This window comes from Tsukamurella conjunctivitidis, from assembly GCF_007858475.1.
Lineage (GTDB): Bacteria > Actinomycetota > Actinomycetes > Mycobacteriales > Mycobacteriaceae > Tsukamurella > Tsukamurella conjunctivitidis.
This window is the reverse complement of the sequence record NZ_VIGX01000001.1, coordinates 57,672-112,403: the sequence shown is the minus strand read 5'-3', so window position 1 is coordinate 112,403 and position 54,732 is coordinate 57,672. Positions and strand designations below refer to the sequence as shown.

62 protein-coding genes and 1 tRNA gene (2 of these 63 running past the window's edge) are annotated in these 54,732 nt (G+C 70.9%); 28 read left to right on the top strand and 35 right to left on the bottom strand.

What is annotated here, in order from left to right; genetic code table 11:
* A protein-coding gene (locus FK530_RS00545; RefSeq protein WP_146485597.1) for a peptide ABC transporter substrate-binding protein crosses the window boundary here: on the bottom strand, positions 1-47 show its 5' end (the start). It extends 1,498 nt beyond the left edge of the window; 47 of the gene's 1,545 nt are visible here — the first part of the coding sequence; the start codon lies at positions 45-47; the stop codon falls past the left edge of the window.
* A gap of 311 nt (positions 48-358) precedes the next feature.
* Here FK530_RS00545 and acs point away from each other — a divergent pair, with 311 nt between their 5' ends.
* Genes acs through FK530_RS00525 form a run of 4 tightly spaced genes read left to right on the top strand, consistent with a single transcriptional unit; the run spans position 359 to position 4,992 of the window.
* Positions 359-2,305 (top strand): acetate--CoA ligase, encoded by a 1,947-nt coding sequence (acs, locus tag FK530_RS00540; protein ID WP_146485045.1) that lies wholly within the window; start codon positions 359-361, stop codon positions 2,303-2,305.
* A gap of 44 nt (positions 2,306-2,349) precedes the next feature.
* Positions 2,350-3,213, top strand: a complete 864-nt coding sequence (locus FK530_RS00535) for an ABC transporter permease (protein ID WP_146485044.1) — start codon at positions 2,350-2,352, stop codon at positions 3,211-3,213.
* Complete coding sequence (locus FK530_RS00530) at positions 3,206-4,033, top strand: ABC transporter permease (protein WP_231706441.1); 828 nt, start codon at positions 3,206-3,208, stop codon at positions 4,031-4,033. Before FK530_RS00535 ends, FK530_RS00530 begins: the two co-directional genes overlap by 8 nt.
* Positions 4,030-4,992, top strand: a complete 963-nt coding sequence (locus tag FK530_RS00525; RefSeq protein ID WP_146485043.1) for an ABC transporter ATP-binding protein — start codon at positions 4,030-4,032, stop codon at positions 4,990-4,992. The genes FK530_RS00530 and FK530_RS00525 overlap by 4 nt, the downstream gene beginning before the upstream one ends.
* On the opposite strand, the gene FK530_RS00520 is transcribed toward FK530_RS00525, so the two are convergent.
* A complete protein-coding gene (locus FK530_RS00520; protein WP_146485042.1) occupies positions 4,965-5,489 on the bottom strand; it encodes a nuclear transport factor 2 family protein in 525 nt (174 codons plus the stop codon). The two genes, FK530_RS00525 and FK530_RS00520, sit on opposite strands and share 28 nt — an antisense overlap.
* 44 nt (positions 5,490-5,533) lie before the next feature.
* Between FK530_RS00520 and mug the strand changes: the two genes are divergently transcribed.
* Positions 5,534-6,133 carry a G/U mismatch-specific DNA glycosylase gene (gene mug, locus FK530_RS00515; protein WP_146485041.1) on the top strand — a complete coding sequence of 200 codons (600 nt, stop codon included), beginning with the start codon at positions 5,534-5,536 and terminating at the stop codon, positions 6,131-6,133.
* On the opposite strand, the gene FK530_RS00510 is transcribed toward mug, so the two are convergent.
* Complete coding sequence (locus FK530_RS00510; RefSeq protein WP_146485040.1) at positions 6,090-6,986, bottom strand: 2-dehydropantoate 2-reductase; 897 nt, start codon at positions 6,984-6,986, stop codon at positions 6,090-6,092. The genes mug and FK530_RS00510 overlap by 44 nt on opposite strands.
* 2 nt (positions 6,987-6,988) lie before the next feature.
* Positions 6,989-8,308: an MFS transporter gene (locus FK530_RS00505; RefSeq protein WP_146485039.1), complete on the bottom strand. Its 1,320-nt coding sequence runs from the start codon at positions 8,306-8,308 to the stop codon at positions 6,989-6,991.
* 79 nt (positions 8,309-8,387) lie between these two features.
* Between FK530_RS00505 and nhaA the strand changes: the two genes are divergently transcribed.
* From nhaA to FK530_RS00490, 3 genes are all read left to right on the top strand, one after another.
* Complete coding sequence (nhaA, locus tag FK530_RS00500) at positions 8,388-9,602, top strand: Na+/H+ antiporter NhaA (RefSeq protein ID WP_146485038.1); 1,215 nt, start codon at positions 8,388-8,390, stop codon at positions 9,600-9,602.
* Positions 9,603-9,700: 98 nt separating this feature from the next.
* Positions 9,701-10,210: a phage holin family protein gene (locus tag FK530_RS00495; RefSeq protein ID WP_146485037.1), complete on the top strand. Its 510-nt coding sequence runs from the start codon at positions 9,701-9,703 to the stop codon at positions 10,208-10,210.
* Positions 10,211-10,234: 24 nt separating this feature from the next.
* On the top strand, positions 10,235-11,212 hold the full coding sequence (locus FK530_RS00490; RefSeq protein WP_146485036.1) for an alpha/beta fold hydrolase: 978 nt from the start codon (positions 10,235-10,237) through the stop codon (positions 11,210-11,212).
* A gap of 25 nt (positions 11,213-11,237) precedes the next feature.
* Here the strand turns inward: FK530_RS00490 and FK530_RS00485 are convergent, their stop codons facing one another.
* Genes FK530_RS00485 through nth form a run of 4 tightly spaced genes read right to left on the bottom strand, consistent with a single transcriptional unit; the run spans position 11,238 to position 14,633 of the window.
* Complete coding sequence (locus tag FK530_RS00485; RefSeq protein ID WP_146485035.1) at positions 11,238-12,437, bottom strand: MarP family serine protease; 1,200 nt, start codon at positions 12,435-12,437, stop codon at positions 11,238-11,240.
* On the bottom strand, positions 12,434-13,144 hold the full coding sequence (locus FK530_RS00480) for an NUDIX hydrolase (protein WP_146485034.1): 711 nt from the start codon (positions 13,142-13,144) through the stop codon (positions 12,434-12,436). Before FK530_RS00480 ends, FK530_RS00485 begins: the two co-directional genes overlap by 4 nt.
* Positions 13,141-13,866 carry a TlpA family protein disulfide reductase gene (locus tag FK530_RS00475; protein WP_231706440.1) on the bottom strand — a complete coding sequence of 242 codons (726 nt, stop codon included), beginning with the start codon at positions 13,864-13,866 and terminating at the stop codon, positions 13,141-13,143. Before FK530_RS00475 ends, FK530_RS00480 begins: the two co-directional genes overlap by 4 nt.
* Complete coding sequence (gene nth / locus FK530_RS00470) at positions 13,863-14,633, bottom strand: endonuclease III (RefSeq protein WP_146485033.1); 771 nt, start codon at positions 14,631-14,633, stop codon at positions 13,863-13,865. Before nth ends, FK530_RS00475 begins: the two co-directional genes overlap by 4 nt.
* 75 nt (positions 14,634-14,708) lie before the next feature.
* Here nth and FK530_RS00465 point away from each other — a divergent pair, with 75 nt between their 5' ends.
* On the top strand, positions 14,709-14,924 hold the full coding sequence (locus FK530_RS00465) for a hypothetical protein (protein WP_231706439.1): 216 nt from the start codon (positions 14,709-14,711) through the stop codon (positions 14,922-14,924).
* Between the two features lie 185 nt (positions 14,925-15,109).
* A complete protein-coding gene (locus FK530_RS00460; RefSeq protein WP_068523121.1) occupies positions 15,110-15,784 on the top strand; it encodes a Crp/Fnr family transcriptional regulator in 675 nt (224 codons plus the stop codon).
* Positions 15,785-15,906: 122 nt separating this feature from the next.
* Here the strand turns inward: FK530_RS00460 and FK530_RS00455 are convergent, their stop codons facing one another.
* From FK530_RS00455 to sp36, 3 genes are read right to left on the bottom strand one after another with little or no spacing between them, the layout of a single operon-like run.
* Entirely contained in the window at positions 15,907-16,725 is an 819-nt protein-coding gene (locus FK530_RS00455) for an MBL fold metallo-hydrolase (protein ID WP_146485031.1), read from the bottom strand.
* A complete protein-coding gene (locus tag FK530_RS00450) occupies positions 16,722-17,186 on the bottom strand; it encodes a RidA family protein (protein ID WP_146485030.1) in 465 nt (154 codons plus the stop codon). Before FK530_RS00450 ends, FK530_RS00455 begins: the two co-directional genes overlap by 4 nt.
* Positions 17,183-17,347 (bottom strand): Sp36 family protein, encoded by a 165-nt coding sequence (gene sp36, locus FK530_RS00445; protein WP_146485029.1) that lies wholly within the window; start codon positions 17,345-17,347, stop codon positions 17,183-17,185. Before sp36 ends, FK530_RS00450 begins: the two co-directional genes overlap by 4 nt.
* Before the next feature lie 139 nt (positions 17,348-17,486).
* Between sp36 and bagA the strand changes: the two genes are divergently transcribed.
* Together bagA and bagB are read left to right on the top strand one after the other, a co-directional pair.
* The gene (gene bagA / locus FK530_RS00440; protein WP_191834101.1) at positions 17,487-18,527 is read left to right on the top strand and encodes an ATPase BagA; all 1,041 of its coding nucleotides are present in this window, start codon (positions 17,487-17,489) and stop codon (positions 18,525-18,527) included.
* A complete protein-coding gene (bagB, locus tag FK530_RS00435; RefSeq protein WP_146485028.1) occupies positions 18,524-19,624 on the top strand; it encodes an ArsA family ATPase in 1,101 nt (366 codons plus the stop codon). The genes bagA and bagB overlap by 4 nt, the downstream gene beginning before the upstream one ends.
* Positions 19,625-19,723: 99 nt before the next feature.
* Here the strand turns inward: bagB and FK530_RS00430 are convergent, their stop codons facing one another.
* Entirely contained in the window at positions 19,724-20,035 is a 312-nt protein-coding gene (locus FK530_RS00430) for a WhiB family transcriptional regulator (protein WP_068531696.1), read from the bottom strand.
* A gap of 245 nt (positions 20,036-20,280) precedes the next feature.
* Between FK530_RS00430 and FK530_RS00425 the strand changes: the two genes are divergently transcribed.
* Positions 20,281-22,806 (top strand): transglycosylase domain-containing protein, encoded by a 2,526-nt coding sequence (locus FK530_RS00425; protein WP_146485027.1) that lies wholly within the window; start codon positions 20,281-20,283, stop codon positions 22,804-22,806.
* A 2-nt stretch (positions 22,807-22,808) separates the two neighbouring features.
* On the top strand, positions 22,809-23,615 hold the full coding sequence (locus tag FK530_RS00420) for a hypothetical protein (protein ID WP_146485026.1): 807 nt from the start codon (positions 22,809-22,811) through the stop codon (positions 23,613-23,615).
* Here FK530_RS00420 and FK530_RS00415 read toward each other — a convergent pair whose 3' ends face one another.
* Positions 23,616-25,265 (bottom strand): acyl-CoA dehydrogenase family protein, encoded by a 1,650-nt coding sequence (locus FK530_RS00415; RefSeq protein ID WP_158644994.1) that lies wholly within the window; start codon positions 25,263-25,265, stop codon positions 23,616-23,618.
* A 126-nt stretch (positions 25,266-25,391) separates the two neighbouring features.
* Between FK530_RS00415 and FK530_RS00410 the strand changes: the two genes are divergently transcribed.
* Together FK530_RS00410 and FK530_RS00405 are read left to right on the top strand one after the other, a co-directional pair.
* Positions 25,392-26,111, top strand: a complete 720-nt coding sequence (locus tag FK530_RS00410; RefSeq protein ID WP_146485025.1) for a PaaX family transcriptional regulator C-terminal domain-containing protein — start codon at positions 25,392-25,394, stop codon at positions 26,109-26,111.
* Between the two features lie 141 nt (positions 26,112-26,252).
* Positions 26,253-27,635, top strand: coding sequence for an aldehyde dehydrogenase family protein (locus FK530_RS00405; protein WP_146485024.1), 1,383 nt, complete (start codon positions 26,253-26,255; stop codon positions 27,633-27,635).
* 17 nt (positions 27,636-27,652) lie between these two features.
* On the opposite strand, the gene FK530_RS00400 is transcribed toward FK530_RS00405, so the two are convergent.
* The 4 genes from FK530_RS00400 to FK530_RS00385 all read right to left on the bottom strand — a co-directional run bounded on the left by FK530_RS00400 (position 27,653) and on the right by FK530_RS00385 (position 30,312).
* A complete protein-coding gene (locus FK530_RS00400; protein WP_146485023.1) occupies positions 27,653-27,883 on the bottom strand; it encodes a hypothetical protein in 231 nt (76 codons plus the stop codon).
* 132 nt (positions 27,884-28,015) lie between these two features.
* Complete coding sequence (locus FK530_RS00395) at positions 28,016-28,783, bottom strand: crotonase/enoyl-CoA hydratase family protein (protein ID WP_146485022.1); 768 nt, start codon at positions 28,781-28,783, stop codon at positions 28,016-28,018.
* Positions 28,780-29,574 carry an acyl-CoA thioesterase domain-containing protein gene (locus FK530_RS00390; protein ID WP_146485021.1) on the bottom strand — a complete coding sequence of 265 codons (795 nt, stop codon included), beginning with the start codon at positions 29,572-29,574 and terminating at the stop codon, positions 28,780-28,782. Before FK530_RS00390 ends, FK530_RS00395 begins: the two co-directional genes overlap by 4 nt.
* 45 nt (positions 29,575-29,619) lie before the next feature.
* Positions 29,620-30,312, bottom strand: coding sequence for a haloacid dehalogenase type II (locus tag FK530_RS00385; RefSeq protein ID WP_146485020.1), 693 nt, complete (start codon positions 30,310-30,312; stop codon positions 29,620-29,622).
* Positions 30,313-30,381: 69 nt separating this feature from the next.
* On the opposite strand from FK530_RS00385, the gene FK530_RS00380 reads away from it, so the two are divergent.
* Positions 30,382-30,990, top strand: coding sequence for a class I SAM-dependent methyltransferase (locus FK530_RS00380; protein WP_146485019.1), 609 nt, complete (start codon positions 30,382-30,384; stop codon positions 30,988-30,990).
* A gap of 37 nt (positions 30,991-31,027) precedes the next feature.
* On the opposite strand, the gene FK530_RS00375 is transcribed toward FK530_RS00380, so the two are convergent.
* Positions 31,028-31,906 carry a dihydrodipicolinate synthase family protein gene (locus FK530_RS00375; RefSeq protein ID WP_146485018.1) on the bottom strand — a complete coding sequence of 293 codons (879 nt, stop codon included), beginning with the start codon at positions 31,904-31,906 and terminating at the stop codon, positions 31,028-31,030.
* Positions 31,903-32,703, bottom strand: a complete 801-nt coding sequence (locus FK530_RS00370; RefSeq protein ID WP_146485017.1) for an aldolase — start codon at positions 32,701-32,703, stop codon at positions 31,903-31,905. Before FK530_RS00370 ends, FK530_RS00375 begins: the two co-directional genes overlap by 4 nt.
* Positions 32,704-32,847: 144 nt before the next feature.
* On the opposite strand from FK530_RS00370, the gene FK530_RS00365 reads away from it, so the two are divergent.
* The gene (locus tag FK530_RS00365) at positions 32,848-33,417 is read left to right on the top strand and encodes a helix-turn-helix domain-containing protein (protein ID WP_158644993.1); all 570 of its coding nucleotides are present in this window, start codon (positions 32,848-32,850) and stop codon (positions 33,415-33,417) included.
* On the top strand, positions 33,414-33,848 hold the full coding sequence (locus FK530_RS00360) for a hypothetical protein (RefSeq protein ID WP_146485015.1): 435 nt from the start codon (positions 33,414-33,416) through the stop codon (positions 33,846-33,848). The genes FK530_RS00365 and FK530_RS00360 overlap by 4 nt, the downstream gene beginning before the upstream one ends.
* 21 nt (positions 33,849-33,869) lie before the next feature.
* On the opposite strand, the gene FK530_RS00355 is transcribed toward FK530_RS00360, so the two are convergent.
* A complete protein-coding gene (locus FK530_RS00355; protein ID WP_146485014.1) occupies positions 33,870-35,252 on the bottom strand; it encodes an MFS transporter in 1,383 nt (460 codons plus the stop codon).
* Between the two features lie 42 nt (positions 35,253-35,294).
* Positions 35,295-36,095: a DUF8832 domain-containing protein gene (locus tag FK530_RS00350; protein WP_146485013.1), complete on the bottom strand. Its 801-nt coding sequence runs from the start codon at positions 36,093-36,095 to the stop codon at positions 35,295-35,297.
* Positions 36,096-36,292: 197 nt separating this feature from the next.
* On the opposite strand from FK530_RS00350, the gene FK530_RS00345 reads away from it, so the two are divergent.
* The gene (locus tag FK530_RS00345; RefSeq protein WP_146485012.1) at positions 36,293-36,589 is read left to right on the top strand and encodes a hypothetical protein; all 297 of its coding nucleotides are present in this window, start codon (positions 36,293-36,295) and stop codon (positions 36,587-36,589) included.
* The gene (locus tag FK530_RS00340) at positions 36,586-36,759 is read left to right on the top strand and encodes a DUF3349 domain-containing protein (RefSeq protein WP_146485011.1); all 174 of its coding nucleotides are present in this window, start codon (positions 36,586-36,588) and stop codon (positions 36,757-36,759) included. The genes FK530_RS00345 and FK530_RS00340 overlap by 4 nt, the downstream gene beginning before the upstream one ends.
* A 33-nt stretch (positions 36,760-36,792) precedes the next feature.
* On the opposite strand, the gene FK530_RS00335 is transcribed toward FK530_RS00340, so the two are convergent.
* Positions 36,793-37,464: a PAS and ANTAR domain-containing protein gene (locus FK530_RS00335; protein WP_146485010.1), complete on the bottom strand. Its 672-nt coding sequence runs from the start codon at positions 37,462-37,464 to the stop codon at positions 36,793-36,795.
* A 215-nt stretch (positions 37,465-37,679) separates the two neighbouring features.
* Here FK530_RS00335 and FK530_RS00330 point away from each other — a divergent pair, with 215 nt between their 5' ends.
* Positions 37,680-39,155, top strand: a complete 1,476-nt coding sequence (locus FK530_RS00330; protein WP_146485009.1) for an aminotransferase class I/II-fold pyridoxal phosphate-dependent enzyme — start codon at positions 37,680-37,682, stop codon at positions 39,153-39,155.
* 18 nt (positions 39,156-39,173) lie between these two features.
* On the opposite strand, the gene FK530_RS00325 is transcribed toward FK530_RS00330, so the two are convergent.
* The 4 genes from FK530_RS00325 to FK530_RS00310 form a co-directional block, all read right to left on the bottom strand.
* Positions 39,174-39,812 carry an HD domain-containing protein gene (locus tag FK530_RS00325; protein WP_146485008.1) on the bottom strand — a complete coding sequence of 213 codons (639 nt, stop codon included), beginning with the start codon at positions 39,810-39,812 and terminating at the stop codon, positions 39,174-39,176.
* A 97-nt stretch (positions 39,813-39,909) separates the two neighbouring features.
* A complete protein-coding gene (locus FK530_RS00320; RefSeq protein WP_231706438.1) occupies positions 39,910-40,872 on the bottom strand; it encodes a GlxA family transcriptional regulator in 963 nt (320 codons plus the stop codon).
* Positions 40,873-41,000: 128 nt separating this feature from the next.
* Positions 41,001-41,074: transfer RNA gene (locus FK530_RS00315), tRNA-Pro, on the bottom strand.
* 55 nt (positions 41,075-41,129) lie between these two features.
* Positions 41,130-42,080, bottom strand: a complete 951-nt coding sequence (locus FK530_RS00310) for a metallophosphoesterase (protein WP_146485006.1) — start codon at positions 42,078-42,080, stop codon at positions 41,130-41,132.
* A 53-nt stretch (positions 42,081-42,133) separates the two neighbouring features.
* Here FK530_RS00310 and FK530_RS00305 point away from each other — a divergent pair, with 53 nt between their 5' ends.
* Positions 42,134-42,598 (top strand): GatB/YqeY domain-containing protein, encoded by a 465-nt coding sequence (locus FK530_RS00305; protein ID WP_146485005.1) that lies wholly within the window; start codon positions 42,134-42,136, stop codon positions 42,596-42,598.
* The gene (locus tag FK530_RS00300) at positions 42,598-43,098 is read left to right on the top strand and encodes a hypothetical protein (RefSeq protein WP_146485004.1); all 501 of its coding nucleotides are present in this window, start codon (positions 42,598-42,600) and stop codon (positions 43,096-43,098) included. The genes FK530_RS00305 and FK530_RS00300 overlap by 1 nt, the downstream gene beginning before the upstream one ends.
* A 1-nt stretch (position 43,099) precedes the next feature.
* Here FK530_RS00300 and FK530_RS00295 read toward each other — a convergent pair whose 3' ends face one another.
* From FK530_RS00295 to FK530_RS00255, 9 genes are all read right to left on the bottom strand, one after another.
* Entirely contained in the window at positions 43,100-43,456 is a 357-nt protein-coding gene (locus tag FK530_RS00295; protein WP_146485003.1) for a fluoride efflux transporter FluC, read from the bottom strand.
* Positions 43,453-43,785 carry a fluoride efflux transporter FluC gene (locus FK530_RS00290; RefSeq protein WP_262406727.1) on the bottom strand — a complete coding sequence of 111 codons (333 nt, stop codon included), beginning with the start codon at positions 43,783-43,785 and terminating at the stop codon, positions 43,453-43,455. Before FK530_RS00290 ends, FK530_RS00295 begins: the two co-directional genes overlap by 4 nt.
* A gap of 49 nt (positions 43,786-43,834) precedes the next feature.
* Complete coding sequence (locus tag FK530_RS00285) at positions 43,835-44,260, bottom strand: organic hydroperoxide resistance protein (protein WP_068525953.1); 426 nt, start codon at positions 44,258-44,260, stop codon at positions 43,835-43,837.
* Between the two features lie 117 nt (positions 44,261-44,377).
* Positions 44,378-44,800 (bottom strand): Fur family transcriptional regulator, encoded by a 423-nt coding sequence (locus FK530_RS00280; protein ID WP_146485001.1) that lies wholly within the window; start codon positions 44,798-44,800, stop codon positions 44,378-44,380.
* A 39-nt stretch (positions 44,801-44,839) separates the two neighbouring features.
* Positions 44,840-45,721 carry a poly(3-hydroxyalkanoate) depolymerase gene (phaZ, locus tag FK530_RS00275; protein WP_146485000.1) on the bottom strand — a complete coding sequence of 294 codons (882 nt, stop codon included), beginning with the start codon at positions 45,719-45,721 and terminating at the stop codon, positions 44,840-44,842.
* Positions 45,718-46,170, bottom strand: coding sequence for a MaoC family dehydratase (locus FK530_RS00270; RefSeq protein ID WP_146484999.1), 453 nt, complete (start codon positions 46,168-46,170; stop codon positions 45,718-45,720). The genes phaZ and FK530_RS00270 overlap by 4 nt, the downstream gene beginning before the upstream one ends.
* Before the next feature lie 6 nt (positions 46,171-46,176).
* Positions 46,177-47,877, bottom strand: coding sequence for a PHA/PHB synthase family protein (locus FK530_RS00265; protein WP_146484998.1), 1,701 nt, complete (start codon positions 47,875-47,877; stop codon positions 46,177-46,179).
* Positions 47,878-47,910: 33 nt separating this feature from the next.
* A complete protein-coding gene (locus FK530_RS00260; protein ID WP_146484997.1) occupies positions 47,911-49,413 on the bottom strand; it encodes a long-chain-fatty-acid--CoA ligase in 1,503 nt (500 codons plus the stop codon).
* A gap of 185 nt (positions 49,414-49,598) precedes the next feature.
* The gene (locus FK530_RS00255; RefSeq protein ID WP_231706437.1) at positions 49,599-50,804 is read right to left on the bottom strand and encodes a PucR family transcriptional regulator; all 1,206 of its coding nucleotides are present in this window, start codon (positions 50,802-50,804) and stop codon (positions 49,599-49,601) included.
* A 64-nt stretch (positions 50,805-50,868) separates the two neighbouring features.
* Between FK530_RS00255 and FK530_RS00250 the strand changes: the two genes are divergently transcribed.
* The 4 genes from FK530_RS00250 to FK530_RS00235 form a co-directional block, all read left to right on the top strand.
* Positions 50,869-51,714: a LysR family transcriptional regulator gene (locus tag FK530_RS00250; RefSeq protein ID WP_146484995.1), complete on the top strand. Its 846-nt coding sequence runs from the start codon at positions 50,869-50,871 to the stop codon at positions 51,712-51,714.
* Positions 51,696-52,613, top strand: coding sequence for a serine hydrolase (locus tag FK530_RS00245; RefSeq protein WP_231706436.1), 918 nt, complete (start codon positions 51,696-51,698; stop codon positions 52,611-52,613). The genes FK530_RS00250 and FK530_RS00245 overlap by 19 nt, the downstream gene beginning before the upstream one ends.
* Before the next feature lie 71 nt (positions 52,614-52,684).
* Positions 52,685-54,487, top strand: a complete 1,803-nt coding sequence (locus tag FK530_RS00240) for a penicillin-binding transpeptidase domain-containing protein (RefSeq protein ID WP_146484994.1) — start codon at positions 52,685-52,687, stop codon at positions 54,485-54,487.
* A 66-nt stretch (positions 54,488-54,553) separates the two neighbouring features.
* On the top strand, positions 54,554-54,732 hold the 5' portion of the coding sequence (locus FK530_RS00235; RefSeq protein WP_146484993.1) for a hypothetical protein. It continues 115 nt past the right edge of the window; 179 of the gene's 294 nt are visible here — the first part of the coding sequence; it begins with the start codon at positions 54,554-54,556; its stop codon lies off the right edge, out of view.

Genomic DNA, 54,732 nt, shown 5'->3' with positions numbered 1-54,732 from the left:
ATGATCGCATCGGGTCCCACCGTGTTCTGGGACCGCGCGCCCTGCATGCTGCACCCGGACACCGCCAGGCTCGCGGCAACGGCGACAGCGAGGATCGCCCGCGTCGTCGACCATCGCTTACTTCGTATTCTCACAACTACCTCCGCCGGAGTTGGCCAGTTCAGTGCACAGCACTTTAAGCGCACCTCACTACTCTGTCCCGACAATGCGTCCCGTCGATCCCCGTCCCGGCGAGTCCGCACCCGGTGCTGCCGTCTCGGGGTATAAGAGGAGGGCAACCCCGTGCAACCCCGGCGTTCGGCGTCCCAGATTCGGGAAAGCCCTGCCCGGTCCTGCACGGGGTCCCTACGATTGACCCATGACTGATTCCGCGACAGCCGCTTACCCGCCCTCCGCTGAATTCGCAGCTCAGGCCAACACGCACGGTCGAGACCTGTACGACCGTGCCGATGCGGACCGTCTGGGCTTCTGGGCCGAGCAGGCGAACCGCCTGCACTGGGACACCCCGTTCGGCGAGGTCCTGGACTGGAGCGGCGCGCCGTTCGCCAAGTGGTTCGTCGGCGGCGAGCTCAACGTCGCGTACAACTGCGTCGACCGCCACGTGGAGGCGGGCAACGGCGATCGCGTCGCGATCCACTGGGTCGGCGAGCCCGGCGACAGCCGCGATCTCACCTACTCCGACCTCAAGGACGAGGTCAGCCGCGCCGCCAACTACCTCACCTCGCTCGGCCTCGAGCCCGGGGACCGCGTGGCCATCTACATGCCGATGGTCCCCGAGGCCATCGTCGCCATGCTCGCGTGCGCCCGGCTGGGACTGACCCACTCCGTGGTCTTCGGCGGCTTCTCCGCCGCGGCCCTGCGCTCGCGCGTCGACGACGCCGAGGCCAAGGTCGTCATCACCACCGACGGCCAGTTCCGCCGCGGCAAGCCCGCACCGCTCAAGGCCAACGTCGACGAGGCCCTGGACATGGAGATCGACGGCCGGAAGGCCCAGTCGGTCCAGAAGGTCATCGTCGTGCAGCGCTGCAAGAACGACATCGACTGGCACGACCGGGACGTCTGGTGGCACGAGTCGGTGGGTGCGGCATCGTCGGAGCACACCCCCCGGCCCTTCGACGCCGAGCACCCCCTGTTCCTGCTCTACACCTCCGGCACCACCGGCAAGCCGAAGGGCATCGTCCACAGCTCGGGCGGGTACCTGACGCAGGCCGCCTACACGCACCACTACCTCTTCGACCTCAAGCCGGAGAAGGACGTGTACTGGTGCACGGCCGACATCGGCTGGGTCACCGGCCACACGTACATCGTCTACGGGCCGCTCGCGAACGGCGCCACGCAGATCGTCTACGAGGGCACGCCGAACTCGCCGAACGAGCACCGCCACTTCGAGATCATCGAGAAGTACGGCGTCTCGATCTACTACATCGCGCCCACCCTGGTGCGCACGTTCATGAAGTGGGGCCGCGAGATCCCCGACGCGCACGACCTCAGCTCGATCCGCGTTCTCGGCTCCGTCGGCGAGCCGATCAACCCCGAGGCCTGGCGCTGGTACCGCGACGTCATCGGCGCCGGCTCGGCTCCGATCGTCGACACCTGGTGGCAGACGGAGACCGGCGCGGCCATGGTCGCGCCGCTCCCCGGCACCACCACGCTCAAGCCCGGTTCGGCCATGGAGCCCGTGCCCGGCATCAGCGCCAACATCGTCGACGACGACGGGAACAGCCTGCCCCGCGGCGAATCCGGCCTGCTCGTACTCGACAAGCCGTGGCCGGCGATGCTGCGCGGCATCTGGGGCGATCCGGAGCGCTTCGTGGACACCTACTGGTCGCGCTACGCCGACCAGGGCTGGTACTTCGCGGGCGACGGTGCGCGGTACGACGAGGACGGCGCCCTCTGGGTGCTGGGCCGCGTCGACGACGTCATGAACATCTCGGGCCACCGCATCTCGACCGCCGAGGTCGAGTCCGCACTCGTCGGGCATCCGGCCGTGGCCGAGGCGGCCGTCGTGGGCGCCTCGGACGCGACCACGGGCCAGGCCATCGCGGCCTTCGTCATCCTGCGCCAGGGCGTCGACGACTCCGACCCCGACAAGCTCGTCGCGGAGATGACCGCCCAGGTCAGCAAGGACATCTCGCCGATCGCCAAGCCGCGCGAGATCAACATCGTGCCCGAGCTGCCGAAGACCCGCTCCGGCAAGATCATGCGCCGCCTGCTCCGCGACGTGGCCGAGGGCCGCGAGCTGGGCGACACGTCGACGCTGGTCGATCCGACGGTCTTCGAGAACATCCGCAAGCAGCGGAGCTGAATCACCTCGCATCTCGCGAACGAGGGCGGTAACGTCCGGTAGCTGTGTCGTCGCAAACCGCGGCCGTGGTTCCCGGGCGTGCCGCCCTCCTCCGTGCTCTCCGCTCGGCCGTCCTGCCCTACGCGCGCCTGACGGTGGCCGGCTTCCGCCAGCAGTCCACCTATCTCGGCGCGGCGGCAGCGGGCGTGTTCACCAACGCCGTCTTCGGTTTCGTCAAAATGGCGATCCTGCTCGCGACCCTGCGGGGCGCGGGCGGTGTCGCGGGCGGCTACACGCCGCAGCTGATGATCAGCTACATCTTCCTGTCCCAGGGCATGCTGACGGCCATCGGTGCCTTCGGGGGCGACGGTGCCCTCGCCGAGCGGATCCGCACCGGCGACATCGCCGTCGACTTCCTGCGCCCGCTGAACGTCCAGTTCGCCACTCTCGCGACGGTGCTCGGCGGCGCGGTCTACTCGCTCATCCCGCGGGCGCTGCCGCTCGCCGCGATCGGCGCCGCGACCTCGATGATGGCATGGGCGGGCGAGCCGGCCGCCTACCCGCTGGCCGCGGTGAGCGTGCTGCTGTCGATCGTGCTGGCGCAGGCGCTGCTGTACTGCGTGCAGGTCCTCGGCTTCTGGGTCGTGGACACCCGCGGGATCCAGATGTTCTACGTGGTCGCCGGCACCTTCCTCATGGGCATGTTCGTGCCGGTCGGCCTGTTCCCCGACTGGCTGGCCCGGATCGCGGAGTTCACGCCGTTCGCGTGGATCCTCATGCCGCCGTGCGACATCCTCTCGGGCCGTATCGACGTCGCCGCGGGACTGGGTACGGTCGCGGTCCAGGCGGGGTGGACGGTGGCGGTGCTCGCCCTCGGTCAGCTGCTCACGGCGGCGGGCCGGCGACGCCTGGAGGTGCAGGGTGGCTGACACCGCCTCCGCCCCGCGGCCCGGGCCGCTCGCGCCGTACCGCGCGGTGCTGACCTCCCGAGTACAGGCGCAGGTGAGTTACCGGGCATCGCTGGGGATGGACCTGATCGCCGCGCTGCTGCTCGGCCTGGTGGAGCTGGCCGAGGTGTGGCTCCTGTTCCACAACGCGAAGATCATCGGCGGGCTGACCTTCTCCGCCGTGCTGCTCGTCTTCGCGCTGGCCGACCTCTCCTTCTGCGCCGCCGACATCCTGTTCGGGCATCTCGACAAGCTGCCGCGGTACGTCCGGGCCGGGACCATCGACGTCTTCTACCTGCGTCCGCAGCCGATCCTGTTGCAGCTCATGACCAGCGACATCCGCATCCACCGGCTCACCCGCCCCGCAGTGAGCCTCTTCGCGCTGGGCTACGCCCTCACGCACAACGCGATCGACTGGGGGCCGGGCGCCGTCGGCATGCTCGTCCTCGCGCTCGTCTGCGGGCCGATCATCTACTCGGCGGTCTTCGTGATCGCCGCCGGATTGCAGTTCGTCCTCGTCAACGGCGCGGAATTCACCAGCTCCTTCGTCTACGGCGGCCGCTACGCCGCCTCGCAGCCGGCCTCGGTGTGGCCCGGCGCGATCAAGGTGACCTTCGGCTTCGTCCTCCCGCTGGCCTTCACGGGGTACCTCCCCGCCCTGTACATCCTGGGCCTGCCGGGCGACGGGCCCTTCCGCCCGGAGCTGGCCTGGGCGCTGCCGCTCGCCACCGCGTGGGTGGCCCTTCTGGCGGGCGCGACGTGGCGGTTCGGACTACGGCACTACCGAGGGGCGGGCGGATGACCGGCGAGCACGTCATCGAGACGCGGGGACTCACCCGGACCTTCGTCAAGCGCGGATGGAACGGGCGCACCAAAACCGTGACGACGGCCGTCGACCAACTCGACCTCACGGTCGCGCCGGGCGAATCCGTCGGGTACATCGGCGCGAACGGCGCCGGGAAGTCGACGACGATCAAAATGCTCATGGGCATCCTCGTGCCCACGTCGGGGACGGTGCGCACCGTCGGGCTCGATCCCCTGGCCCAGCGGCGCGACGTGGCCCGGCGGGTGGGCGTGGTCTTCGGGCAGCGGTCGCAGCTGTGGTGGGACCTGCCCACCGGCCGGTCGCTGGAGATCCTCGCCGCCGTGCACCGCCTCCCCGATGCCGTCGCGAAGGAGCGTGCCGACCGGCTCGTCGAACAACTCGAACTGGGCGACTACCTCGACCGGCCGGTGCGGCAGCTCAGCCTCGGCGAGCGGATGCGCGCCGAAGTCGCCGCCTCGCTGATGCATTCGCCCGAGCTGCTGATCCTCGACGAGCCCACCATCGGGCTCGACGTGCTGAGCAAACAACGCCTGCGCGAATTCCTCATCGCGGAGCGCGCCGAACGCGGGCTCACCCTCCTGCTCACCACGCACGACATGGGCGACGTGGAGCGGCTGTGCGAGCGGATCCTGGTCGTCGATCACGGGCGCACCGCCTTCGACGGCGACCTGGACGGCCTGATCGGTACCGTCGGCGCCGCCCGCGTGCTCGTGCTCGACCTGGACCGGCCCACCCCGGATCTCCAGGTCGACGGTGCGCGGCACCTCGCCAGCGAGGGCGGGGGCCTGCGTCAGCGGCTGGAGCTGAGCGCGCCGCTGCCGCAGGTGCTCTCGGGCGTCGCCGAACGGGCGACGATTCGCGACCTCACCGTCGAAGAACCTGACATCGAGGACGTCGTGCGGCGGCTCTACGCGCGCTCGCGGCCGAACACCTGAGCGCGGAGCACGTCGATCGGGTCGCCCCCGCCGCGTGCCGGCGGCGGCCCCGCCTCCGGCACGCCGAGCGGCCCCGTGAGGTCCTTCTCCCAGCGCGTCCACTCGGTGACGGCCCAGCGCTCCGCGATCCCCCAGCGCCCGTCCCGGCGCTCGAACCGGTCCACGTAGCGCAGCCCCAGCGTGAGGAAGGCCTGCAGGTCGGCGCCCGGCGCGGACCAGTGCGTCGCGGTGCAGTAGGTCTCGACCACGGCGACCTCGCCCTGCACCTCGCACAGGTGGTTGCCCACCTGATGGTGCGTGCCGCCGAGCGACTCCAGTTGCCCGCGCACCCAGGGCACGTACTCCTCGACGGGCCCGTCGAAGCCGGTGTGGTGATCGACGGCGCCGGGGTGGTAGCAGGCGCGCACCGCCTCCAGGTCGAGGCGATCGATGCCGCGGCAGTAGCGCAGCACCACGTCGTGGATCGCCGCGCGGGCGAGCAGGTCGTCGACGGTCATGGCCTTCAGTGGACCACGCGGGCGCGAACCGGTAGGCAGTATCCATGGGTTTCACCCGCGAGCAGTTGCTCGCCTACTCGGATACGACGGTGCCGGACCTGATCGGGCCCGGCTGCCGGCTGCTCTTCTCCGGCATCAACCCCGGCCTGTGGACCGCCGCGACCGGCGCGCACTTCGCCCGGCCCGGCAACCGTTTTTACCCCGCGCTGTACGCGGCGGGCATCGTGGACCACCTCATCGACGCCACCGACGGGATGAGCTTCGCCGACCGGAACGCGCTGGTGGACGCCGGGATCGGCATCACCAACGTCGCGCCGCGGGCCACCGCCAAGGCGAGCGAGTTGACGGCCGAGGAACTCCGGGAGGGCGGGGAGGCGCTCGTCGAGCGGGTGCAGCGGGTCGCCCCGCGGATCCTCGCCGTCCTGGGGATCACCGCCTACCGCACCGCCTTCCACGAGCCGAAGGCGGTCCCCGGGCCGCAGGAACGCACCGTCGGCGAGACGCAGGTGTGGGTCCTGCCCAATCCCAGCGGGCTCAACGCGCACGAGACGACGCCCACGCTCGCGGCGGCGTACCGTCGGGCCGCCGAGGCGGCGGGGATCAGCCTCGCTGCACCGCGTCCGCCCGGACCTGCACCAGCGTGAGGTCGAGCAGGGGCGTGGCGACGCCCAGTTCGCGGGCCCGCGCCGCGAGGTCGCCGAGGATGTGCTCGGCCTCGTTCGGCAGGCCCGCCAGCAGATCCCGGTAGAGCGACGAGGTCATCGCCGAGTCCGGGTCCAGCAGTACCGATTCGGTCCGCTCGTGCGCGTCCGCGGGTACCGGGTGGCCGGCGGCGGCCGCGACGGCCTCGGTCTCCGCGATGATCGCCCGCACCTGCGGCTCGCCGCCCGCCGCGAGCACCGGCCCGACGGGACTGCGGAACAGGCAGCAGAGGATCCCCGTGGCCGCGATGAACGCCCACTTCGCCCACAGCGCGCCGGCGACGTCCTCACTCACGGTGAGCCGGATGCCGGGCACGTCGAGCGCCCGCGCGACCTCGGGCGCACCGTCGCCGATGGTGAGCGCGGACCAGTCGGTCAACTGGACCACCGCCCCGTCCTCGAGCGTGGCGACGATCATCGCGAGCGCGCCGAGCACGCGCGCCCCGAACTCCCGCTCCAAGCGGGCCAGGTGAGCAAGGCCGTTCAGGATGGGCAGGACGACGGTCCGCTCGCCCACCGCGGGGCGCAGCTCGGCGATCGCGGCCTCGAGGGCCGGCGCCTTCACCGTGAGGATCACGAGGTCGAAGACCTGCGGCGCCGCCGCGAGCTCGTCGGCGGTGAACACGGCGACCTCGTGCGTGCGGGTGCCGTCAGGGTCCGTGAACCGCAGCCCGTCACGCCGGAGCGCGGCGGCGCGGGCCGGGCGGACCAGGAAGGCGACGTCCCGGCCCGCCTCGATCAGGCGGGAGCCGAAGGCCCCGCCCGTCGCGCCCGCACCCACGACGAGGATCCGCACGACTAGACCTTGTCGAGTTCCACGTCGCGCGTCTCGTGCATCAGGATGAGCGCGATCAGCGTCGCGCCGCCCGCGAGCGCGAGGTAGACGCCCACCCAGCCGACGCCGTAGTCGCTCACGAGCCACGTCGCGATGAACGGCGCGATGGCGGCGCCGAGGATCGACGCGAAGTTGTACGAGATGCCGCTGCCCGTGTAGCGGACGTTGGTGGCGAAGAGCTCCGGTAGAACCGCGCTCATGGGGCCGAAGGTGAGGCCCATGAGGGTGAGTCCCGCGATGAGGACGGCCAGCATCGTGCCCTGCGTGGTGGTCGCCGGGTCGAGGATCCAGTGGAAGGAGAGCCCGTAGGCGATGATCGCGAGCGTCACCACGATGAGCACCTTGCGGCGGCCGATGCGATCGGCGAAGTACCCGGAGACCGCGACGAAGGCGGCGAAGAACAGCACCGCGATGAGCTGCATCTGCAGGAAGTCGATGTAGGAGATGCCGAGCTTCACGCCCGACTTGTCGACCACCTTGCCGGTGCCGTACGAGACGATCCACGTGGTGACCAGGTAGAACAGCGTGTAGGTCGCGACCATCACGAAGGTGCCGATGATGAGCGGCCGCCACGCGGTGCGCAGCACCTCGCCCAGCGGCGCCTTGACCTTCTTGCCGTCCTCGACGGCCTTCGCGAAGACGGGGGTCTCGGTCAGCTTGAGCCGGACGTACAGTCCGACGATCACCATCACGGCCGAGGCGAGGAACGGGATGCGCCAGCCCCAGGTCATGAACGCGTGGTTCGAGGTCGAGGTCTTCGAATCGAAGTCCATCAACTGCATGATGACCAGGAAGGTGCCGTTCGCCAGGAAGAATCCGAAGGGCGCGCCCAGCTGCGGCCACATCGCGGCCCAGGCGCGCTTGCCGGGGGCCGCGGTCTCCGTCGCCAGCAGCGCCGCGCCCGACCACTCGCCGCCCAGGCCGAGGCCCTGCGCGAAGCGCATCACCGCGAGCAGGGCCGGGGCCCAGTAGCCGACCTGATCGAAGGTGGGCAACACACCGATGAGGAAGGTCGCGATGCCCATGGTGAGCAGCGAGCCCACCAGGGTGGCCTTGCGGCCCACCCGGTCGCCGAAGTGGCCGAACAGGATCGACCCCAGGGGGCGCGCGGCGAAGGCCAGGCCGAAGGTCGCGAACGAGGCGAGCAGCGCCGCGGTGTCGTCCCCCTTCGGGAAGAACAGGGTGGGGAAGACCAGCACTGCCGCGGTCGCGTAGATGTAGAAGTCGAAGAACTCGATGGTGGTGCCCACCATGGAGGCGACGACGATTCGCCTGCGATTCATTGCGCAGAGATTACGCGGGGCACGCGGGCCCGATCGCGGTGACCCGGGTCACGCAGGGTACCTGCGGTACCGTCGACGAATGAACGACGCACCGACCCGGTTCCGGGCCTCACGGGCGTTGATCCGCTTCCTGCGCACCGAGACCGTCGGCGGCACAGCCCTTCTCATCGCGGCGGCGATCGCACTCCTGTGGGCCAACTCGTCCTGGTCAGACAGCTACGCCCACCTCGCCGAGATCAAGGTCGGCAGCGACGACTGGACGGTCTTCGGCTATCCGCTCCACCTGCAGCTGTCGCTGGCGGACTGGGCCAAGGACGGCCTGCTCGCGGTCTTCTTCTTCGTCGCCGGGCTGGAGCTCAAACGCGAGCTCGTGGTGGGCGAGCTGTCGACGATCCGCGGCGCGGCGCTGCCGGTGCTGTGCGCGATCGGCGGCGTGGTGGTGCCGGCGATCATCGCCTTCGGCATCGCCCGGGACACCCCGTACATCGGCAGCGCCTGGGCCATCCCCATCGCGACGGACATCGCTTTCGCGCTGGGCATCCTCTCGCTCATCGGCTCGCGACTGCCCTCGGGCGCGCGGGTCTTCCTGCTCGGGTTGGCCGTGGTCGACGACCTGATCGCCATCGCGGTGATCGCGGTGCTCTTCGCCGGCGACCTCAAGGTCGGGTGGCTCGCCGTCGCGGCGGCGGGCTGCGCCCTCTACTGGTTCGGTCAGCACCGGCGGATCACCTCGCCCCTCTACTACGTGCCGATCGCGATCGTCGTGTGGATCGCCATGCTGCAGTCCGGCGTGCACGCCACCATCGCGGGCGTCGCGCTCGGCCTGCTCACCCGCGTGAAACCGGACCCGGGTGAGCACGAATCGCCCGCGGAACGGCTCGAACACCGGATCCAGCCGGTCTCGGCCCTGATCTGCGTGCCGATCTTCGCCTTCTTCGCCTCGGGCGTCGCCGTGAACGGCGAGGTCTTCCGCGAGCTCTTCACCGACGAGCTGGCGCTGGGCATCATGATCGGCCTGTTCTTCGGCAAGATCATCGGCATCTCGGGGGCCAGCGTGGTGGCGGTGAAACTGCGGCTGGCCGAGCGCCCGGAGGGGCTCTACAACCGGGACATCCTGGCGCTCAGCGTGCTCGGAGCCATCGGTTTCACCGTGAGTCTCCTGGTCGCGGAGCTCGCCCTGCCCGAGGGCGAGGCCGATCTCGCCAAGGCCGCGGTCCTGCTGACGTCCGTGGTGGCGTCGGTGATCGGGGCGCTGCTGTTGTTGCGGCGCGGAAGGGTACACGCGGCCGGGTGACGGGCCGTGCGCGCGGCCGAGAGGTCGACACGTCGTGGTCGCGCGGACACGCCGGGGTGACCTCTGGCACGATGACTGATAACTAGAGGAGGACGACAGTGAGCTTGGACAGCACGCCCACCGGCGGGACCCAGCGGACGCTCTCCGCGATCCCGCTCACCGATCCCAACGTGACCGCCTCCGGCGATCCCACGATCGGCAGCCTCGTACGGGACGCATCGGCGCAGGTCTCGTCGCTGGTCCGCGCCGAGGTCGAGCTGGCGAAGGCCGAGACCATGCGGGACGTCAAGAAGGCGGCCACCGGCTCCGCCTTCTTCGCGGTCGCGGGCGTGGTGGCCCTGTACTCGTCGTTCTTCTTCTTCTTCTTCCTCACCTGGCTGCTCAACGTGTGGCTGCCGATGTGGGCGGCGTCGCTCATCGTCTTCGTCCTCATGCTGCTCGTGGCGGGCGTCGCGGCCTTCTTCGGCTACCTCAAGGTCAAGCGCATCAAGGGCCCGCAGAAGACCATCGCCTCGCTCAAGGAGTCGCAGTCGATGCTCAAGGGCGAGGTCGATCCCGTCGCCGCTCTCCAGCAGCCGGCGGGCGCACCGTCGACCGCGCGACGCTGACGGCACGACCCTGAGGCAACCCCGGTGACCAGTCCCGACCCGTCGAGCGTCCGGTTCCCCGGCCCGTGGGAGCACCTCGACGTGCGCGCCAACGGCATCCGGTTGCACGCCGTCGAGTACCGACCCGCCACCGATTCCGGCGCGGATCCCGCGGACGCCGACCGGCCGCTCGTCGTGCTGCTGCACGGCTTCGGCGGCTTCTGGTGGAGTTGGCGGCACCTCCTGCCGCAGCTGCACGAGGCGGGGCACCGGGCCGTCGCCGTCGATCTGCGGGGCTACGGCGACAGCGACAAGCCGCCCCGCGGCTACGACGGCTGGACCCTCTCCGGCGACGTCGCCGGGCTGATCCGGGCGCTGGGCCACACCTCGGCGGCGATCGTCGGGCACGGCGAGGGCGGCCTCGGCTGCTGGGCCACCGCCACCCTGCACCCGCGCGTGGTCTCCGCGATCGCGGTCATCTCCTCGCCGCACCCGATCGCCCTCAAGCGATCCGCGCTGCGCAACAAGGAGCAGCGCTCGGCGATGCTGGGCCCCATCACCTTCGCGCAGCTGCCTCGGGTCGCCGAGGACCGCCTCACCCGCGACGACGGTGCCGAGATCGGCGCGCTGTACGCCGCGCGCAGCAGCGCGACGTGGCGGCGCTCCGCCGACTACGCCGACGCGCTCCCGCGGTACCGCAGCGCCATCCAGATCCCCGGTACCGCGCACAGCGCCCTCGAGTACGCCCGCTGGGCGTGGCGCAGCCAGTTCCGCCCCGACGGCACGCGGTTCCTCAGCAGCATGAATCAGCGGCTGCACATCCCCGTCCTCGCCTTCCGGGGCGACGTCGACCCGTACGTGCTGCCGCAGCCCGTCTACTCCAGCCACGACTGGGCGACCGACTACCGGGTGCGCGCGGTCGAGAACGCCGGACACTACGCGCACGAGGAGGCTCCCGGCACCGTCGGGCCGCAGCTCGTGGACTTCCTCGCGGGCCTGCCCGGCCCCCGTCTGCTCTCCTGAGCCGACAGGCCCCGGCCCGCACGGCTCAGCGGTTGACGCAGGCCCCCGTGGAGACACCCGCGGTGGCCGTGGTGCCGGCCTGCAGCGCGGGCTCGACCTGCTTCGCGGTGAGCGCGAAGGCGGTGTCCGCGTCGTCCACGGCCACGCCGAAGATCACCCCCACCACGTTGCCCTCGCGGTCGAAGACGGGGCCGCCCGAGTTGCCGGGCCGGACCTGCCCGCGCAGCAGGTAGACGTCGCGCCGCACCTGCGCGTCGCGGTAGATGTTGCGGCCCTCGAGGGTCTGCTGGCTGCGCACCCGCGACGAGGACAGCGTCAGCGGGCCGCCGCCGGGGTAACCGAGCACGAAGCCGGGGTCGCCGGGCTTGGCGCCGTTGAAGACGATGCGCAGCGGCTTGGCCTGCAGGCCGGGCACGTTGAGCACCGCGACATCGGTCTGCGCATCGAAGTAGACGACCTGGGCGCTGTACTTCTTCGTGCCGTCGACGGTGACCTGCACGCTGCGCGTCCCGGCCACCACGTGCGCGTTCGTGACCACGCGGCCCGGCGTCGCCACGAAGCCCGAGCCCTCCAGCGCGCGGCTGCACGACGGTGCCTGACCGTCGATGCGGACCACGGACGAGCGGACGCGCTGCACCGCGGCGTCGGTGAAGTCCACCCGGTCGGGCGGGTCGACGCTGACCACCGGGGTGTTGACGAACGGCCCGAGTGCCTGCGGCAGGCCCGAGTCGTCGATGATCGCCGAGAACTTCTGCGGCAGGCCGTCGGCCCCGACGCCCTTGGCGAACTCGTTCACGGCGCCCAGCACCGCGGAACCGTTGACGGACCGCGAGATCTGCGGGGCGGCCGCCGAGGTCAACGGGATCGCGACCAGCCAGGCCGCCACGAGCAGCGCGCCGACCTGCACCACGGCCCCGACACCGGAGTCGGCGGTGCGCAGGCCGGTGCTGCGGATCGAGCTGCGCACGGCGCGCCCGAGCACCATGCCGGACAGCTCGCCGATGATCACGAGGCCGGCGAGCAGCCCGACGCCGAGTAGGAGGCGCCCCTTGGCGTCGTCCACCGAGCCGAGGACGTGGGGCGCGAGCAGCACGCCCGCGGCGGCGCCGAGCACGACGCCGATGAAGGCGAGCACGGAGGCCGCGGCGCCCTGCCGGTAGCCGGAGATCGCGGCGAGGATCATCAGGACGACGACGATCACGTCGACCCAGGTCGAACCGGTCATCGAGCGTTCTCCTGCCAGGTCTGGGCGCGGGCGGCCGCGGCACGCACCTCGTCGGTGAGGGGCCGCACGTCGTCGGTGTTCCAGGGCCGCTCCCACCCCGCGGCGCCGATCAGCGCGTTCACCAGGCCGCCGGTGAAGCCCCACACCAGCATCGGGCCCGCGGCGAAGGCCGGGCCGCGGTAGAAGGACTTGCGCACCATGAACCGGTGCGCGGGGTCGATGAGCTCCGCCAGCGGCACGCGCCGGACCAGCGCGGTCTCCGCGGGGTCGACGGCGCGGACCTCCGACGGCCGGGCCGCGAAGCCGATCACGGGGACCACGCGGAAGCCCGAGACGGGCACCTCGATCGGGTCGAGCTCCGCGACCACCTCGACGGAGTCGGGGTCGAGCCCGGTCTCCTCCCAGGCCTCGCGCAGCGCGACGGCCACGTCGTCGGCGTCCTCGGGGTCGCGGGCGCCGCCGGGGAAGGCCACCTGCCCCGCGTGCTGCCGCATGGCCGAGGCGCGCTGGGTCAGCAGCACCGTCGCGTCCTCGGGCGGCGTCGCACCGGACGCGGCCGGGTCACCGTCGAACAGGATGAGGACCGAGGCGCGGCGGGGGTTGCGCACGCGCTGCAGGGCGGCGACGGCGCCGCCGCGCTGCTCGATCTCGCTCGCCACATCGCCGAGGTTGCCGAGCAGCGGATCCAGCCACCGCGGCGCGCTCACAGGGTCACCCCGAGCTCGGTGCGCAGCAACGCGGCCACGTCGTCGACGGAGGTGAAGGGTTGTGCGTGCACACCGGCCACAGTGCCATCGGCACGCAACAGAACGGTCACGGGGTAGGCCCGCGGCGCACCGAGGGCCGTCGCGACGACGCTCTGCGGGTCCTGCACCGTCGGCAGGGCGACCTTCAGCTCGGCCAGCAGGTCCAGGCCGGCGACGGCGTTGGCATCGGCGTGGACGCCGAGCACCGTGAGCCGGTCGCCCGCGCGCGCCGCGACGTCGGCGAGCACCGGCAGCTCGACGCGGCAGGGCCCGCACCACCAGGCCCAGATGTTGAGCAGGACGGGGGCGGTCCCCGCGGCGGCCAGGTCGACGGGCGCACCGTCGCCGAGGCAGGTCAGGGGCGTGCCGGCGAGGGCCGCGGCGCCGAGGCCGGCGGGGCAGGGCGGCAGGGCCGCGCTGGCCCGCGCGGCGGCCAGCCGGCCGGGACTCACGCTGGTCGACGGCGCCGCCGTCGGTCCCGTCGGGGGCGCGGCGCCGTCGTCGCCGCGGGGCCAGATCGCGACGCCCAGGGCGAGCGCGACGATCGCGCAGACGATGAGCCAGCGCACCCCCGCGGGGACGCGGCTGCGTTCGCCGGGCAGCAGGGGCGCCGGCTCGGGCTCGCGACCCGGCTCGGGGGCGGGGCGCGGTTCGGGCTCGGGGCGCGGTTCGGGCTCGGTCACCGAACGCCCTCCGGCCGGACGCGGCGCCGCCGGGGCGGGGGCGGCGCGATCTCGAGCAGGTGCTCACGCTCGGGCCCCTTCACCAGCTCGGCGGACTCGGCCGGGTCGACGGGCCCCGTCCCGAAGGACGGGCAGTCCTTGGCGAGCACGCAGACGCCGCACGCGGGCTTGCGGGCGTGGCAGACGCGACGGCCGTGGAAGATCACGCGGTGGCTGAGCAGGGTCCACTCCTTGCGCGGAATGAGCTCGCCGACGGCGTGCTCGATCTTCACCGGGTCCGTCTCCTCGGTCCACTCCCAGCGGTGCACGAGCCGGGAGAAGTGCGTGTCGACGGTGATCCCGGGAACGTCGAAGGCGTTGCCGAGGATCACGTTCGCCGTCTTGCGACCGAAGCCGGGAAGCGTCACCAGCTCCTTCATCGTGCGCGGGACCTCGCCGTCGAAGCGGTCCACGAGGGCCTGGCCCAGCCCCATGATCGACGTGGCCTTGTTGCGGTAGAAGCCCGTCGACCGGATGTACTCCTCGAGCTCGGCGCGCTGGGCCCCGGCGTAGTCGGCGGCCGTGCGGTAGCGCGCGAACAACGCCGGTGTGACTTGATTCACGCGCACATCGGTGCACTGCGCGGAGAGGATCGTGGCCACCGACAACTCGAGCGGATCGGTGAAGTCGAGTTCGCAGTACACGTGGGGAAAAGCGGTGGCGAGTGTCCGATTCATCCGCCGGGCACGGCGCACCAGTCCGAGGTGGGTCTCCGGCTCCGGGGGCATGGGAACCGATTCTAACGACGGTGCCGTGGCTCGTTCGTTGCCGTATCGAGACCTTGGCTGTGTTTACTGTCCGGCATGCAAGGATTGCTCGGGTTGCTGTTCCCGGTGGTGCTGATGCTGTTCGCGTTGGCCATGGAACGTATCGAAGCGCGCGTGACGGCCGAGCCCGTCGCGCCCCCCGCCACCGGCGACGACGAGGCCCCCGACGTCGAGACACTGGCGCGGATCGGCCTTCCCAAGGCCGTGGACAGCCTCGATCTCGACGGCGGCGCCGAGCGCCGCGCCAGCTGACGCCACCGGCCCCGAGCGGCTCGAATGCGGAACGCCGTCGTGCCGTTGGACATGTGAGCAGGTAGTCTTTCCTGTAGTCGTCTGTGCGATTTCCCACATCTGCACGGAACGCTGCATAAACTCACACTTCAGGTCGCGGCGAGCTCCGCCCGCGACGGATCGTCGATCAAGGAACGAGGTACCCCGTGGACGAGGTCCTGGCGCGGGCCGGCATTTTTCAGGGTGTCGAGCCGGGCGCGGTCGATGCGCTCACCAAGGATCTGCACGAGGTCGACTACCCCCGCGGGCACGTCATCTTCAACGAGGGCGAGCCCGGCGACCGGCTGTACATCATCCTCTCCGGCAAGGTGAAGCTCGGCCGCCGCTCCCCGGACGGCCGCGAGAACCTGCTCTCGGTGATGGGCCCGTCGGACATGTTCGGTGAGATGTCGATCTTCGACCCGGGTCCGCGCACATCGAGCGCGACCTGCATCACCGAGGTCCGCGCGATGACGATGGACCGCGAGGCCCTGCGCGCGTGGATCCGTGACCGGCCCGAGATCGCGGAGCAGTTGCTGCGCGTGTTGGCCCGCCGCCTGCGGCGCACCAACAACAACCTGGCCGATCTCATCTTCACCGACGTTCCCGGCCGCGTCGCCAAGCAGCTGCTGCAGCTCGCGCAGCGCTTCGGCACGCACGAGAACGGCGCGCTGCGGGTGACGCACGACCTCACGCAGGAGGAGATCGCCCAGCTCGTGGGCGCCTCCCGCGAGACCGTGAACAAGGCCCTCGCCGACTTCGCCCACCGCGGCTGGCTGCGCCTCGAAGGCAAGTCGGTCGTCATTACGGACAGCGAGCGGCTCGCTCGCCGCGCTCGCTGACCTCTGAGACGAGGGAGGGGGCGGGGAGTCGCTGCGAACGATTCTGCAGTGCCCGAGGCGCTAGCCGAGGGTGCGAAGCCTAGTGAGCAGCGACTCCCCGCCCCATCCCAGTCGCAACCCGATCAGCCGTGCTCGGCGAGATACTTGAGCTGGACCTTGACCGACATGCGGGCCGCGGGCCAGGCCTTCTTGTCGACGTCGCGGTAGACGTGCTTGACCACCTTCATCGGCTTGGCGTCGGCCGCACCGACGCCCAGCTCGTTGAGCGCGTCCCGGACCTGCTGGAGCCGGTCCTGACGGTGCGCGGCGTAGGCGGCGACGACGGGCGCCGCGTCGGGCAGGTCGGGACCGTGCCCCGGCAGCAGCACGCGACCGGCGGCGACCGGCGACAGCGCCTCGAGCGAGCCCAGGTAGTCCGCGAGCGTGCCGTCCTCGGCGTCGAGGACGGTGGTGCCGCGGCCGAGGATCGTGTCGCCCGAGACCAGTGCGCCGGGCTCGCCCTCGGCACCGTCGACCAGGAAGCTCAGCGAGTCGGCGGTGTGGCCGGGTGTGTGCAGCACCTCGATCCGCAGCCCGGCGACCTCGATCACCTCGCCGCCCGTGAGCGGCGTCGCGGTGTTGATGCAGTACTTCGGCGAGAACGCGCGGATGGGACTGCGGGTGAGTTCCTCCCAGCGCTTGAGCCCGCCGGTGTGGTCGGCGTGCCGGTGCGTCACCAACGTCAGCGCGACGGTGCCCGCGGCCTTGGCGACGCGCTTGAGGTGCTTCTTGTCGCCCTTGGGGCCCGGATCCACCACGACGGCCTCGTCGCGGCCCGGGGCGCGCAGGATCCAGGTGTTGGTGCCCTCGAGCGTCATCACCGACGGGTTGTCGCACAGGAGCACCGCCGCGTAGGGCGTGACCTGCCGCAGCTTCCCCGGCGCCGGATGCGCGAGCGTCATACCTGGACCGTGAGCTCGACCTCGACGGGCGCGCCGAGCGGCAGCTCCGCGACGCCGACGGCGGAACGGACGTGCACGCCCGCCTCGCCGAAGACCTCGCCCAGCAGGAGCGAGGCGCCGTTGAGCACCTGCGCCTGGTTGGAGAAGCCGGGCGCGGAGGCCACGTAGCCGGTGACCTTGACGACGCGCTTGACCGCGTCGATGCCCACGAGCGAGTGGATCGCCGCGAGCGCGTTCAGCGCGCACTGCCGGGCCGCGAAGGTCGCGTCCTCGAGGTGGACGATGCCCTCGCGGTTCTCGCTCACCTTGCCCTGCGCCACGAGCTCGCCGTCGCGCATCGGCAACTGGCCCGAGGTGTACACGAAGTCGCCCACCTGCGTGGCCGGGACGTACGCGGCCAGCGGGGGCACCACCTCGGGCAGGACGATGCCCAGCTCGGCGAGGCGTTCGGAGGCGGTCACGACGTGGCCCGCTTCATGTACGCGACGTGCTGCTCACCGGTCGGGCCGGGAAGCACGGTGACGAGCTCCCAGCCGTCGGCACCCCAGGTGTCGAGGATCTGCTTGGTGGCGTGCGTCAGCAGCGGAATGGTGGCGTACTCCCAGGTGATCTTGTCGCTCATGGCATCACCCTATCCACCGGGGGCGCGACGCGACAGGCGCGTTCCCTACGGCGGCGCAGAACGTGTTCTCGGTCGCATTGCCGGGGAAGGTTCACGTTAACGGCCCGGCCGTGTACGGCGGTATGGATATGCTCCGGTCGTGGTGGTGAGTGAGGCGGACCCCGGCGGGGTCGCGCAGGACACGGCGACGGCCTGGCCCGACGGGCTCCGGGAGTGCCGGCTGCACTTCGTGTCGGGCAAGGGCGGCACGGGGAAGTCGACGGTGGCCGCGGCGCTCGCACTGGCACTCGCCTCCGCCGGCAAGAAGGTCCTGCTCATCGAGGTGGAGGGCCGCGGCGGCATCGCCCCGACGTTCGAGGTGGGCGAGCTGCCCCCGACCGAGACGGAGATCGCGAAGACCGACGGCGGCGGGACCGTGCACGCGCTCCCGATGGACGTGGAGGCGACCTTCCTCGACTATCTCAAGACCAACTACGGCATGGGCCTGGCGGCACGCGCGCTCAAGTCGATCGGCGCGATCGAGTTCGCGACGACGCTCGCGCCCGGCCTCAAGGACATCCTGATCACCGGCAAGATCATGGAGTGCACCCAGCGCCGGTCGAAGGACGGCCGGTACGCCTACGACGCGATCGTGGTGGACGCCCCGCCCACGGGCCGGATCGGCAAGTTCCTCGACGTCACGCGGGCGATGAAGGAGATCGCGAAGGCCGGGCCGATCGCGGGCCAGGCCGACCGCGTGGTGCGGCTGCTGCACTCCCCCGACACCGTCGTGCACCTGGTGACGCTTCTCGAGTCGCTCCCGATCCAGGAGACGGCGGAGGCGGCGAAGGAGCTGCGCGCGCTGGACCTGAAGGTCGGCGCCGTGATCGTCAACCGCGCGCTGCCGCAGCTGCTCTCCGACGAGGAGCTCGATGCGGCCGCCGACGGGACCGTCGACGGTCCGGGGGTGCGGGCCGCGCTCGACGGTGCCGGCCTGGCGCTGTCCGACGCGGACTTCGCCGGCCTCCTGACCGAGACCATCCAGTTCGCCCGCACGGTCCGCGGGCAGGACGAGGCGCGAGACGACCTGAGCACGATCGACGCCCCCGGCCGGCTGGAGCTCCCGCTGCTCACGGGCGGCGTCGACCTGCGCGGCGTGTACGAGCTGTCCGGGGCACTGATGGAGGCCGGGGTCCGATGATCGATCTGGAACTGGGGCCGCAGCTGGTGGACCCGGGCACGCGCGTCGTCGTGTGCTGCGGCAGCGGCGGCGTCGGCAAGACCACGACGGCTGCGGCGATGGCGCTGTGGGCGGCGGAGCACGGGCGCCGGGTCGTGGTGCTGACCATCGATCCCGCGCGCCGGCTCGCGCAGGCGCTCGGCGTCGCGGACCTGACGAACGAGCCGCAGGCCGTCTCCGTTCCCGGCGACGGAACGCTGCACGCGATGATGCTCGACATGAAGCGGACCTTCGACGAGATGGTCACCTCGAACGCGGATCCCGCTCGTGCGCAGGAGATCCTGGCGAACCCCTTCTATCAGACGGTGGCCAGCTCGTTCTCCGGTACGCAGGAGTACATGGCGATGGAGAAGCTGGGCCAGCTCACCGCCGACGACCGCTGGGACCTCGTGGTGGTGGACACGCCGCCGTCGCGCAACGCCCTCGACTTCCTCGACGCACCCAAGCGTTTCGGCTCCATGCTGGACTCGCGGTTGATGCGCCTCATCGCCGGCCCGACACGCGGCTTCGGCCGCATGGTCTCGGGCGGCATGGGCCTGGCTCTGAAGCTGGTCTCGACCATCGTCGGCAGTCAGATGCTCTCCGACGCATCCGGATTCGTCGCCCAGATGGACACTCTGATCGGCGGCTTCCAGGAGCGCGCCGACCGCACCTACGCGATGCTCGCGCGTCCCAGCACCCGCTTCGTCGTCGTCGCCTCCCCGGAGGAGGACACGCTGCGCGAGGCGACGTACTTCGTGGAACGCCTCGCCGGCGAGTCGATGCCGCTCGCCGGACTCATCGTCAACCGCACCCATCCGGGGCTCGCGTCGATCGGGGCGGACCCGGCCCGGGAGGCCGCCGGCCGCCTCGGCGCCGACCGTGCCGCCCGCACAGCGGAGGGGCTCCTTCGGGTGCACGCGTGGCGCGCGGAGACCGCGGAGCGCGAGGTGCAGGTGCTCGGGGCCTTCGTCGGACGGTGCCCGACCGTTCCGGTGGTCGGGGTGCCCTCGCTTCCCTTCGAGGTGGCGAACCTCGAGGCGCTGCAGGCCGTGGCGGAGCAGATCGTCGGGTCCTGACCGGGGTGCGCAGCCCGGCGCGAAAAAGGTAGCTGGACAAACGAAAGGGCCCCGTACCGTCGAACGGTACGAGGCCCTCTTCCCTCCCGGAGGCGGGGATCAGCCGGCGACGCGCTTGCGGTCGCGCTGGGCTTCGAAGAAGGCGCGCCAGCTGGTGACCTCGGGGTGCTGGCGAAGGAGGGCGCGGCGCTGGCGCTCGGTCATGCCACCCCAGACACCGAACTCGACGCGGCTGTCGAGCGCATCGGCGCCGCACTCGAGCTGAACGGGGCAGTGACGGCAGATGGTCGCCACCTTGCGCTGGGCGGCGCCGCGGACGAACAACTCGTCGGGGTCGACGTCGCGGCACTTGGCCTTGGAAACCCAGACCAGGCGATCCTCATCGTCGACCAGAACGCGTGCACTTGTCATGTGACTCCCCTTTCGCGTGGTGCGGCCCGGACCCGGTGACGGCCACTCCCTGCTGTTGGCGGGGGGCCGATCGAGGTGCTCGCCACATCGTCTGCAATAGTGTTACCTGAATCACACGACGGAAACAAGTCGAGGACCGAGGGAAATCGAACAGTGGTCCAAGAAATCAAGTACGCCCGTACCGATCGCCTGGTCGGCGCGTCGGGACCGGGGTTCAGGACGGGTCGGCACGTATCCTGGTGACCGTGTCGAAACCCGGAGTGATCGCGAAGCTGGCCGGCTGTGTCCTGCTGGCCGGACTGCTGGTCGCCGGCGTCCTGTTCCCCTATGTCGGCGGGTTGGGGCTGATCTCCAACCGCGCCGCGGACACCGTCGACAACATCAGCTCCGAGCTGCTCGAGGGCCAGGTCCCCGAGGTCACGACGGTCTCCGATGCGACCGGGGCGCCGATGGCCTATCTCTACGACCAGCGCCGCGTGCAGGTCCCCTTCGACCAGATCTCGCCCAACATGGTGCGCTCGATCATCTCGATCGAGGACAAACGCTTCATGGAGCACGACGGGGTCGACTACCAGGGCACCCTCCGCGCTTTCCTCAAGAACCAGTCCGCGGGCGAGGTGCAGCAGGGCGCGTCGACGCTGGATCAGCAGTACATCAAGAACTACCAGCTGCTCGTGCTCGCGAAGTCGGATGCGGACCGCCGCGCGGCGGTCGCCACCACCCCGGCGCGCAAGCTCCGCGAGGTGCGGATGGCGCTGACCCTCGAGCGCACGCTCACCGAGCGCGCCAAGGAGGAGCACGGGGTCGACGACGCGCGGGCCAAGGTGATCGCCAAGGAGCAGATCCTGGCGCGCTACCTCAACCTGGTGCCCTTCGGTAACGGCGCCTACGGCATCGAAGTGGCGGCGCAGACCTACTTCGGCAAACGCGCCTCGCAGCTGAACATACAGGAGTCCGCGATGCTCGCGGGCATGGTGCAGTCGAGCTCCTCGCTCAACCCCTACGCCAACCCGCAGGGCGTGATCGACCGCCGCAACGTCGTGCTGGACACCCTCGTGGCGAACTTCCCGGACAAGGCGAACGAGTACCGCGCGGCCAAGAACACCCCGCTCGGTGTGCTGCCCCGGCCCAACACCCTGCCGGGCGGCTGCATCTCCGCCGTCGCCAATCGCGGCTACTTCTGCGACTACCTGCTGCAGTACCTCTCCGAGGCGGGCATCCCCAAGGAAACCGTGATGCGGGGCGGCTACACGATCCGCACCACCCTGGACCCGCGCGTGCAGGACTCGGTGCAGGGCGCACTCAACGGCACCGCGAGCCCCACGCTGTCGAATGTCGCGCAGGTCATGAACGTGATCAAGCCGGGCGAGAACTCGCACGACATCGTCGCCATGAACTCCTCCCGCGTGTACGGCCTGGACGTCGCGAAGCGGCAGACCGTGCAGCCCGAACCCTTCGCCCAGGTCGGCGACGGCGCCGGCTCGACCTTCAAGATCTTCACCGTCGCCGCGGCGATGGAGAAGGGCATGGGGCTGGACACCAACGTCACGGTGCCGTCGACGGTGTCCGTCAAGGGAATGGGCCACGGCGGCTACGCCGGGTGCCCGTCCGACTCCTACTGCGTGAAGAACGCGGGCCCGTATCCGTACTCGATGTCGCTGACGCAGGCGCTCGCCACGTCGCCGAACACTCCGTTCGTCAAACTGATCGAGCAGGTCGGCGTGGCGCCCGTCGTCGACATGGCGGTCAAGCTCGGCCTCCGCTCGTACACCCAGCCGGGGAGCTCGGGCTTCGGCAACGACAGCCTCGCCGACATGTTCAAGAAGCAGAACCTGGCGTCGTTCACACTGGGCCCGACCGCGGTGAGCGCGCTGGAGCTGACCAACGTGGCCGCGACGCTCGCCTCCGGCGGCGTGTGGTGCCCGGCGAACCCGGTCCAGTCGATCACGCAGCCCAAGCGCAACAGCGACGGCATCCAGACCATCGGGGCCGACGGTAAGCCGGAGACCACGCCGGTGCCCTACAAGTCGGAGAAGTGCGAGCAGGTCATCGACAAGGGCCTGGCGAACACTCTCGCGAACGCGCTCAGCGCCGACGACCGCGGCGCGGGAACCTCCGCCGGCTCCGCCTCCCGGGCGGGCTGGACCCTGCCGCTGTCCGGCAAGACGGGCACCACCGAGACCTTCCGCTCGTCGGCCTTCCTCGCGTACACCAACCAGTACGCGGGTGCCAGCTACGTCTACAACGACGGCAACTCCCCCGGGCCGATCTGCACCAGCCCGCTGCGCCCGTGCGGCGAGGGCAACGTGTACGGCGGCAACGAGCCCGCCCTGGCCTGGTACAACGGCCTCAAACCGGTGTCCACGATCTACGGCCCGGTCTCCCTGCCGCCGGTCGACCCGAAGTACAAGGACGGCTTCGGACCGGGCAAGATCCCCAACGTGATCGGCCTCAACCAGGCCGCCGCGAAGGCGCGCGTCGAGGCCGCGGGCTTCAAGACCACCGTCGCCTGGGTGAACAACTCGGCCGCCAACGGCACCGTCGTCTCGACGTCGCCGTCGGGCTTCAGCCAGCCGGGCTCGACGATCACGCTGAACCTCTCCAACGGGATCGCCCCGGCACCGTCGAACCCGTCGACGCCGGGCGTCCAGACCGGGCCGGGCGGCACCACGATCACCATCCCCGGGTTCGGCCAGTTCACGATCCCCGGCGCGGGCGGGCAGGGTGGTGGCCCGGTGGAGACCCCGGCGCCGGAGCCCCCGGGCAACTGACGATGCGCCGCCGGCGGTTCGTTGCGGGCCTCGTCGTCTGCGCGGCGACGGTGACCGTGGTCGCGTGCGGTGACCGCGCGGCGCCGGCACTCGAGACCTCCGACGCCTCCGCCGGATCCGTCGCGGTGTCGGCGGGCGCGCCCGCGACCTCCGCCTCCGCACCGTCGCGCGACCTCGGCCCGGTGGGACCGACGGCCGTCGCCGCACACGGATACGTCCCGGGTCTGGCCCGTAGCACGGGTTCCGAGGGTGCCGTCACCTACGACGTGCAGGTCCCGACGCTCACCGGCGGGAACGCCGCGGCGGCCGAGCGGTTCACCGCTTCGATGCGGGCGTCGCTCGCCGATCGCGTCCGCACGCTGGGGCCCGCCCCGAAGCCGATCACCGTCACCGACGGGCGAGTCGCGAGCGGCGAACGCTCGCGGGTGAGCCGGATCGGCGCGAAGGCGGTCGGGGGCGTGCTCCTGACGAACTACTTCATGCAGGGCGCGGCGCACCCGAACAACCAGATCGGCACCGTCGTCATCAATACCGGCACGGCGCAACCGATCCTGCTCTCGGACGTGCTTCCCACCGCGAAGGCGATCGCTGGCGTCAAGGACCTGATCCGCCGCCAGGTCACCGAGGCCGGACCCACCCCCTCCCTCAACGAGGCCACGACGCTGGCGAACTGGCTCCCCACAGCGGCGGGGATCACGTTCTACGTCCCGGTCGCCCATGCGGCGGGCGACTTCTGGCCCTTCGCGCTGCCGTGGCGCGACCTCGACGGGATCGTGCCCGCCGAGGTCATCGCCCTGCTGCGCGCGTAGTCAGCCGATCTTCGGCGTGACGCGGTCGAGGATCGCGGCGGTGTCGACGCCCTGCGGCAGAGTGCCGAAGACGTCGCCGCGGTCGCCGGCCAGCCGGGACCGGGTGTAGGCGTCCGCGACGGCGGGGTGCCCGTAGCGCACCAGGAGCGACCCCTGCAGCGCCGCAGCCATATCGCCGACGAGACGGCGGGCGCCGAACTGCATCGCCGCCTGATCCGTCGGGTCGAGCGCGCCGAACGAACCCTTGAGCTTCGCGACCGCCTCGTCGTAGACCGCATCGGCGCCGGCGGCGGCGTCGAGCTCGGCGAAGAAGGCGACGACGGCCTGCGGCTCGCGCGCCATGGCGCGCAGCACGTCGAGCGCCGCGACGTTGCCGGAGCCCTCCCACACCGACAGCAGCGGCGCTTCGCGGTACAGCCGCGGTAGCCGCGAGTCCTCGATGTAGCCGTTGCCGCCGAGGCACTCCAGCGCCTCTGCCGCATGGATCGGGCCCCGCTTGCACACGTGGTACTTGGTGACCGCCAACGCGATCCGGCGCAGTGCGGAGGCGTCCTCGTCGCCGGCGACGGAGCGGTCGGTGAGGCCCGCGAGCCACAGGCCGGCGGTGGTGGCGCCCTCGGCCTCGACGGCGAGGTCGGCGAGCACGTTGCGCATGAGCGGCTGGTCGATGAGATCGGCCCCGAAGGCCTTCCGGTGCGCGGCGTGGTGCGCGGCCTGGGCGAGCCCGGCGCGCATACCGGTGGCGGTCCCGAGCACGCAGTCGAGGCGGGTCATGTTGACCATCTCGACGATGGTGCGCACGCCGCGCCCCTCCTCGCCCACGAGCCAGCCGACAGTCTCGTCGTACTCCACCTCGCTGCTGGCGTTGGAGTGGTTGCCCAGCTTGTCCTTGAGGCGCTGCAGCGCGAAGACGTTGCGCGTCCCGTCGGGCAGCACGCGCGGGATGAAGAAGCAGGAGACGCCCGATTCGGTCTGCGCGAGCGTGAGGAACAGGTCGGACATGGGCGCGGAGGTGAACCACTTGTGGCCCGTGATCCGGTACGTCCCATCGGATTGCGGAACCGCGCGCGTGGTGTTGGCACGCACGTCCGAGCCACCCTGTTTCTCGGTCATCGACATGCCGGCGATGAGTCCGCGCTTGCCGAGCGGTGCGCGCAGCCCGAAGTCGTACTCCTTCGCGGTGAGCAGCGGCTCGTACTGCGCGGCCAGCTCGGCGTTGGCGCGCAGCGCGGGCACCACGGCATAGGTCATCGAGATCGGGCAGCCGTGGCCGGCGTCGACGTGACCCCACACGCTGAACTTCGCGGCGCGCACGAGGTGCGCGTTGGGGTCGGTCTCGGCCCACGGCGCGGCGTGCAGGCCGTGCTCGACGGCGACCTTCATCAGCTGGTGGTAGGCGGGGTCGTAGACCACCTCGTCGACCCGGTTGCCGTACCGGTCGTGGGTCTTCAGGACGGGCGGGTGCGCCTCCGCGAGGTCGCCCCACTCGAGGGCCTCGGCGGTGGCGCCGAGGGCGCCGAGCTCGTGGATCGCGTCCAGCTGCGCCGTGTCGACGTGGGCGCGCCGCAGCGCGTCGTCGATCATCGGGGTCTCGGCGGTGTTGAAGCCGAGCAATGGCGGTACCTGGTTGGTCACTTCGTGGGTGGGCACGCCTGCTCCTTCGTTCGACGGTGCGCGGCCCGCGCGGGCCGTTGCTCCCAGTGTTGCACATTCTCGACAGTCGCACCAGAACTGCAATAGATTCTCGATCGAGCGCTCGGTGTAGCGTCGACGCCGATGTCGACCCCCCTGACCGCGACCGTCTCGGCGCGCTCCGCCGTGCTCAGCCTGCTGCTCGGCGCGCACCCGCCCGTGCTCGAGGGCCGCGAGATCGTGGCCGCGATGCGCCTGTTCGGGGTCTCGGAGTCCACCACGCGTGCCGCGATGTCGCGCATGGTCGCCGCGGGCGACCTCGTCCGCGACGGCGGCCGGTACGCGCTGTCGGAGCGGCTCGCGCGGCGGCAGGCACGCACGGACTCCCCCGCGACGGTCCCGTGGGACAGGACGTGGGAGACGGCGATCGTCACCACGAGCGGGCGCAGCGCGGGCGACCGCGCCGAGCTGCGGACGGAGATGACCCGGCTGCGGCTCGCGGAGCTGCGCGAGGGCGTGTGGATGCGGCCGGCGAACCTCGATCGCGCCCTCCCCGCCTCGGTCCGCGAGGTGACGACGGGCTTCACGGCCCGACCGGACGACGACCCCGTCGACCTGGCGCGGACGCTGTGGGACCTGCCGGAATGGGCGCGCCGAGGGCACGCGCTGCTGGACGCCGTCGAGGAGGCCGGGGACGACGGGCAGGCGCGGTTCCTGACCATGGTCTCGGTGGTGCGGCACCTCTATCAGGACCCACTACTACCGCCCGAGCTGCGACCGGCGGACTGGCCGGCCGATCGGCTCACCGCGGTCTACGCGGACTTCCGCGCGTGGCTCGCGGCGATGCGGATCGGCCGGGGCTGAGCCGCGGTCTCACAACTGGGACAGAAGCCGTCACGCGAATCCTTTGTGCGAGCCGTGCAGCTGCAAATCCGCCCCTAGACTGGAGTTCCCAACGCCCCCGGCACGGATGGTCGCCGCGGTACTGCAGCGGAAGGAGCCACTATGCCCGCCAATCCCTTCGCCGACATCGTCGACCGGCAACGGGCGCACTTCGAGACCGACGCGACCAAGTCACTCGAATGGCGCCTGGACCAGCTGGACCGAATGCGGAGACTGCTGACCGAGAACCAGGACGAACTGACCGCCGCGCTCTACGCCGACTTCCGTAAGCCGCCCTTCGAGCAGCTCTTCGAGATCACCGTCCCTTCGGGGGTCATCGAGTACTACCGGAACAACCTGCCGGACCTCATGGCACCCGAATCCGTCGAGATTCCGCCGGGGCTCGCGGCGATCGGGAACAGCGGTGTCATCCACCGCGAGCCCTACGGGGTGACGCTGGTCATCGGACCGTTCAACGCGCCGATCCTGCTGCTGCTCGATCCGGCGATCGCCGCGCTGGCCGCCGGCAACACGGTCGTCCTCAAACCCGCCAACACCACGCCCGCCACAGCGAACCTGCTTGCCCGACTCATTCCCGCGTACTTCGAGCCCGAGAACGTCGCGGTGGTGACCGGGGGCCGACAGGAGATCAGCGCGCTGCTCGACCTCCGGTTCGACTTCATCTTCTTCACGGGGAGCTCGGCGGTGGGCAAGGTCGTGATGCGAGCCGCCGCCGAGCACCTGACGCCGGTACTGCTCGAGCTCGGCGGGCAGAACCCGACGCTGGTGGATCGCACCGCCAACCTCGACCAAGCCGCGGACCGCATCGCATGGGGCCACAACGCCATCTCGGGCCAGTGGTGCATCGCGCCGGGCTACGTCTGCGTCGAGGACGCGGTGGCGGACGAGTTCGTGGCGAAGCTCTGCGCGTCCATCACTCGCATGTACGGGGAGGACCCGCAGCAGAGCCCGGACCTCGCCAGGATGATCAGCGAACACGACACCGAACGCGTCGCCGGATACATCCTTGCCGAGAAGACTGTTCTGGGCGGTCGATACGACGTGTCCGACCGGTACGTCGAGCCGACGGTGCTCTATCCGTCCGAGTGGACCGACCCCGCCCTTCAGCAGGAGGTCTTCGGACCGGTGCTCCCGGTGCTCCGGTATTCCGACCTCGACGACGTGCTCGGCCGGATTCGTGCGCTGCCGCGGCCGCTCGCGGCGTACATCTTCAGCACCGATCAGCCCACGATCGACCGAGTGCTCCGCTCCGTGCCCTTCGGCGGCGGATGCATCAATCAGACGAACCTGCACTGCTGGATCGACTCCCTTCCCTTCGGCGGGGTGGGCAACAGCGGGATGGGCAAGTACTACGGCAAGGCAGGCTTCGAGGCGTTGAGCAACCGGAAGGCCCTTCTCGTCGGCGACCCGGACCGCCCGATCGACGTCTTCCCCCCGTACGCGGGCAAAGATCTGGGCGCCACGCTCTCGCTGTTCAGCGGCTGACCCTCGGCAGCGGCTGATCAGGCGAGCGCGTCGACGACGCGGGTGATCCGCGCCTGAAGGCGGCGCAGCTGCAGCCCCTGATCGTCGAGGCGGCGGGCGATGGAGTTCACCGCATCGCACGAGCCGGTCTCGTGCAGGCTGCGGGCGTCGATCTGGAGGTCGTCGCCGGTGCGACCGACGGACGCGGCGATGAGCGTGAGCTGGGCGGTGAGATCGTCGAGTTCGCTGCGGACGCTGGCGAGCCCCATGATGTTCCCTCTCTGCGCGGCCCCCGAGCGGAGCCGTTCACCTGCACAGTAGGAGACCTGTGTGGCCCGTGTGACGAATTACGGGTGACCGTTGCGTGTCCGTTGCCCGACGATTCGTCGTCGCAAACCGGGTCATCCGTCTCGGAAGGTGCCGTGGCGGCCCGCACCGTCGGAGAAGCGGGTGGCGCCCGCGACGGCACCGTCGGCGAGCGAGGACAGCCCGTACCGGTACTCGATCCCGAGGGCCTGCTCCTCCGGTTCGACCGCTCCCTCCAGCATCGAGAGCCGGTCGTTACGCAGGCAGGTCTGCGGGAACCCGGCGAGCTGCTGCCCCAGCTCGATCGCGGCGGCGAGCGCGGTTCCGGGCGGGACGACGCGGTTGACCAGGCCGATCGCTTCGGCCTCCGCGGCGTCGACGGGGCGCCCCGTGAGAATCAGATCCATCGCGCGGCTCTCGCCGATGAGCCGCGGCAGGCGGACCGTGCCGCCGTCGATCAGCGGCACGCCCCACCGGCGGCAGAAGACGCCCAGCACCGCGTCCTCGGCCGCGACCCGCAGATCCGCCCAGATCGCGAGTTCGAGGCCCCCGGCCACGGCGTGGCCCTCGATCGCGGCGATCACGGGCTTGCTCAGCCGCATCCGGGAGACGCCCATCGGAGCGTCGCCCTCGGGCTCGACGCGGTTCGGCGTCCCCGCGGCCACGGCCTTGAGATCGGCTCCCGCGCAGAAGGTCCCGCCCCGACCGTGCAGCACCGCGACGGCGGACTCCGCGTCGGCGTCGAAGGCGCGGAAGGCGTCCGCGAGCGCCTCGGCGGTCGCGCGGTCGACGGCGTTGCGCACGTCGGGCCGGTCGATCTCGATGACGGTGACCGGCCCCTGCCGGCGGACGACGACGCTCATGACGACGTGGGCCCGTGGACGGCGGCACCGGTCGCGACGCCGGTGACGGTGCAGACGCCGAACCGTCCGTCGCGGTCGAACATGCTGGCCGACGAGATACTGATGCCGTCGACGATCACGAATTGATCCGCCTCCAAGCCGATCTCGTCGCCGCGAGGTGCCCGGGCGATCGCCATCGAGACGTCGCCGTTGATGGTCTCGACCCCGCCCGTGCCCATCCCGGTCACCAGATTCGTGCAGTCGGAGACCATCGCGGCGCGGGCGAAGGGCGTCGTCTCCTCGCCGTCGAGCACCCGCCAGCCCCGCGTCCACACGCGCTTGCGTTCGGCGTTCGCCCACTGCTCCGGCGTGTCCGAGGAGACGTACGCGCCGGCACCGGACGCCATCGCGAGGCGCGGCGCCTCGGGTGGGGGCGGCGGGGCGGGAACGTGCGGATCGGACCAGACGACACCGTCGGGCTGCGGGGCCCGGTGGTAGAAGGTCACGGCCGCGCGGACGACGGTCTTGTCGTTCTGGATGATCTCCGCCTCGGCGACGCGGATACGGCGGCCCGAGCGGACGAGGCGGGTGCGCACGTCGAGATGGCCGGAGGCGACCATGCGGAAGATGTCGCAGTGCCAGCGCGTTCCGACGAGTCCCTCGCCGAACTCGGTGTCGAGGACCTGCGCGAGCAGGCCGGCGATCGCCGGCCCCGACAGGGTGCCGGGCGCCCAGCGGCCCTCCGCGGCGGGCAGCGAATCGAACCCGCCGCCGCTGCGGGCGAACTGCGCGGGTACCTCCAGGGTGGTCATTCCTATCGGTTTACCAGGTGTGCCGCGACGCCCCGACGGTGGCCGTCAACAACCGAGCTGGTCGGCGAGGTCGTCCATGCCGGTGGCGTGGTGCAGATCGAGCGGATCGCGCTGTTCGGGCTTGTCGACGGGCCCCCACTCGCGCGGGCGCTCGACGTAGGCGGTGCGCAGGCCGCAGGAGCGGGCCGCAGCCAGGTCCGAGGCGTGCGTGGCGACCATGAGCACCTCCGCGGGCCGGACCCCGAACAGCTCGGCGATGCCCAGGTACACCTCGGGGGCCGGCTTGTAGTGCCGCCACAGGTCGGCGCCGCCGACGAAGTCCCAGGCGAAGCCGTTGTGCTTGGCCATCTCGGTGAGCAGCGCGACGTTGCCGTTGCTGAGCGCGGTCACCGTGTACCGGGACTTCAGGCGCGCGATGGCGTCGGCGGCGTCGGGCCAGCCGGGGATCACGTGCCAGGCGTGCACGGCCTCGTCGAGTTGCGCCGCGCTCGCGACGATCCCGTGGTTCTCCCGCAACACCGCGTCGAGCTCGGTGCGGTGCAGATCGTCGAGGAGCGTCCACGGGCGGGCGCCGGATTCGACCTCCGCGAGGGCGGGGCTGTAGCGCAGGCGCCATTCGAGTGCGACCTGCGCGGCGTCGAGCGCGGGGAAGATCCGCGCCAGCGCCGCGGAGACCCCGGTGTGCCAGTCGGTGACGGTGCCGAAGGTGTCGAAGGCGAGGACCTTGATCTGCTCCATGTGCCGATCCTGCCAGCCGCGGGAGGTCGATCGGCTGCGACCGGGCCGGCGGTGCGGTACCCATGGGGAATGGGCGATTCGTTCTTCGTGAGGATGTGGCCACGGCTGGTGCGCAACGAGCCGCCGCTGCTGACCGAGTTGCGGCGGCGGAACCTCGCGGGTTTGTCGGGCCGCGTGCTGGAGGTGGGCGCGGGCACCGGGACGAACTTCACGTCGTACCCGCCGGATGTCACCGCGGTCGTCGCGCTGGAGCCGGAGGCCGCCCTCCGCGCGGAGGCGCAGACGGCCGCGGACGCGCGGATCGAGGTGCGGCCCGAGCGGCTCGACGAGTACGCCGCTGCGGAGCCCTTCGACGCCGTCGTCTTCAGCCTGGTGCTGTGCTCGCTCCCCGACCCCGACGGCGCGGTCCGGCAGGTCCGCAGGCTCCTCCGGCCCGACGGTGAGCTGCGCTTCCTCGAGCACGTCGCCGCGCGCGGCGGGATGCTGGAGGGCCTGCAGAAGGCCGCCGACGCCACCGTCTGGCCGCGGCTGTTCGGGAACTGTCACGCGCACCGCGACGCCGTCGGCCTGATCAGCGGCGCGGGCTTCGCTGTCACGACGACCGAGCATCGGATGCTCGCGCCCGCGTGGGTGCCCTTCCCCACCTCCCCCGTCGTGCTCGGCCGCGCGCACGCCTGACCACCGCGGTGGCCCGGCCGTGGTCGTCAGGCGGGCTTCAGCCGCGGGCGGATTCGATCAACCGAGCGAGGGTCTCGGACTCTTCGCCGTCGAGCTCGAGCAGTGGTCGGCGGGGCACACCCGCCGGGATCCCCGTCCGGTCCAGCCCTGCCTTCACGGTCGTCGGCAGACCGCGCGCCACGATGAACCGCAGGAGCGGCTCTATCCGCGCGAACACTCGCTCGGCGGTGACAGCATCGCCGGCGACGACAGCGGCGTGGAACGCGGTGACCTCCTGCGGGATCAGGCACGGGGCGGCCGTGCACCAGCCCGCAGCGCCTGCTCGGAAGGCCTCGAGTGCGAGCGGGTTGCTGCCGTTGAAGAAAGGGAGCGAGCCACCGCTCAGCTCGCGCAAGCGGTGCATCCGGTGAACGTCGCCGCTGGATTCCTTGACCATCGTGATGTTCTCGACGTCCCGCACCAGTTCCCAGAGTTCCTCCGGGGAGAGGTCGACTCCGGCCGTGGCCGGGTTGTTGTAGACCATGAGCGGGATCCGCACCGCCGCGGCGATGGCCTCGAAATGCCGCTGCACCTCGAGCGCGGTCAGCTTCCAGTACGACACGGGGAGCGCCATGACGGCGTCCGCGCCGAGGGATTCGGCGATCCGGGCGCGGCGGACCGCGCCTTCGGTGGTCAGGTCCGAGACCCCGACGACGGTCGAGGCACGGCCGGCGATGTGCGCGATGGTGCTCGCCGCCGTCTCCGTCCACTCCGTGAGATCGAGATAGGCCGCTTCGCCGGTACTCCCGAGCGGGGCTATCGCGGACACGTCGACGCTGAGAAGCCGGTCGATGATCGCGCGCAGCGCGTGGTGGTCGATACGCCCGTCCGGCGCGAAGGGCGTGACGGGATAGGCGACGATGCCGTTGATGGTCATCGGGTTTCGCTCCTTGAGTGAAGGGTGTCGGGGTGGTTGCGCAGTGCGCGACGTGCGTAGTACTGGAAGTTGGCCTCGCTGCGACGCGGGCTGAGCGTCCAGTCGTGGGCCTCCCGGGCGAGCCGCGGCGGCAGGGGCTTGATCTCGCCCGCGCTCATCGCGAGCAGCTGTAGCCGGGCGGCCCGCTCGATGAGGTGCGCGAGGGAGCACGCCTCTTCGATGGTCGCGCCCACGACGAGCTGCCCGTGATGCGCCAGCAGGATCGCCCGCTTATCGCCGAGGGCGGCCGAGATGATCTCCCCCTCCTCGTTTCCCACGGGAACGCCCGGCCAATCGGGAAGGAAGGCGCAGTCGTCGTAGAGCGGCGCGATATCCATCTGCGACACCTGCAGCGGCACCTCCAGCATCGACAGGGCCGCGACGTGCAGCGGGTGCGTGTGGATGATGCAGTTGACGTCCGGTCGGGCGCGGTAGATCCAGCTGTGGAAGCGGTTGGCGGGGTTGGCCATCCCCTCGCCGTCGAGGACGGTGAGGTCCTCGTCCACGAGCAGGAGGTTGTCGCTGGTGATCTCGTCGAAGCCGAGTCCCAGTCGCTGCGTCCAGAAGGTGGCATCCGCCTCACCCCGCGCCGATATCTGCCCCGCGAGGCCCGAGTTGTGACCATCGTCGAAAAGCGCACGGCAGGTGAGCGCGAGCTTCTCCCGGTCGCTCCACTCGCGGACGGCGAGCTGTGACTGCATCGCCGTGTGCGCTGTATCCATGAGTTCCTGCTTGCCGAGATTCATCGTCGACGCCATGCCGCTCAACCCTTCCTGTGGTCCATCGTCTGGCCGTGTCAACGTATGACACAAGTGTCCTTTCGTCAACTCGATTCCTATGCATCACCTGTTGCCCGCTGGCTGTACCCTCGTCACCAGGCCGTCGACCAGGAAGGTGCGCCCATGTCCGCGATGCTCCGTGCGCACCGCCTCAGCGCAGGAATGACGCTGGAAACCCTCGCCGACCGGGTCGGCGTCACGAAGAGCTATCTGTCGAAGATCGAGCGGGGGAAGAGCTCTCCGTCGATCGCGATCGCCCTACGCATCGCCGATGCTCTGCGCGTCGACGCCGCCGACGTCTTCGGCACCCCGGACGCCGAAGGATCGGAGGCCGTGACCGTCGAACGCGCCGCGCACCGGATCGACCCCGCATCAGCGCCGCTACCGGTGCATGATCCGATCGCCGCCGTCGTACCGGGCAAGCAGATGCACCCCTTCGTCGTGCACCCGAGCACGACCGGCGGCTCCGCGGTGCACCACGAGGGGGACGAGCTGGTGTACGTCACGCAGGGCGTCGTCACGCTCACCGTCGACGATCGGGCGACCGTGCTGCGCGTGGGCGACTCGGCGTACTTCGACGCTCGGCTTCCCCACAGCCTCACCGCGGAAAGCAGCGGCCCCACCACGGCATTGGTCGTCACGACCATCGGCTATCACCACACGCGACCGCACGACGGACCCGAGGACGCATGAGCATCGACACCACCCACCTCGGCCTCGACACCCGGCTGACATTGCTCGCCTCCGGACTGGTCTTCCTGTGGGCGCTCGCGCTCGGCGTGTGGAAGTACCACGGGATCATGACCTCGCCCGAGCATCAGGCCCACGTCTACGTGGACATCGCACACCGGGCCGCGCTCCTGTACTCCTTCGCGATCGCGCTCACCGCGGTCTTCGTGGAGCTCAGCGCGTGGCCGCTGTGGGTGGACCTGACCGCCGCCGCGGTACTGGTCTTCTTCTTCGTCGCGGCGATCGCGAGCTACTGCTGGCACGGCGCCCGCCGCGACACCGAGAACCAGCTCGCCCCGCCCGCTCCGGGCGTGCGGGCCTTCATGGTGGCGCTCATCGTCGCCGAGATCGGCGCCTTCGCAGTCCTTCTCGCGGGATTCGTCGCGGCCTGGTGACCGCAGCCGTGCCGGTGGCGGTCAGGCGGCCTGCCCGCAGGTGCACTGGCATTCGGTGAGGGTGCCGCCCGCGGCGGCCGTCTGCCGCCAGGCGGGACTGCCCGGCACCAGTGCGGGTTCGCGCTCGGGCGCGCCGGCCGGCGGGCCCGACGGTGCGCCGGACGGTGTTGCCGGCGTTGTCGCGTCCGCGGGCATGGGCACGGGGAGCGTGGCGGGCGAGCGGCGCCACAGGGCGGGCGCGAGGATCGCTCCGGCGGCGGCGATTCCGGCCAGCAGCGCCCAGGCGGGGACGAGCCCGAAGCGCGTGGCTCCCCACCCCGCAATGGGATAGGCGACGAGCCAGGCGAGGTGCGAGAGCGAGAACTGCGCGGCGAAGACCGCGGCGACGTCGGCGGGCGCCGCCGCGGCGCGGAGCACCTTGCCGGTGGGCGTGATCGCCATGGCCGAGCCGGCGCCGCTGGCGAACCACACCGCGGCCGTCAGCGCCCACGACGGACGGTCCGCCGCCGCCATGGCGACCGCACCGGTCGCCGCGACGGTGAGCAGCGCTGCGCCCGTGAGCATCACGGACCGCTCAGTGAACCGGTCCAACAGCCGCGGGACGGCCAGCGCCACGAGCAGGGTGCCGCCGCCGGACGCGGCCAGCATCCACGCGACCTGGGACTCGGTGCCGCCCAGCCGATCGCGCACGTAGTTCACGGTGTTGACCACCACGATCGATCCCGCGGCGGCCACGGCGAAGTTGACCGCGATCACGCCGCGCAGGCTGGGCGTGCGGGCGAAGATCCGCACGCCCGAGAGGATCCGGTCGACGGGGCCGCCGGTCGCGGTCCGGCGCGCGTCGGGCACCGTCGCCCGGAGCACCAGGAACGCGGAGGCGACGAAACCGACGGCGGTGCCGACGAACAGCACGTCGAAGTCGATGAGCAGCAGGGCGAGCGCGGCCAGGACGGGGCTGACCAGGCTCTCCATCGTGTAGGCGACCTGGGACGCCGAGAGCGCCGTGGTGTATTCGCGTTCGTCCGTGATGATGTCGGGGATGACGGCCTGGAAGGTGGGCGTGAACGCCGCCGACGCGGCCTGCAGCGTGCCGATGAGCACGTAGATCTGCCATATCTCGGTGACGAAGGGCAGCGCGAGCACGATGCCCGCGCGCACGACGTCGAGCGCGACGAGGAAGGTGCGGCGCGGGAGCCGGTCGACGTACGCCGCGGCGAGCGGCGCGATGACCACGTACAGCACCATCTTGATCGTCAGCGCCGTGCCAAGCACCACCGCGGCCGAGGAGCCCGCGATCTCGTACGCGAGCAGGCCGAGCGCGACAGTGGTCAGGCCGGTGCCGAGGAGCGCGACGATCTGCGCGCTGAACAGCAGCCGGAAGTCGCGATGCGCGAAGGGACCCACGGTGACTCCTCGTGATCGGTGGTGGACGGGTCTGTCGGCGAATCAGTGGTGGGCGTGCGCGGCGTGGTGACCGGCGTGCGGATCGGGCTGCGGCGCACCGTCGGCCACGAGGGTGAAGTCGGCGGTGCGGACCGTGCCCCCGTGCTGGAAGTCGAGGAACAGCCGGTAGGTGCCGGCCGACGGCGCGACGGCGTGGAACCGGATCTCGGGTCCGGCAGGGGTGGCCGGGTCCGTGGGATCCCCCTGCGGGTGGACGTGCAGATAAGCGAGGTCGCCGGCGCGGAGGGCGACCAGGTGGCCGTAGGCGGCGAGGTAGGGCTCGAGATCGGTGACGGGCACGCCGCCGCGGGTCACGGTGGCCGTCAGCTCGACCGCCTCGCCGGGGCGCAGCGCACCGTCGAGGGAGACCCGGAAGTCGTCCACCGTCGCAATCGCGCGGGGCGCGAGCAGGTCGACGGGGCGGTACTCGCCGGGGACGGCGACGTCGGCGCCGAGCACGAGGCCGCTGCCCAGCGCGGTCGGGACGACATCGGCGAAGAACCGCCACACGCCCGGGGTGAGACCCAGGTCGACCGACCAGGTGCCGGTCGCGTCCATGACGGGATGCACGTGCTGGAAGCCACCGGTGTCGCGCTGGACGGCGATGAAGTGGAGCTTCTTGTCGTGCTGCTCGTCGAAGGCGGTGACCGGCGCACCGTCGGGTCCGAGGACGACGAACGACACGCGGGTGCGGCCGGCCTCGAGGATGCTCAGGGCCGGGGTGATCCGATAGCCCTGTTCGGCGGCCTGCAGTCCCTGCGGGAACGGCGCGGCGGTGTGGGCGGCGTGTGCACTGTGGTCCATGACCTGCTCCTTCGACGTGGGCGTCGTGCGGATTCGACGACACCGGTTGCCCGGTCGGGCACCTCTTGTATACCCCCTAGGGGTATACAGGTCAACCTGTTGCTCTCCCGGCATCCGATGTTTGAGTCACCGCCGAGGCGGGCACCCAGCGGACGACGCGCCCGCCGCCGCGCGTCCGTACGTGGGAGGTAACCGCCGTGTCCGTATTGCATGAGTTGACGGTGACGCTGAACGTCGACGCCCCGATCCCCACCGAGGACGGGGCGGTCGTGGTCGGGCGCGTCGAGTTCGCCAGTCGCTGCACCGCCTCAGGGCACGCGATCACCTGTTGCCGGAGGGCCGGCGAGCAGGCCTGGCATCGCGTCAACGGCGCCGAGGCGGATCTGGAAGATCCGGCACAGTTGCCCTTTCACCACTCCACCGTGATCACGTCCACCGGCGCGCGAACCGACCGGTCCGCTCCGTCCCAGGCGAAAGACCGAGCGGTCCGATGATCACTCGAGCATGGACCAGATTCGTCTCGTGGGCACGCTTCGGCTACCCCGACGACGTACCCGCGCCCGGCTACGAGCCCCTCTTCGCACTTCTGGACCGTCGCCGCACCGACACCGACACCTTCGCCTCCGGGGACGTCCGCAGCGCGCAGAGTCGGCGCGGCCAGTAAGGCCGAGCCCGCGCCCCACCGTCCGGAGCGCTGTCAGCCGGCGTCCTCCTGCCGGACGCGGGTGTGTCCGGTCAGCAGCAGGTGATCGAAGGCGGCACGCGTACTGTTCGCGACCAGGGCGGGCCCCTCTCCGGCGACGTCGGCGAGGAGCTGCTCCGCCAGCACGCGGAGCTTGATGTTGCTCTCCTGCGATCGCCACCGCAGCAGGTCGAAGGCGCGGTCCGCGGGCAGACCGTAGACGAACATGATCATGCCCTTGGCGCAATCGATCAGCTCGCGTGAGGCGGTGACACGCGACACGAAATGATCGAGCGAGCTGCGCACTTCCGACTGCACGGTGCTGGTGAAATCGACGTATACGCCGAGCGAGCCGATGACCTCGCCGTTCTCCACGATCCGATCCGCGACCACGACGACGGTGCGAACCTCGCCCGCAGTATCGATGATCCGATGCCTGCTGGAGAAGGGCGCGCGTGTGGCGATCGCGTTCTCGATGGTCTGGGCGACGGCGCTCTGGTCGTCGGGGTGCTTGTGGGAGAGAACGAGCGCAGTCGTGGGCTGCACGGTGCCGGGCTGGTACCCGTGCATCAACGCGACCTCGTCGGACCATTCCCAGCGTTCACCGTCGAAGTAGAAGCGGAAGGTCCCGATCGCCGGCTTCGCGCCGTCCGGGGCGACCCAGGTGTGATCCAGGCCAGGGGGCATTGCATCTCCTCGTACGTCGAAGTGGTGCCCCCGTGGCGTGGGCAGGCGTACCGCCGCAGCGGTATGCGGCCAGGTTAGTGCCGGTGAGCCATGCCCGGCAAATGCATTTCGGTGCATCGGCGTTCGCGATGTTTGACAGTCCGGGCGATCGGGTACGCCGACACACGCAGTGTGTTCGACGCGCGCTGCGCGACCGACGGAGGTGACGGATTCACATGGATCAGGGGCGCGCCCCACTACTCGACGCACTCGACGATTACCGGCTCCGGGAGCGGTACGGTTTCACCCCGCCCGGTCACCGGCAGGGCCGCGGCGTCGACGCGCGGACGTCTGCGACGCTGGGGCGCGAGCCCTTCCAGAACGATCTGCTCGTCTCGGGCGGGCTGGACGACAGGCGCATGCGCGGTGAGTACCTCAAGCAGGCAGAGGACCTCATGGCCGACGCGGTCGGTGCCGACCTCGCGTTCTTCTCCACCTGCGGGAGTTCCCTCTCGGTGAAGGCGGCGATGCTCGCTGTCGGCGGTGGAGCGGGTGAGCTGCTGATCACCCGCGATGCGCACAAGTCGATCGTCGCCGGGCTCGTCTTCTCGGGCCTGATGCCCCGGTGGGTCGCGCCGCGATGGGACACCGACCTGCACCTGACGCATCCGCCTTCACCCGCGGAGGTCCGGCGGGCGTGGGACGAGCACCCCGACGCGGCCGGTCTGCTCATCGTCAGCCCGACGCCGTACGGGACGTGCGCCGATCTACGTGCGATCGCCGACATCTGTCACAAGCGCGACAAACCCCTCATCGTCGACGAGGCGTGGGGCGCCCACCTCCCGTTCCACCCGGATCTGCCGACCTGGGCGATGGACGCGGGCGCCGACGTGTGCGTGGTCAGTGTCCACAAGATGGGGACGGGTTTCGAGCAGGGCTCGGTCTTCCACGTCCAGGGCGACCTGGTCGACCGTTCCCTCCTGAGCGACTGCGCCGATCTGCTGATGACCACGAGCCCGAATTTGATGGTCTACGCGGCGATCGACGGGTGGCGTCGCCACATGGCCGACGACGGGCGCGCGGTGCTCGATCGGGCGTTGGCGCGTGCGCGGCGCGTGCGCGCGACCGTCGACGGCGTCGACGGCCTGCACGTCGCGCACGACGAGCTCATCCACGAGGAGGCGAGCCATGACCTCGACGAGCTGCAGGTACTGATCGACGTGGCAGGGCTCGGCGTGAGCGGGTACACCTGCGCGGACTGGCTGCGCCAGGAGCGCGGGATCGACGTCGGCCTGAGCGATCACCGCCGGATCCTGGCGACGCTGTCGCAGGCCGATACCGACGCCACGACCGACCGGCTGCTCTCCGCGCTGACGGATCTCGCGGCGGCGAGGCCGGGTACAGGGCACTGGGATACGTCGCCGACGGCCGTCCACCAGCCGGCACCGTCGGAGCTCCAACTCGAGACGGTCATGTCGCCGAGGGACGCCTTCTTCGGCGCCGTCGAGATGATCCCGCTGGTCGCCGCCGCAGGACGAGTGGCCGCCGAGCAGATCACCCCGTACCCGCCCGGCATCCCGGTAGTGGTCCCCGGCGAGGTGTTCGACGGTGCCGTGATCGACTACCTGCGGACCGGGCACGCCGCGGGCATGAACACACCTGATGCCACCGATCCGAGTATGGAGTCGGTCAAGGTGGTGGCGCGGGCCTGAGAATCGTACGGCGGTGTACTACTCGGGCCAATCGTTGCCGAGGATGATGTCCACGAAGTTCTCACGCTGAAAGTCCGGGTCGAAATGTGCCAGCACATCATCGTTCATGGTCCCGAAGGTGGTAGCGGGCCGATCGGCCATCCCGTCGTAGAACGCGCGCAGAATTCTGTTCTTGAAGTCCGGTCGCGGGTGCGCCGCGACGACCGCACTGCGTTCGGAATCAGTGATCTCGCCGAGATCGAGGCCGAGCACGTCAGTTTCCACACCGAGCGACACAACCGCCACCTCCGGTGCGAGGTGGTGCGGGATCTCCGGGGTCGTGTGGAGCGCGATACCCAGCCACACGGTGCGCGCCTCCTCCTCGGAACGGCCGTGATCGAGCAGAAACCTTCGGGCAACAGCGGCACCGTCGATCTCGAACCGTTGGGTGCTCGTACGGTACTCGTCGGTGAGGCCGAGATCGTGAAACAGCGCACCGACGTAGGCGAGTTCAGGATCGACTTCGAGGCCTCGGACGGCGGCCTTCAGTGAGCCCCACAGGTACACGCGGCGCGAGTGGTGAAAGACGTCTTCGGTGGCGGCATTCCGCACCAGGGCGGTCGCCTCCCGGACGATCTCGGTATCCGGAATGACGATTCCGGCGATGCTCTCGGACATGCTGAGCTCCTTGCTCCGAACTGGCGTGGGTCGTTGCAATCCAGTCTCAACGCGATCGCCGCTGTCCACAAGGACCACTAACCCACAGATCGAGACATCACTCGCCAATGGCCCCAGAAGTGGAAAACCGGCGGCGGTAGGCCTCCGGCGGAACGCCCAACTCCCGGACGAAGACCCTCCGGAGGGTCTCGGTGGAACCGAACCCCGAACGCGCAGCGACCAGATCAAGAGTCGAGTTCGTCTGCTCGAGCAGACTGCGGGCGGCCTCGATTCGCACGACCTCCACATACCGGGCGGGGGTGGTGTCGAGCTCGCGGTGGAACAGGCGGGTGAGGTGCCGCCCGCTGTAGCCGCACCGCTCACTGAGCGCTTCCAGCCGGTGATCCAGCGTGGGATCGGCGATGATCGTGTCGAGTAGCGCGCGCAGCGGCTCGCGATTGGTCGCCGGCGCGGACAGTCGGACACTGAACTGGGACTGACCACCCGGGCGCTGCATGAACACCACGAGGTCCCGGGCGACGTCGCGGCTCACCTCCGGCCCGAGGTCCTCCTCGACGAGCGCCAACGACAGATCGATGCCCGCGCTGACGCCGGCTGACGAGTAGGTACGACCCGAGCGGACGTAAATGGCGTCGCTGTCGACGTCGACTCCCGGGAAACGGCAGGCCAATTTGTCGGCGAGTTTCCAATGAGTGGCTGCTCGGTGCCCGTCGAGAAGTCCCGCTGCCGCAAGCACGAACGCTCCGGCACACACCGAGACGATGCGCCGGCTGCGCGGGGCGAGAGCTAGTACCAGCTGACGTAGCCGCCCATCGATCATCAAGTTCATCCAGTCGACAGCACCGGGCACGATCAGCGTGTCGATCGTCCGTTCGCCGAGCGTCGCCGAGGAATCGGTCAGCAACTGTGTCACGGTGTGCGTAACGACGATCCCACCGTTCGGAGACACGGTGGTCGTCCGGTACGCCGACGTATCCGAGACCGCTGAGAAGACTTCGAGCGGACCAGCCACATCGAGCAAGCGCACGCCGTCGTAGGCGACGACGACGACATCTTTCACCACCGGCGTGGCTGCGTAGGCACATCCATCCTCGCCAGCCTACGACGCGCTGGCACACGATCTACGAGTAAGGCCCCTGGCCAGTGTTTCCACTGATCAGGGGCCCTGCTGTCGTCTCAACCAACGAGTCGGGGTGGCGGGATTCGAACCCACGACCTCTTCGTCCCGAACGAAGCGCGCTACCAAGCTGCGCCACACCCCGTGGTGACAACCTCGATAAGGTTACTACAGCCACCGTCGGGCAGGAAATCGGCAGGTCAGGCCTGCACCGCCTCGGGGGCGATGACGGGGCCGAGCTCCACCTCCCGGTCGCGCACGGGCGCACCGACAAGGGTGAGCAGCGAGGCCTCCGGCCGGCAGAAGGTGCGGAACGGCGCCCACGGCGACGTGCCCAACCCGGCGCTCACGTGCAGCTTCATGTGCGCGCCCCACGCCGAGGCGCCCTTCACCCGCGAACGGTCGAGCCCGCAGTTGGTGATGAGCGCGCCGTACACCGGCAGGCACAGCTGTCCGCCGTGGGTGTGGCCGGCGAGGGCGAGGTCGTAGCCGTCGGCGGCGAACCGATCGAGTACGCGCGGCTCCGGCGAGTGGGTCAGGGCGAGCCGCAGGTCGACGGCCTCGTCGGCGCGGCCGGCGATGGTCTCGTACCGGTCGCGCTCGATGTGCGGGTCGTCGACGCCCGCGACGGAGATGGTCACGCCACCCGCATCGATGCGGTGCTTGGTGTGCGTGGCGTCCAGCCAGCCCCGCTCGGAGAACGCGGCCCGCAGGTCCTGCCAGGGCAGAGGCTCCCCGTGCTTGCGCTCGTGATCCTTGTCGAAGTACTTGGCCGGATTCTTCGGCGTAGGCCCGAAGTAGTCGTTGGAGCCGAAGACGAACAGGCCGGGACGGCCGAGCAACGGGCCCAGCGTCTGCACCACCGACGGGACGGCCCGCGGGTGCGAGAGGTTGTCGCCCGTGTTCACCACCAGGTCGGGCTCGAGCGCCGCCAGCTCCTGCACCCAGGCCTGCTTGAGCCGCTGCCCGGGCGTCATGTGCAGGTCCGAGATGTGCAGGATGCGCAGCGTCGGCGTGCCGGGCGGCAGGATCGGCAGCGTGTGCTCGCGCAGCGTGAAGGCGTTGCGCTCGAAGACCGTGGCGTAGGCGATGGACGCGGCGCCCGCGCCCGCCAGACCGGCTCCGGCACGAAGAAGAGGATGAACTGCCATTCCCCCAGGATACTCAGCAGCCGCACCCTCGCACACCGCGTAACTTGGAGGACATGTCAGAAGTGAAGGCCGCTATCCGCGACGACCTCAAGACCGCGATGAAGGCCAAGGACACCCTGGTCACCGGCACGCTGCGCATGCTCCTCTCGGCGATCCAGAACGAGGAGACCTCGGGCACCGCACACGCGCTGACCGACGAGGAGTTCCTCAAGGTGGTCGCGCGCGAGGTGAAGAAGCGCGGCGAGGCCGCCGAGATCTTCGAGGCCAACGGCCGCGACGAGCTGGCCGCCAAGGAGCGCTCCGAGGCCGAGGTCATGTCCCGCTACCTGCCGAAGCAGCTCGGCGACGACGAGCTGAACGCCCTCGTCGACGCCGCGATCGCCGAGGTCACCGCCGAACTCGGCGAGGCCCCGACGGTGCGCCAGATGGGCCAGGTCATGAAGGTCGCGAACGCGAAGGCCGCGGGCGCGGCGGATGGCAAGCGGCTGTCCTCCGCCGTCAAGGCGAAGCTCGCGTAGTGGGTAAACCGAGCCGGCCGGGCGCGCTGTGGCTGTGGGTCCTCGTCTCGCTCGCCGCGGGCGCCGGAGCGATCGCCCTGTACGTCACGGCGATCATCCAGTGCTCGGCGCTGCTCGGCACCACGGGCTACCCGGGGAACTTCCCCGCGTCGCCGCTGGGCGTGCGCACGATCACGATCCTGATCATCGCCATCGCGGGTCTGGTGACCGTCGCGGCGATGGTCTTCACGGGGTTGTTCGCCCTGTTCGGGCAACGCTGGGCGACGCTCCTCTACGGCCTCGCCGTGTTCGCCGGATTCCTGCTCGCCGCGGCGTCGGTGCTGCTCGGCAACCCGCGCGACTACAGCGATCCGGTGAGCCGCTTCGGCATCGACTACAACGGGGCTCCGCTCGCGGGCCTACCGATGTGGGGCGCGCTCATCGTGATGTTCCTGTGCCTGCTCTCGCTCGGCCTCACCCGCCCGGTGTACCGGTACGCGGTCGAGCGCAGCGGCGCGTGACTCACAGCGCGCCGAGGGCGTAGCCGCCCCACACCGCGACCACGCTCGCGCCGAGGGTGCACAGCCCGTAGGCGAAGCCGTCGCGGTAGCGCTTGTCCCGCAGCAGGGTCAGGGTCTCGACGGTGGCGGTACTGAAGGTCGTGTAGCCGCCGCAGACGCCGGTGCCGAACACGGCCACCACCGTCCCGCCGAGTCCTCCTCCCGCCGCGGCCCCGGCCAGGAGACCGAGCACGAACGAGCCGGAGACGTTGATCGCCGCCGTGGCCCAGAAGGACAGGCGCGCGCGCAGCGCACCGTCGACCAGGTAGCGCAGGACGGCACCGACGCCGCCACCGACGCAGATCAGCAGCGTGATCATCGGCGCACCACCGCAGCCCCCGCGAGGGCCGCGACGAGACCGAGGAGCACCGTCGCACCCGCGTACAGGGCGCCGACGGCCGGGCTCGCGTCGTGGATGTCCAGCGCGAACGCGCTGTACGTGGTGAGGCCCCCGCAGAAGCCGGTGCCCAGAAGAAGCCGGATGCGACGATGCCGCTCGTCGTCGGGCCGCCGGGACAGCGCCTCGACGATGCCGCCGAGCAGGAACGCTCCCAGCATGTTCACCGCGAAGGTGGACCAGGGATACGGACCGTGGGGCAGCCAGTGCCCGACCTCGGCCCGGAGAAGTGTGCCGGCCGCGCCGCCCAGGAAGACCAGTCCCAGGGCGGCGGGCCGCAGTAGCGTGCTCAGGCGCCGATCAGACCGCGGTGGTCAGGTCGACGTCGATGTTGCCGCGCGTCGCGTTCGAGTACGGGCACAGCTGGTGCGCCTTGGCGACGAGGGCCTCGGCGTCCGCCTGGGCGAGGCCCGGCAGCGTGGCCTTGATCGCGGCGTTGATGCCGAAGCCGGACTCGGTCTTGCCGAAACCGACGGTGACGTCGACGGTCGTATCGTCCGGGACGGCGACCTTCTCGTTGCGGCCCACGGCGCGGATCGCACCGAGGAAGCACGCGGCGTAACCGGCGGAGAACAGCTCCTCCGGGTTGGTGCCCTCGCCGTTGCCGCCCATCTCCTTCGGGGGCCGGGTGTCCAGGTCGATGCGGCCGGTGGCCGACTTCACGTGCCCGTCGCGACCGCCACCGGTGGCGGTCGAGGAGATGGTGTAGACGACGTCCAAGCTCATATCCGGCGCTCCTTCGCGTGAGGTTGTCCGCCCGGGTCCGGGCGGCGTTCCCTTCCGACAGTAGTCCGAATCACAACCGGCCTCCGGCCGAGGCTCCGATCCACGGCCGGCGGGGGATCAGTGGGCGCAGTCCGGGCAGTAGCCCCAGAAGGTCACCTCGGCCTCGTCGATGACGAAGCCGTGGTCGTCGTCGGCGGTCAGGCAGGGTGCGGCGCCGACGGCGCAGTCGATGTCGACGATCTTCGCGCACGACCGGCACACCAGATGATGGTGGTTGTCGGCGACGCGGGCCTCGTAGCGGACGGCGGAACCGGCGGGCTCGATGCGGCGGAGCAGGCCCTTCTCGGCGCACACGCGCAGCACGTCGTAGACGGTCTGCGTGGCGACGGTGCCGAGCCGGCCGCGCAGGTACTCCGCCACGTCGTCCGCCGTGGCGTGCGGGTGACCGTCGAGGTAGCCGAGCGCGGCGACGCGGGGCGCGGTGATCCGCAGCCCCACGCCCCGCAGCCGGTCCTCGGCGGTGGTGTCCACCTCACTCATGCGAATTAGAGTACGCCCGACTTTGGAATGATTCCAGGGTCAGTCGCCGGGTGTGAGCAGCCCGGCCCCCCGGCCGCGCCACTGCCGCTTCCCCAGATGGGGCGTACCGAGGAAGTCGTCGATCACCGGGGCCAGCACATCGGCGCGGGTCACCAGGTCGACGTGGCCACCCGCGTGGCGGTGCAGCGTGGCCCGCGGGAGCAGCGTCTCGAAGATCCGGCCGTTGATCATGGGGATGATCGGATCGTCCTCGCCGAAGACGAGCAGGGTCTTCTGCCGGATCGCGGGCAGCGCGAAGATCGACGTCCACACCGAGCCGGCGAGCAACTGATGCAGGTAGCCCATCTTCGAACCGGCGTGCATCTGCCGCTGGAAGGTCTCGGCGATGTCGGTCCCGTCCTGCCGGACCGTGCCGCCGTACAGCTCGCCCGCGACCTGCGCGGCGTACTCGGGATCGCGGAACCGGCGCGGCGTGACCATCTTCCGGAGCACGCGGGGATCGCCCGGCACCATGATCGCGCCGGTGCCGGTGGAGACGAGGATCAGGCGCCGGCAGCGCATCGGGTTCTGGAACGCGAACTGCTGCGCCAGCGCACCGCCCCAGGACAGGCCCAGGATGTCGACGACACCGATGTCCAGCTCGTCCAGCACCCGGCCCAGGACCCACGCGAGGTACGGGAAGCCGTACGGGAGGATCGACGTGGGCGACTCGCCCGTGCCCGGGACGTCGAAGCGCACCACGGGCCGCTGCGGATCGAGGGCCTCCACGAACGGGTCCAGCACCTCGAGGCTCGCGCCGATCCCGTTGCACAGCACCAGGGGCACGCCCGTGCCGGGCCGGTAGCGCACCCGGATCCGCTGGCCGCCCGTGGCGATGAGCTCGTCGGGCAGGTCCACCTCGGCGGTGGTCTCGTCGCTCATCGGTACAACACCACCGTCTCGGCGATACAGGCCGGGCGGTCGGCGCCTTCGACCTCGTAGGTCAGGCGGATGACGGCCTCGATCCCGGCGGGCTTCTCCTGCGCTCCGGCCAGTTCCACGGCGGCGCGCACCCGCGAGCCGACCGGGACCGGCGCGGGGAAGCGCACCTTGTTGAGGCCGTAGTTCACGGCGGCCTGCACCTTCTCGACGACCAGCGCCTCGGCGATGAACAGCGGCGCCAGCGAGAGGGTGAGGTAGCCGTGCGCGATGGTGCGTCCGTACGGTCCGGCGGCGGCCTTCTCCGGATCGACGTGAATCCACTGGTGGTCACCGGTGGCATCGGCGAAGAGGTTGACCCGCTCCTGGTCGATGGTCATCCACTCGGTGGTGCCGAGCGGCTGCCCGACGCGGCCGAGCAGTTCCTGCGGGGTGGAGATCGTGGTGGTCATGGAGCCTCACTTCTCGTGGACGTAGGTGCCGGGCGCCGGGGCGAGCGGCTCGTAGCCGGGGGCGCCGAGCTGGGACGGCGCGTCGATCTCGGCGCCGCTGCGCTCGCTCAGCCAGGCCAGGTGGTGGGGCCACCAGGAGCCGGACTGCTTCTCGGCGCTCTCGAACCACTCCTCGGGGGTCTGCTCCTGCAGCACGGGCGCCGCGCGGAAGGAGGACTTCGGGTTGCCGGGCGGGTTGACCAGAGCGGCGATGTGGCCGGCGGTCGACAGCACGTAGGTGTTGTCCTTGCTGCCCAGCAGCGCGGCGCTGCGCTCGGTGGCCTGCCAGGGGCAGATGTGGTCCGAGATGCCGCCGAGCACGTAGGCGTCGCACTCGATCTTGGACAGGTCCACCGGGGTGCCCATCATCGTCTGTTCGCCGGGCGTGACGAGGGTGTTGTGCAGGCCCATCGTCACCATGTCCTTGTGCAGGGCGGCCGTCATCCGGGTGGTGTCGGCGTTCCAGAACAGCACGTCGAAGGGCGACGGGGAGCGGCCCTGGATGTAGTTGTTCACCCAGTAGCGCCACACCAGGTCGGTCGGGCGCAGCCACGCGAACATCTCGGCCATCGAGGCGCCGTCGAGGTAGCCCTTGCTCGCCGAGCTGCGGATCGCGGCCTCGGCTCCGCGCTCGCTGGCGAGAGCCGATCCGATGCCGGCGTGGCTCTGGTCGAGGACGGTGACGCCGAGCGTGAGCCCCGCGATCCGGTCGCCGTGGCCGGTGGCGAAGAGGTGCGAGATCATCATCGAGGTGAGGATGCCACCGGAGCAGGTGGCGAAGAGGTTCGCCTTGTCGGAGCCGGTGATCACCTCGAGCGCGTCGAGCGCCTTGACGATGGCGGCGCCGTACTCGTCGAAGCCCCAGTCCCGATGCCGCGCCGAGGGATTGCGCCAGGAGATCGCGAAGACCTGCTGGCCGCCCTTGACGTAGTACTCGATCAGGCTGCGGCCCGGCGCGATGTCCATGATGTAGAACTTGTTGATCACCGGCGGGATCAGCAGCAGCGGCGTCTCGCGCACCTGCTTGGTCTGCGGGGCGTAATGGATCAGCTCGAACATCCGGGTGCGCAGGACGACGGTGCCCTTCGTCGTCGCCAGCGTCTCGCCCACGGCGTAGGCGTCGGGATCGATCATCGACGGGATGCGGGGCGTGCTGGCCATGTCGCGGGCGAAGTTCTTCGCGCCGCGCAGCGCCGAGAGTCCGCCGGTGTCGATGAGCGCCTTCCACCCGAGCGGGTTGAGGAGCGGGCTGTTGGTCGGCGAGAGACCCTCGATCGCGTTGTCGAGGACGAACCGCATCTTCTCGGCGTCCTTCCAGTCGAGGTCCGCGTCCTCGTACAGCTGATCGGCGGTGTCCGACGCGGCGAGGTAGGCCTGCTCGACGCGGCGCAGCAGCGGGTTCTGCGACCAGGCCGGATCGGAGAAGCGGAAGTCGCCCTTCTTCGGTGCGCGCTGGCTCTTGCCCGCGGCGATGAGCCCCAGCTCCTTGATCAGCCCCGCGCCGCGCTCGGCGACGGTGACCGGCTTGCCGGCGAGCGACTGCGCCATCCGCGCCCACGCGGCGTTCGGGACCATGCGGGAGGCGAAGGACTTCGTCGAGTTGACGAGCAGCATGTCGAGCGGCGCGCCGAACTCGTCCTCGGGGGTGCGATCGGTATCAGTGGTCATGGTGATGACTCGGCTCTCTTGAGGATTCGGGTTTCAGGCGGTGTACTCGGACGGGACGGAGATGTCGCGCTTCTGGACCTTGCCGGTGGCGCCCTTCGGCAGCTCCGCCAACAGCCAGACGTGGCGCGGGTACTTGTACGCGGCGACGCGCTCCTTGACGAAGTCGCGGACGGCCTCGGCGGTGAGGGTGCTGCCGGCCTTGAGCGCGACGGCCGCACCGACCTCCTCGCCGAGCGAGGCGTGCGGGATACCGACGACGGCCGCCTCCGCGATCTCGGGGTGGCTGTAGAGCACCTCTTCGAGCTCGCGCGGATAGACGTTGAGCCCGCCGCGGATGATCATCTCCTTCTTGCGGTCGACGATCGAGAAGTAGCCCTCCTCGTCGACGATGCCGATGTCGCCGGTGGCGAACCAGCCGTCGGCGTCGATCGACGCGGCGGTGGCGTCGGGCAGGTTCCAGTAGCCCTTCATGATGTTGTGGCCGCGCACCTGCACCTCGCCGCGCTCGCCCTGCGGCACCTCGTTGCCTGCGTCGTCGACGACGCGCATCTCGACGCCCTCGATGGGGGTACCGATGGTGCCGGGCTTGCGGGGCTTGTCCGGGTGGTTGAAGCACGCGACGGGCGAGGTCTCGGACAGGCCGTACCCCTCCATGATGATGGCGTTGAAGGCCTTCTCGAAGTCCGTGATGACCTGCAGCGGCAGGGCGGCACCGCCCGAGGCGCAGGCCCGGAGCGAGGAGACGTCGTCGCCGGGCTGCAGCGCCGAGACGAGCGCCGCGTACATCGTGGGCACCCCGAGGAAGACGGTGACGCGATCGCGACCGATCACCTCGATCGCCTTGCGCGGGTCGAACCGCGGGATCAGCGCGAGTGTCGCGGCGAAGCGGACCGCGGCGTTGAGGCCGCAGGTGAGGCCGAAGACGTGGAACAGCGGAAGGCATCCCATGACCACGTCGTCGCTCGACAGGTGCAGCAGGGTCCGGCCGGCGATCTCGCAGTTGCGGCCCAGACCGTCGTGCGTGAGCTCGGCCCCCTTGGGCTTGCCCGTGGTCCCGGAGGTGTGCAGGATGACGGCCGTGTCCGACGGTTCCCGGGGCTCGACCGCCGCCGTCGGCTCGTACTTCGCGAGGAGCGTGGCGAGGGCCGCGTCGTCGCCGAAGTGACAGGTCGCGCCGGCGGCCTTCGCGCCCGCCTCGGCGTCCGCCGCGAAGACCGGCGTGGCGAACAGCGCCTTGGCGGAGGTGTTCGTCAGGTAGAACTCCACCTCGGCGGCCTTGAGCAGCGGGTTCATCGGCACCGCGACCGCCCCGCGGCGCATGATGCCGTAGTAGACGATGGCGAAGGCCGGGGTGTTCGGCAGCATGATGCCCACCCGGTCACCGGCGTCGATCCCCTGCTCCGCGAGGTACGTGGCGAAGCGCGCGGAGGCGTCGTCGAACTCCGCGTACGTGAACTGGAGATCGTCGCACTTCAGGGCGATGGTGTCCGCGTGCGAAGCGGCGGCGGCGGTGAGGTTCTCGGCGAGGTTCGTCATCGGAGTCCTTCGTGGGCGGGTGTCGGATTCGTCCTCTACAGAGTGACCCGGAACACCCTGTCGCGTCGATGGTGACGCAAACACCGTTCACCCCGCTGGGGTGTCACCAAACACAATCACCACAGCTTGGAATTGCAATCCAGCACCCATCGGCTTTGTCAGCCTTCATATCCACACCGAGGGCCTCAGGCCGTCACGTCGCGCGACGTCCCCACCCGCAGACGGACCCGGGCATCGACCTCGAAGGCCAGGCACAGCTCGGCGACCTCGCGCGGCGACCCCACCGAACGCCCCGTCAGCTGCTCGACCCGGCGCAGGCGATGCCGGACGGTGTTGGGGTGCACGAACAGCTCGGCGGCGGCGTCCTTGACGTTCCCGTCGTGCGCGACCCAGGCGCGGAAGGTCGCGAACAGGGGCTCACGGTCGTCGTCGGGCAACTCGTACAGTCCGCGCAGCACGCCCCGCGCCAGGTCGACGGTGGTCTCGGGGGCCGCGATCGCGGCGGTGCCGAGCACGGAACCGTCGAACACCGAGACGCCGGTGCCGGGTCCGACCAGCTCGCGGCGGGCGAAGTTGAGCCCGTGCGGGGTGTCGCGCAGGTCGCCGAAGGGCGCGCTCACGCCGACGCGGGCGACGGCGACCCGCCGCAGCAGGTCGATCACCGCGGTCCGCATCGCCGGGGTCGGTGCGTGGATGATGCCGATCTGCTGGTCCGGCAACAGCCGCCAGGCCGAGTAGGCGTCGATCGCGCGGAGGCGATCGGCGATACCGGACAGCGGGGACCGGCCCACGTCGACGGTCGCCGCCGCCACCGCCAGGTACGGGCCCGTCGTGGGTATGCGCAACAGGGTCGCGATCTCCCACAGGCTCTGATCGCTCGGGATATGACCCTGCAGAAGGTATTCCGCGAGCGCTGCGCGCTCGGCCGCATCATCGAGCGCCTGCTCGGTGGTGCGGTCCCGGTGCGCGCCCGCCATCGCGTCGACGAACGCGTCCTGCGCCTCCCACATGTGCTGCGTCGCCAGGAGCAGCGCCTGCCGGCTCAGGCCGGGCCGCGCCTCCGCGATCGCGTGCACCTCCTGCCAGACGCGGTGCACACCGATCCGGTAGGCGTGCATGATCGCGGCCAGCGGCACCCCGATCTCGGCGCGCGTGCGGCCGGTCGCCGCCGCCGGCGCCGTGTCGAAATCGCTGTCGGTGAGCGCCCGCACCATGTAGCTGAGGTTGTCGTGCACCGCGGCGGTCACCATCTCCTCGGAGACCGCGCCGGCATCGGCGTAGAACGGGATCTCGCTCCGGATGGCCTCGACGACGGCCACCGTGATCTCACCCATCCGCGCGGTCAGGGCATCGCGGATCTGCGCGATCTCGGCGTCGACGGATGCACTCACGCCTGTCGATTGTGGTGGTTCCCACCGCCGCGCGTGCGGCTTTCGGCTGGCTAGACTCCGGCGCATGGACCTCATCCGGCACCTGCGCTTCTTCGTCGCGGTCGCCGAGGAGCAGCACTTCGGCCGCGCCGCCGACCGGCTCGGCATCACCCAGCCGCCGGTCTCCGCGGGCCTGCGCCGGCTCGAGGAGGCCCTCGGCGTCACGCTCATCGACCGGAGCCGTCGCGGCGCGGACCTCACCCCCGCCGGACGCGAACTGCTGCCGCGGGCCAGGGTGATGGTCCGGGACGCGGACCGGTTCGTCGCGGAGGCGGCGCGCCTCGGGGCCGGCACCGGTGAGCGCCGGGTCGCGCTGTGCGACGCGCTCGGCGCCGCGGTGGCCGCGGCGTGCGCCGCCGCCCTCTCCCCCGGGATCGACGGTGCGCCGCTCACCCTCTCCGCGGGCGCCTCGCCGCAGCTCGCCCGGGCGGTGGCCGAGGACCTCCTGGACGTCGCGGTGGTCGAGCACCCCGTGCTCGGGGACGGCGCACCGTCGGGACCCGTGATCGCGCTGCCGCGGGACTTCCTGGTGCCCGAGGGATTCCGCTCGCCACGGCTGCGCGACCTGTCGGCACTGGCGGTGGCGCTGCCGCCCCGCGCGGCGAATCCGCCCGCGGCCGATCTGCTCCTGGACCGGCTCACGGCGCGGGGCATCACTTCGACGGTCCTCATCACCGAGACCGAGGCGGCCGCGCACGCCGCCGTGGCCGCGGGCCTGGCGTTCACCCCCGTCGCCGCCGGCGACGGCACCCCCGCCGGGACCGCCCGCCGCCCGGCGACGGACTTCCCGCTGCGGGTCAAGGTCCTGGGCCGCCGCGACCACGCGGACGCGGCGCGGCTCGAATCGGTGCTGTGGCGGCTGGGCCGGTGACCGCGGCCGGGCGGATCGACGCCGTCTTCGCCGACGCCGGGTGCAACGGCTGGCTGCACGCCCGCGTCGTGGGCCATCCGTCGGATCCGGTAGCCGCACTGTCCGTCGGCGGGGAGCAGCCCGTCGTGCCGGCATCGGTCTACAAGGTGCTGCTCCTCGTCGCCGCGGCGCGCGCCGTCGACGCCGGTCGCCTCGACGCCCGCACCCGGATCGTCGTCGACCCCGCGGTCTCGACGCCCGGCCCCACCGGCATCGCGACACTCTCGGACCCGGTCGAGATGAGCGTGCGCGACCTGCTGCGCTCGATGATCGCGGTCTCGGACAACGCGGCGGCGGGCGTGCTGATGCGCCTCGTGGGCCTGGACGCGGTGCAGCGGACCGCCCGCGACCTGGGGCTGCACGGCACCCGCATCGTCGGCGGCGATGCCGAGATCCACGCGGCGATGATGGCGGAGACCGATACGCACACCGTCGCGGAGGCCTTCGCAGCGCTCGCCGACGACGATCTCGCGAGGCCCGTGCGCGCCTACGACCCGACCTTCGGGAGCGCCACCACGGCCGCGGACATGACCGCCCTGCTCGCCGCTGTCTGGTCCGATACGGCCGCGTCGACCGAAGAGTGCGCGTTCGCGCGGTCCGCACTCGCCGGCCAGGTCTTCCGGCACCGCATCGCCTCCGGCTTCGGCTCGGCGCCGTCGATCGCGGGGAAGACGGGGACCCTGGGCGCGCTCCGCAACGAGGTCGCGGTCGTCGCCTACCCGGGCGAGTACCCCGTCGCGGTGGCGGTGTTCACGCACGCGGCGCGCAACGATCCGAGCCTGCCGCGGGTGGACGCCGCCATCGGAACGGTGGCGGCCCTCGCGGTAGACGCGCTTCGAACACCTTTGGACCTGCACTGATAGCGAACCGCTATCGTCGGCGCCGGTTTCGCTCTTTGGCGGGTATCGATGGCACGGGTTGACTGGGGCGCATGCGCTCCGTCCCGACCAGGCCCGCCCGCTCCGCTCCCGGCGTCGCCCCGACCCGATCCGCCCGCAGCGGCGCGGCCGTCCTCGTGACCGCCGCCCTCGCGGGCTCCCTCGTCGCCTGCTCCGAGGACGACGTGGTGACGAAGTTCGCGACCGCCCTCTCCGGGCGCGACGCCTCCCACGCCGCCAACCTCACCTCGGACCCCGAGTCCGCGACGAAGGCGCTGCAGGCCACCTTCGACGGCATGGGGGACGCGAAGCCGACCGTCACCGCCGGCAAGGACGGAGAGGACCGGACGCTCACCTGGTCGTGGGCACTCCCGCGTAAGCACGGCGTGCGGTTCACCACCAAGGTCGCGGCCGGGGGCGGGAAGGTGACCTGGGCGCCGACCGTCGTGCATCCCGACGCCACCGCCGAGGGCGCGCGCCTGCTCTACGCCGACGAGAAGCCGTACGGCACCTCGGTGGTGGATCGGAAGAACGCGCCGTTCATGACCTGGCAGACGGTCACCGTCGTGAATCTGGACCCGGCGAAGGCGGCCTCCGCCGCGGACGCCCTCGCCACCCGGCTCGCCGCCGCCGACCCGACGGTCAGCGCCGCCGGGCTCCGGAAGACGGTGGAGGGCAAGGACTCCCCCACCGCCGTCATCTCCCTGCGCGCAGCGGACGCGAAGAAGGTCGGCACCCTGACCGGGATCGACGGGGTGACCGTCCGCGAGGAGGGGCGCCTGCTCACCGCGGCGCCGGTGCTGCGCTCGCCGGTCGTGGCGGGCCTGGAGGAGCGGTGGCGCAGCGCGGTCGACGCCGCGGCCGGCGCTTCGGTCACCGTCGTCGACGGCGAGGGCAAGCCGCTGCGGCTCGTCGACTCCTTCCCCGCCGCCCAGGTGCAGCCGGTGCGGACCACGCTCGACGCGGGACTGCAGCGCGCCGCGAACGCGGCCGTCGCCGGCGAGAAGCGCGCGACGATGCTCGTCGCGATCCGCCCGTCGACGGGCGGCATCCTGGCGGTCGCCCAGAACGCGGCCGCCGACAAGCAGGGCCCCGTCGCGCTCACCGGCCTCTACGCTCCCGGCTCCACCTTCAAGACCATCACCACCGCGGCCGCCCTGGACGCCGGGATCACCACGCCCGACGCGCAGCTCGCCTGTCCCGGCCGCGCGACCTTCGGCGACCGCACCATCCCGAACGAGAACGAGTTCGCCCTCGGCACCGTGCCCCTGCACACCGCCTTCGCGAAGTCGTGCAACACCACGATGGCGGGCCTGGGCACCAGGCTCGGCGACACCGCGCTCACCGACACGGCCAAGCGCTTCGGCCTGGGCGTCGACTTCACCCTGCCGGGTGTCACGACGGTGACCGGCTCGGTCCCCGCCGCGCGCACCCCCGCCGAGCGGGTAGAGGAGTCGATCGGCCAGGGCCGGGTCACCGCCTCGCCCTTCGGGTTGGCCGTCGTCGAGGCCTCGCTCGCCGCCCGCACGACGGTCCGGCCCTCGCTGTTCGACGGTGAGCCCGCCCCGGCGAACGCGCAGCCCCAGCCGATCGATCCCGGCGTCGCCGACGCCCTGCGCGCGGCGATGCGCGAGACGGTGACGTCCGGGACGGCGACGGCGCTGCGCGACATCGAGGGCCTCGGCGGCAAGACCGGGACCGCCGAGTTCGGCGACAACACCCACGCGCACGGCTGGTTCGCCGGCATCGTCGGCGATCTCGCGTTCGCGACCCTCGTCGTCTCCGGCGAGAGCTCGGGCCCCGCGGTCTCCGTGAGCGGCGCCTTTCTCCGCGGCGCGGGCGGCGATCTTCCCTGACTCGACTGTGCGATCGCACGTCGTGTTGCTAACCTGAATATCATCTTCAGGATGAAAGGGGTTTCCATGGCGTTCCGCCACTCGCGCGGCAGCAGGACTCTGCCCACCGCGCTCGCCGCGTTCGGCGTGCTCTCGATGACCTTCGTCTCCCCGATCACGGTGGGGACCGCGAACGCGCTCGAGCCGTGCCCGCCCGGACAGACGCCGTTCTGGAACGGCAAGAACTGCGTCATGCAGCTGTGCAC

Excerpts from the sequence above, each read along its gene's own strand:
- FK530_RS00350 (WP_146485013.1), bottom strand. The coding sequence starts at position 36,095 with ATGGACCACAGTGCACACGCCGCCCACACCGCCGCGCCGTTCCCGCAG.
- FK530_RS00455 (WP_146485031.1), bottom strand. The coding sequence starts at position 16,725 with ATGACGCTCGCGCATCCGGCGCCGGGGAAGCTGCGGCAGGTCACGCCC.
- FK530_RS00420 (WP_146485026.1), top strand. The coding sequence starts at position 22,809 with ATGCGCCGCCGGCGGTTCGTTGCGGGCCTCGTCGTCTGCGCGGCGACG.
- FK530_RS00370 (WP_146485017.1), bottom strand. The coding sequence starts at position 32,703 with ATGGCGTCGACGATGAATCTCGGCAAGCAGGAACTCATGGATACAGCG.
- FK530_RS00280 (WP_146485001.1), bottom strand. The coding sequence starts at position 44,800 with ATGAGTGAGGTGGACACCACCGCCGAGGACCGGCTGCGGGGCGTGGGG.
- FK530_RS00465 (WP_231706439.1), top strand. The coding sequence starts at position 14,709 with ATGCAAGGATTGCTCGGGTTGCTGTTCCCGGTGGTGCTGATGCTGTTC.
- FK530_RS00310 (WP_146485006.1), bottom strand. The coding sequence starts at position 42,080 with ATGGCAGTTCATCCTCTTCTTCGTGCCGGAGCCGGTCTGGCGGGCGCG.
- FK530_RS00340 (WP_146485011.1), top strand. The coding sequence starts at position 36,586 with ATGATCACTCGAGCATGGACCAGATTCGTCTCGTGGGCACGCTTCGGC.
- FK530_RS00400 (WP_146485023.1), bottom strand. The coding sequence starts at position 27,883 with ATGGGGCTCGCCAGCGTCCGCAGCGAACTCGACGATCTCACCGCCCAG.
- nhaA (WP_146485038.1), top strand. The coding sequence starts at position 8,388 with ATGAACGACGCACCGACCCGGTTCCGGGCCTCACGGGCGTTGATCCGC.
- FK530_RS00270 (WP_146484999.1), bottom strand. The coding sequence starts at position 46,170 with ATGACCACCACGATCTCCACCCCGCAGGAACTGCTCGGCCGCGTCGGG.
- FK530_RS00285 (WP_068525953.1), bottom strand. The coding sequence starts at position 44,260 with ATGAGCTTGGACGTCGTCTACACCATCTCCTCGACCGCCACCGGTGGC.
- FK530_RS00430 (WP_068531696.1), bottom strand. The coding sequence starts at position 20,035 with ATGACAAGTGCACGCGTTCTGGTCGACGATGAGGATCGCCTGGTCTGG.
- FK530_RS00360 (WP_146485015.1), top strand. The coding sequence starts at position 33,414 with ATGAGCATCGACACCACCCACCTCGGCCTCGACACCCGGCTGACATTG.
- FK530_RS00505 (WP_146485039.1), bottom strand. The coding sequence starts at position 8,308 with ATGAATCGCAGGCGAATCGTCGTCGCCTCCATGGTGGGCACCACCATC.
- FK530_RS00335 (WP_146485010.1), bottom strand. The coding sequence starts at position 37,464 with ATGCCCCCTGGCCTGGATCACACCTGGGTCGCCCCGGACGGCGCGAAG.
- FK530_RS00250 (WP_146484995.1), top strand. The coding sequence starts at position 50,869 with ATGGACCTCATCCGGCACCTGCGCTTCTTCGTCGCGGTCGCCGAGGAG.
- bagB (WP_146485028.1), top strand. The coding sequence starts at position 18,524 with ATGATCGATCTGGAACTGGGGCCGCAGCTGGTGGACCCGGGCACGCGC.
- FK530_RS00390 (WP_146485021.1), bottom strand. The coding sequence starts at position 29,574 with ATGACCACCCTGGAGGTACCCGCGCAGTTCGCCCGCAGCGGCGGCGGG.
- FK530_RS00260 (WP_146484997.1), bottom strand. The coding sequence starts at position 49,413 with ATGACGAACCTCGCCGAGAACCTCACCGCCGCCGCCGCTTCGCACGCG.
- FK530_RS00325 (WP_146485008.1), bottom strand. The coding sequence starts at position 39,812 with ATGTCCGAGAGCATCGCCGGAATCGTCATTCCGGATACCGAGATCGTC.
- FK530_RS00385 (WP_146485020.1), bottom strand. The coding sequence starts at position 30,312 with ATGGAGCAGATCAAGGTCCTCGCCTTCGACACCTTCGGCACCGTCACC.
- acs (WP_146485045.1), top strand. The coding sequence starts at position 359 with ATGACTGATTCCGCGACAGCCGCTTACCCGCCCTCCGCTGAATTCGCA.
- FK530_RS00375 (WP_146485018.1), bottom strand. The coding sequence starts at position 31,906 with ATGACCATCAACGGCATCGTCGCCTATCCCGTCACGCCCTTCGCGCCG.
- FK530_RS00380 (WP_146485019.1), top strand. The coding sequence starts at position 30,382 with ATGGGCGATTCGTTCTTCGTGAGGATGTGGCCACGGCTGGTGCGCAAC.
- FK530_RS00410 (WP_146485025.1), top strand. The coding sequence starts at position 25,392 with ATGTCGACCCCCCTGACCGCGACCGTCTCGGCGCGCTCCGCCGTGCTC.
- FK530_RS00525 (WP_146485043.1), top strand. The coding sequence starts at position 4,030 with ATGACCGGCGAGCACGTCATCGAGACGCGGGGACTCACCCGGACCTTC.
- FK530_RS00405 (WP_146485024.1), top strand. The coding sequence starts at position 26,253 with ATGCCCGCCAATCCCTTCGCCGACATCGTCGACCGGCAACGGGCGCAC.
- nth (WP_146485033.1), bottom strand. The coding sequence starts at position 14,633 with ATGCCCCCGGAGCCGGAGACCCACCTCGGACTGGTGCGCCGTGCCCGG.
- FK530_RS00485 (WP_146485035.1), bottom strand. The coding sequence starts at position 12,437 with ATGACCGGTTCGACCTGGGTCGACGTGATCGTCGTCGTCCTGATGATC.
- FK530_RS00395 (WP_146485022.1), bottom strand. The coding sequence starts at position 28,783 with ATGAGCGTCGTCGTCCGCCGGCAGGGGCCGGTCACCGTCATCGAGATC.
- FK530_RS00240 (WP_146484994.1), top strand. The coding sequence starts at position 52,685 with ATGCGCTCCGTCCCGACCAGGCCCGCCCGCTCCGCTCCCGGCGTCGCC.
- mug (WP_146485041.1), top strand. The coding sequence starts at position 5,534 with ATGGGTTTCACCCGCGAGCAGTTGCTCGCCTACTCGGATACGACGGTG.
- FK530_RS00330 (WP_146485009.1), top strand. The coding sequence starts at position 37,680 with ATGGATCAGGGGCGCGCCCCACTACTCGACGCACTCGACGATTACCGG.
- sp36 (WP_146485029.1), bottom strand. The coding sequence starts at position 17,347 with ATGAGCGACAAGATCACCTGGGAGTACGCCACCATTCCGCTGCTGACG.
- FK530_RS00305 (WP_146485005.1), top strand. The coding sequence starts at position 42,134 with ATGTCAGAAGTGAAGGCCGCTATCCGCGACGACCTCAAGACCGCGATG.
- FK530_RS00365 (WP_158644993.1), top strand. The coding sequence starts at position 32,848 with ATGTCCGCGATGCTCCGTGCGCACCGCCTCAGCGCAGGAATGACGCTG.
- FK530_RS00520 (WP_146485042.1), bottom strand. The coding sequence starts at position 5,489 with ATGACCGTCGACGACCTGCTCGCCCGCGCGGCGATCCACGACGTGGTG.
- FK530_RS00295 (WP_146485003.1), bottom strand. The coding sequence starts at position 43,456 with ATGATCACGCTGCTGATCTGCGTCGGTGGCGGCGTCGGTGCCGTCCTG.
- FK530_RS00265 (WP_146484998.1), bottom strand. The coding sequence starts at position 47,877 with ATGACCACTGATACCGATCGCACCCCCGAGGACGAGTTCGGCGCGCCG.
- phaZ (WP_146485000.1), bottom strand. The coding sequence starts at position 45,721 with ATGAGCGACGAGACCACCGCCGAGGTGGACCTGCCCGACGAGCTCATC.